This is a genomic window from Pseudomonas sp. TE6283, from assembly GCF_054060555.1.
In genome coordinates, this window is record NZ_JBSSDH010000006.1 from 173,015 (window position 1) to 229,325 (window position 56,311).

Consider the following 56,311-nt stretch of genomic DNA (forward strand, 5'->3'; position numbering starts at 1 on the left):
TGGTGGGCACGTACAGCGAGTGCACGTACTCGCCGAACTTCATCACCTGCACGCCGCCCACTGCCACGTCGGCGGAGCGACGCAGCAGGTTGAACATGCTGATGCGGGTATAACGGGCGAAACGCTCGTTGATCATTTCCAGGGTCGGCATGCGACCCCGCACGATTCGGTCCTGACTGGTCAGGTCGTAGCTCTTGATGCTGCCGGGCTCGCCAGCGCTCTCGGTTTGTACCAGCCCATCGTCCACCCCATGCAACAGGGCGTCGATCTCATCCTGGGACAGCAGGTCCTGCACGGCCATCTATGTGCTCCTACTGCAATACGAAATTGGTGAACAGCAGCTGGTCGACGACCGGCCTGCCGACTTCCTTCTGCGCCACTTCCTGCACTACCGCGGTGGCCTTCTGACGCAGCATCTCCTGCCCGACCGGGCTGCTGGCGAGGGTGTCGAAGCCCTGGCCGGAGAACATCATCACCAGGTTGTTGCGGATCACCGGCATGTGCACTTTCAGCGCCTCCAGGTCGGCCTGGTTGCGCCCCTGCATGGTGATGCTCACCTGCATGTAGCGCTGGCGGCCGTTCTGGTTGAAGTTGACCACGAAGGCCGGCGCCAGGGGTTCGTAGATCGCCGCCGGCTTGACGTTGCTCTGCGCAGCGTCAGGCGCTGGCGCCGACGCGCTCTTGTGCATGAAGAACCAAGTGGCGCCCACCGACAGGCCGACCGCCAGGAGCAGGGCCAGTACCAGCAGCAGGATCAACTTGAGTTTGCCTTTAGTGGCGGGGTCTTTCACTGCGTCACTCTTCGCCATGCCAATAATCCGTCGTCCATCGGGGTTTCAAAGAAGGATGACGTGGCTTGAGCAAGTGTTATGCCAGATTTGACCGAGAAGGAAGGTACCGGCCCTGTCGCCAGACAAGCGCCACCCGAAGGTGGCCGCGCAGGGCCGGCGAAGATCAGGCGTAATAGTCGACCATGCTGTCGCCGACCACCACCTGATGCTCGGCGGGACGCGCGCCCTCGACAGGATCGACGCCCTCCCCAACCGCCTCGGCGCGGCGCGCCGCCACGCCGGACAGGCTCGAGCCGCCCTGCTGCGCCTGCTGCTGTTGCTGGCCGCGGGACTGGTCGGCCACGCTGACGTCCGGCTGCGCCAGCCCCTGCTGGGCGAACAGCTCGCGCAGCCGGTAGACCTGGCTGTCCAGCGCATCGCGCACGCCGGCATGCCCACTGACGAAGTGAATCTGGGTGGGCTGGTCCGCCGCGACATTGACGCGGATGTCCAGGCGCCCCAATTCAGCGGGTTCAAGCTGGATGTCCGCCGACTTGAGGTTCTGGCTCGACAGGTACATGACCCGGTTCACCAGGCCTTCGGCCCAGGCGCCCTGGTTCATCGCCAGCGGCTGCTGCAGCGGGTTCGGCGTCACCGGTACGGCGTTGGCGGTCTTGGGCGTCGCCGCCTGCGTCAGGCTGGCCAGGCGGTCGGCGAAGTCATCGACCCGCGTGTCGCTGCTGGCGCCCTTGATATCCTTGAGGCCATCGTCGATCAGCCCGGCGAATGCCTTGTCGCCATGCTCGGCGTTCCCCGCTTCCTGCTCGGCCTTGCCAACCACGTTCGCCAAGGTATTGACGGCTGTGGCGGCGGGATCGGCAGGCGCCTGGCTGCTGTCGGAGCGGCTACTGGCCGCATGGGCCGATGTGGTTCCCTTGGCCTGGGCGTCCTGCTCCAGCGCCAGGCGCAAGGTCGGCATGTTGGCCAGAGGGTCCGCCTCCGGATCGAACGCGGCATCCTTGGGCGCTTCCTCGACGACCGCCGCCGCCGACACAGGCTGTGGCGCCTGCGCCGCCGCCTGCAGCACCGGGGCGACCGCTTCGGCCTGGGCCTGGATCAACTGCGCGCCCGGCTGGGCGTCGGTCACCTGGCCAGCCACCAGGCTGGCATCAAGGGACGAGGTAGTGTCGCCTTCGGTGGTTTCATCCGCCTCGGCAACAGGCTTGCTGCCCGGGATGACTGGCAAGTTATTGCCGTCATCGGCAACCGCCGGCTTGCTGGCGTCGTCCGGCTTGCCGCCTGCGGCAGGTGCGGCCTGCTCCTTGGATTTGGCCGGGTCGGCCCCCTTGGCGACCTTGTCGTCACGCGCTGGAACGCTGTCGCGCCCCTGCCGGGCCATGACCTGGTCGAAGCCATCGCCTTGGCTGGCCGGGGCTTGCAGCGGCTTGTCCGCCACACTGGCAGCCGGGCGCGACGTCTTGTTGACGAGGCCGGCTTGCAACAATGGATTGGATGCGACAGGCATTGAGAGGTCTCCGCTGCAGAACTGGTAAAATGCGTCTGTGCGAAGAAAAGCAAAACTCGCGCCAGTTTTTTACTCGGCGGCGATCCGCTGCCGCTCGGCACGGTAGAAACGCTGGACCTCCACGTACTCCTGGTCGATGCGGTTGATCAGGTCTTCAATACCGTACAAAGGTTGCTGGCGGACCCGCTCCTCCAGTTCCCGGCACAGCTCGGCCAGTCCAACGGCCCCCATGTTGCTGCTGCTGCCCTTGAAGCTGTGCGCGGCCAGGCCCAGTTCGTCGGCGTCCTTGGCCTCGTGCAGCTGGCACAGGCGTCGCTCGGAGTCTTCGAGGAAGGTTTCCAGCAACTGCAGGTAGCCATCTTCCATGACCTCCCGCAAATCACTCAGCACCCTCTGATCGATATGCATGTCCACCACTTGTTCACTCCCTGATCAAGCCGCGCAAACCGGCTCACCATTGAAACTCCACGCGCGCCAGACGGCCACCTTCCAGCCACTGGGCATTTTCCGCCAGCCGCCGCACCAGGCTCACTCCGCGCCCACTGAACCCGTGCCAACACGGCCTGTCGAGCGACAAGCGCGCCACATCGAAGCCCGCGCCGCTGTCGCGAACCTCGATGGTCAGACGCCCGCCCGCACCTTGAGGTTCCACCCGCAAGGCAATGCCGACGCTGCCATGCACCTCGCGTCCCAGGCGCTCGGCGCGCTGGCGATAGTACTCGGCGAAGCCGTCGGCGTCGCACTTGAGCGCCGAGTCCAACCCCAGCACGCCATGCTCCAGCGCATTGGCATACAGCTCGCTCAACACACTGTGCAACTTGCCGCTGCTAGGCCTGAGCCCATGAATCTCCTGCAACAGCTGTACCAGATACGGCACCGGGTTGAAGCGCCCCAGGCTCTCGCCCCGCAACTCGAACTGCATCGACCAGTCCAGTGGGCTGGAACGACCACTGTCGGAGTACACCACCACCTGCGGCGCGACAGGCTCGGGGCCCAGCATGCGGATATCGCACAGGCTGATATCGTCACGAGACCGACCACCGAATCCCGCCAGCGCCTGCATGAGCTCGTCGAACAACACCGCCGGATCGCGGTTGGCCGCCAGCACCTCGCGCAGGCGCTCCACGCCAAACAGGCAGTCCTGCGCATCAGCCGTATCAACGACGCCGTCGGACAGCAGGAACAACCGCTCTCCCACCGCAAGCGGCATCACCTCGGTAGCATCGTCGAACTGTTCGGGCGACAGGATTCCCAGCGGCAAGTGGCGCGAAGGCAGCACATCCAGCACCTCGCCTTGCGACGACAACCGATAGCCATCCGGCATGCCACCGTTCCAGAGCTCCACCGTCCCTCGCTGGTAACTCAGGTTGAGTAACAGCGCGCAACAGAACATGTCCACGGGCAGGATGCGCTTGAGCTTGGCGTTCATCTCCCGCAGGGTTTCGACCAGGCCATAGCCCTTGGCAGTCATGCCATAGAACACTTCCGCCAATGGCATGGCGCCGACCGCGGCCGGCAAGCCATGACCGGTGAAATCGCCCAGTAGCACATGCATGTCGCCCGAAGGCGTAAACGCCGCCAGCAACAGGTCGCCGTTGAACAACGCATAGGGCGACTGCAGGTAACGGATATTCGCAGCACTCAGACAGCCGGAGTGGGCGACCTTGTCGAACACCGCCTTGGCCACCCGCTGTTCATTGAGCAGGTGATGGTGATGGCGGGCGATCTGGTCGCGCTGCTCCAGCACCGTTGCCTGCAGGCGACGCAAACGGTCCATGGCGCGGATCTTCGCCGCCAGGATGACGGCACTGTAGGGCTTGGCCATGAAGTCGTCGCCACCGGCCTCAAGGCAACGCACCAGCCCCTCCTCTTCATTGAGCGAAGTCAGGAAGATGATCGGCACCAACGACTCGCCCGCCAGCGCCTTGATCCGCCGTGCCGCCTCGAAACCATCCATCACCGGCATCAGCGCATCGAGCAGCACCAGCTGCGGTCGTCGCTCGGCGAACAACGCCACCGCCTGCTCTCCATTCTCGGCGGTGACCACCACATGCCCCTGGCGGCGGACGATTTGCGCCAGCAACAACCTGTCCGCGGCACCGTCCTCGGCTACCAGCACGGTCAACGGCTGATCGGCGGACATGGCAAGGCTCAACTGATGTCGAACAGCTTTTCGAAGTTGGAGATCGCCAGGATCTTGCGCACATCAGGGCTGGCATGGACCACACGGATATCCGAGTCCTCGCCGCCGACATGGTCGCGCAGCAACAGCAACATGCCCAGCGCCGAGCTGTCAAGATACGTGGCCTCCTTCAGATCGACCACCACGGAATCCGGGCGCGGACGCTGATGCTCGTAGGCATTCCTGAATTCCTGATGCTTGCCGAAATCAAAACGACCCTTGACCTTGATCGTCAGCTTTTTCCCGTCCTGTGAAAAATCAGTTTCGACTGCCATGCGAGCGATTCCTTCGATGATGGCGAATGCGGCTTCTGAAGGTTTAGCAGGCGCTGGCGACGGGCGCCAGTCAGGTCGATCAGGGGTGCCCCTGGCGTGGCAGGCGCTGGGACAGCTCGTCGAGCAGCTTCTGCTCGCGCTTGTCCTCGGCACGGCGCGCTTCGTCCAGATAGCGCTGGACCAGCTTGCGCAGCCCTTCGACCCGGGCATAAGCCTGCTGCCAGGTGTTACGGGCATTGTTCAGGTTGTTCTGGTGCCAGGCCATGCTCTGGCGCTGCTGGGTCATTGCCGTTTCCAGCTGCCCGAGGAAACGCTGGTAGTTGACCAGCCAGTTGCCGTCGACACCCTGGCTGCCGCGATTGATCCACTGCTGCTGATAGGCCTCGCGAAAACTCTCGAGCTCGGCCTGTTTGGCCTGGGCATCGCTGAGCAGCTTCTGGAAATGCCCCAGGCGCTGGGCGGCCTTGCGCTCGGCCTCTTCGGCCATTTCCACCACCGGCACCAGGCGTGCCGCTCGGCTGGGCTGGGCCATGATCTATCAGCCCGCTGGCGGCGCGAACACCGCGGCCAGTTCTTCACGGCTCTGCGCCATGCCGACATTCTCATCCAGACGTTGGCGCAGGAAATCCACCAGTTTGGGTTGCAGGGCGATGGCCAGGTCGGTTTCCGGATCACCACCGGCCACATAGGCGCCGACACTGATCAGGTCGCGGCTCTGCGACAGGCGCGACCACAGCTGCTTGAATTTCTGCGCCTGACGCAGGTGATCGGGATCGACCACCTGGGGCATGACCCGGCTGATCGAGGCCTCGATGTCGATGGCCGGGTAGTGCCCTTCCTCGGCCAAGCGCCGGGACAGCACGAAGTGACCGTCTAGCACGCCCCGCGCCGAGTCGGCGATCGGGTCCTGCTGGTCATCACCCTCGGACAGTACGGTGTAGAACGCGGTGATCGAGCCACCGCCCGGCTCGCCATTACCGGCCCGCTCCACCAGCTTGGGCAGCTTGGCGAACACCGAAGGCGGATAACCCCGGGTGGCGGGCGGCTCGCCGATGGCCAGGGCGATTTCACGCTGGGCCTGGGCGAAACGGGTCAGCGAATCCATCAGCAGCAGGACATTCTTACCCTTGTCGCGGAAATACTCGGCAATGCGCGTGCAGTACATCGCCGCACGCAGACGCATCAACGGCGCGTCGTCCGCTGGCGAGGCCACCACCACCGAGCGCTTGAGCCCTTCCTCGCCGAGGATGTGCTCGATGAACTCCTTCACTTCGCGGCCCCGCTCACCGATCAGGCCGACCACGATGATTTCGGCCTCGGTGAAGCGGGTCATCATGCCCAGCAACACCGATTTACCGACGCCGGTACCGGCGAACAGGCCCAGGCGCTGGCCGCGGCCGACCGTGAGCAAGCCGTTGATGCTGCGGATACCGACATCCAACGGCTGGCTGATCGGATCACGGTTGAGCGGGTTGATGATCGGGCCATCCATCGGCACCCAGTCCTCGGCCTTCATCCCGCCCTTGCCGTCCAGCGCGCGACCGGCGCCGTCGAGCACCCGGCCGAGCATGCTCATGCCCATCGGCAGGCGACCACTGTCGTCCAGCGGCACCACGCGGGCCCCCGGGGCCAGGCCAACGATGCTGCCGACCGGCATGAGGAACACCTTGCTGCCGGCAAAGCCCATGACTTCGGCCTCGACCTGCACCGGGTGGTAGCTGTCGTCATTGATCACCAGGCAACGGCTGCCCACCGCCGCGCGCAGGCCCTCGGCCTCGAGGGTGAGGCCGACCATGCGCAGCAGGCGCCCTTCGACGATCGGCTGGTCGGGCAGCTTCACCGCATCGGCGTAGCCCTCCAGGCGCTTGCCGAAGCTGGTACGGTCAAGGCGCATCGGTTTCACCCGCCGGCACGTCCAGTTCGACGGAAATATCCGGCGAAGCAGGATGCAGGGACTGGTCGTGGGACTGGTCGAACAGTTGCGCCACAGCCTTCTCGATACGGGTTTCCATGGTCGCGTCGATCCGGCTGTGAGCGGTCTCGATCCGACAGCCACCCGGCAACAGCGACTCGTCCTCGAGCAGCTTCCAGCTCTCCTCGTGACGCTCGCGCAAGGCCTTTGCCAGCTCGAAGTCCTGCGGGTTGAGGTGGATACGGATGTTGTCGGCGCCCATCGGCAGCAGCTTCAACGCCTCACGAAGCACGTGGGTGATCTGGCTCGAGTCGCTGCGCAGCTCACGACCAATGACCTGGCGGGTCATGCCGGCGACCAGCTGCACCAGGGCTTTCTCGATCTGCGTATCCTGCTCGGCAATGGGCTCGAGCAGGTGGCTCATGATTTGCTCCAGGCTGGCCAGCTTGGCCGCCAGGGCCACTTCGGCTTCCTGTCGAACCTTCAGTTGAGTGCTGTGGAAGCCTTCGCGCTCGCCGGTGGCGAAGCCTTCGTTGTAGGCCTCCTGACGGATGGCCTCGAGTTCCTCGAGGGTCAGTGGCTGGACTTCCTCCAGCGGCACTTCTTCGACTTCTTCCTCGATGACTTCCGGCTCAGGCTCGGGTTCCGGCTCAGGCTCGGGATCGAAGCTGGGCAGCGCCCACACGTCCACACCCTCGAGGTCGCGGGCACGGATCAGGTCGCTGGGGTGTTCGGTGGTGGACATGTTTTCAGGTACTCAAAAGCCATCTGCAACCAATGCGCCCCTGTAGGAGCGGCCTTGTGTCGCGAAAGGGCTGCAAAGCAGCCCCACGATCTCGATGTCACCGCAAGCTGTCGGGGCAGCCTTGCTGCCCTTTCGCGACACAAGGTCGATCCTACAGTAGAACGCGCGCGCCCCACCGATCAGATCATTTCCTCGGCGCCCTTGCCGCCCAGCACGATCTCGCCGGCTTCGGCCATACGGCGGGCGATGGTGAGGATTTCCTTCTGCGCCGTCTCCACGTCGCTGACCCGCACCGGCCCCTTGGCCTCCAGGTCGTCGCGCAGCAGCTCCGAGGCACGCTTGGACATGTTCTTGAAGATCTTGTCCTTGACCCGCTCGTCGGCACCCTTGAGCGACACCACCAGCACATCGGAGGACACCTCGCGCAGCAGCGCCTGGATGCCACGGTCGTCGACGTCGGCCAAGTTGTTGAAGACGAACATCAGGTCTTCGATCTGCTCCGACAGGTCGCTGTCGATCTCGCGGATCGCGTCCATGAGCGCGCCTTCCACGGAGCTGTCGAGGAAGTTCATAATGTCGGCGGCGCGCTTGATGCCGCCCAGTGTGGTGCGCGCGGCATTGGAGTTGCCGGAGAACTGCTTCTCGAGGATCTGGTTGAGTTCCTTGAGCGCCGCTGGCTGCACGGTGTTGAGCGACGATACGCGCAGGACGATGTCCAGGCGCACCTTGTGGTCGAAGTTGCTCAGCACTTCACCGGCCTGGTCGGGGTCGAGGTAAGCGACCACGATGGCCTGGATCTGCGGGTGCTCGTAGCGGATGACGTCGGCCACGGCGCGCGGCTCCATCCACTTGAGGCTGTCCAGGCCGCTGGTGTTGCCACCAAGCAGGATACGGTCGATCAGGCCGTTGGCCTTGTCCTCGCCGAGGGCCTGGTTGAGCATCTTGCGGATGTAGCCGTCGGAACCGACGCCCAGGCTGGTCTGGTCGCCGACGATCTCGACGAACTCGCTCATCACCTGCTCGACCTGCTCGCGATGGACGTTGCCCATCTGCGCCATGGCCACACCGACCCGCTGCACTTCCTTGGGGCCCATGTGGCGCAGGACCTGCGCGGCATCGGTCTCGCCGAGCGAGAGCAGGAGGATGGCCGCCTTGTCGACGCGGCTCAGCTTGGCGGTAATGGCTCGATTGTCACTCATCGGCGTTGATCCACTCTTTCACGACCTGGGCCACGCGGCCCGGGTCTTCGGCCACCAGGCCCTTGATTGCGTTGAGCTGTGCCTCGTAACCCTCGCTCGGGCTCGGCAACAGAATACTTGTCGGGCCACCCAGGCTGACGCGGTCGTTGGCCAGTTCGCCATCCAGACCGATCATGCCGCCCAGCTCCATGTCGCTGTCCGTGGCAGCCTGCTTGCCGCCACCTGTGATGTTGTTGAGCACCGGACGCAGCACGCCGAACACCAGCACCAGGATGAACAGCACGCCCAGCACCTGCTTGACGATGTCCCAGAACCACGGCTGCGAGTAGAACGGAATGTCGACCAGTTCGTCGCCACGGTCGGCGGCGAACGGCACGTTGATCACGGTGACGCTGTCGCCACGGCTGGCATCGAAGCCCACCGCGTCCTGCACCAGGCGGGTGAAGCGCGCCAGGTCCTCGGCGCCCCACGGGGTGCGGGTGGCTTCGCCAGTGGCGGCGTCGAGCTTGACCTGGTCATCCACCACCACGGCCACCGACAGACGGGTCAGGCGACCTTGCTGCTGACGGGTGTGGCTGATGGAGCGGTCGAGCTCGAAGTTCTTGGTACTCTGCTGACGCTTGTCGCTCGGGTACGGCGCGAGCATCGGCTGGCCGGTGGCCGGGTCCATGATCTGCTGGCCGTTGGCGTCCACCAGCGGCTGGCCGGGCTGGATGGCACCGGCCGGCGTGGCGGCGGCCTTGGCGTTTTCGGGCGCGGAGGCGCCGGCCGGCGGCTGGTTGCTCAGGGCCCCCGGCACACCTTGCGGCCCCTGGCTGCTGGCACGCTGTTCGTTGACCGACTGCTCGCTGCGCAGCGCAGGCTGGTCAGGGTTGAACTGCTCGGAGGTGGACTCGACGGCGCTGAAGTCGACGTCGGTCGACACTTCGGCCTTGTAGCGGTCGTTGCCCAGCACCGGCTGCAGGATATTGTGCACGCGCTGGGTGAGCATGCCTTCCATGCGGCGGCTGTAGTCGAACTGCTTGCCCGCCATGGTCAGGGCGGTGTCCTGCAACTGATCGGAAAGCAGATTGCCCTTCTGGTCGACCACGGTCACCTGGGACTTGTCCAGCTCCGGAACGCTGGTGGCCACGAGGTTGACGATGGCCATGACCTGGCCGGCTTCCAGGCTGCGGCCCGGGTACAGCTCGACCAGCACCGAGGCGCTGGGCTTGCGCTCGTCACGCACGAACACCGAGCTCTTCGGAATCGCCAGGTGCACGCGGGCGGCCTTGACGTTGTTCAGGCTCGACACGGTGCGCGCCAGCTCACCTTCCAGGCCGCGGCGGTAGCGGGTGGCTTCCATGAACTGGCTGGTGCCCAGGCCCTGCTCCTTGTCGAGCAGCTCGAAACCGACATTACCGTCGCTTGGCGCCACACCGGCGGCGGCCAGTTTCAGGCGCGCACGGGAGAGGTCGTCGGCCTTGACCAGCAGGGCGCCGGAGTTCGGCTCAACCTTGTAGGGAATATCGGCTGAGGCCAGCGCGTCCACCACCTGCTTGGTGTCCATGCCCGCCAAGCTGCCGTACAGCGGCCGGTAGTCCGGCTGCTGCGACCAGAGCACCACGGCGAAGCCGATGGCCACGCTGGCGGCCAGCCCGACCAGCAGGCCGACCTGACGCAGCATGGGCATCTGCGAGATGTTTTCCAGAAATGCCATGCCGAACAGCGGCGGCTTGGCTGCTGGCGGGCCACTCTTGGCGGGGGCGTTATCGACGACTGCTTCGGCCATGACTCACTCTCGCCCTTATACCGGCATCTGCATGATGTCCTGGTACGCCTGTACCAGTTTATTGCGTACCTGGGTCAGGGCCTGGAACGACACCGAAGCCTTCTGCGAGGCGATCATCACATCGGTCAGGTCGACACCGCTCTTGCCGATCTCGAAGGCGTTGGCCAGCTGGGAGGAAGCCTGTTGCGTTTCATGCACCTTGCCAATGGCCTGGCCGAGCATGTCGGCGAAGCTGCTCTGGCCGGGCGCCAGCTCAGGCGCGGCGGCAACCTTGGGCTGGGACATGGCTTCGGCCTGCATGGCGCGCATGTCCAACATCAGACGATTGAATTCAACACCTTGGGTCATGGACTTCTCTCTCCGGCTGCCGCACTTTTTTTGACACTCATGCAGCGAATGGGTTGGTGCTAGCAAGAGGAGTGCCAGCCAACCCGAAAAACACTCAAAACGACGTATCAACCAAACAGGCTGGCCTCGACATCCAGACCAGCGTCACGCATCTGCGCCAGCTTGTAGCGCAACGTGCGTGGACTGATCCCGAGACGCTCGGCAGCCTCCTTGCGACGCCCGCGCTCGGCGCGCAGGGTGTCGATGATCATCTGGAACTCGTGACGACGCATGTCGTCGCCCAGCCCCCCGACCTCGGCAGCCGGCTCGACAGATAATGGCTCAATAGTAGCCATTTTCGGCACCGACAATGGAATGGCGCCAGCCAGACAGAAATCCGCCGCCTCGATGACGCCCCCCTGCTGGAGGATCAGCGCCCGCTGTATGGCGTTATCCAGTTCACGCACATTGCCCGGCCAGGCGTAGGCTTGCAGGCACGCCCGCGCTTCGGCGGACAAGCGCACCTGGGCATGGCGCATTTTCTGCGCGTGGCGCGCCAGCAGGCGCTCGGCCAACGGCACGATATCGGCTGGACGCTCCCGCAGCGCCCGCCAGGCCATGGGGAAAACCGAAAGACGGTAGTACAGGTCTTCTCGGAAGCGCCCGGCCGCCACCTCCCCCGCCAGGTCGCGGTTGGTCGTGGCGAGAATGCGGATATCCAGGGCGATGGGCTTGCGCCCCCCGACGCGCTCGACCTCACGCTCCTGCAGCACGCGCAGCAGCTTGGCCTGCAGGCCCAGCGGCATCTCGGAAATCTCGTCGAGCAGCAGGGTGCCGCCGTCGGCCTGCTCGAACTTGCCGGCCTGGGCGGCGATGGCGCCGGTGAACGCCCCCTTCTCGTGACCGAACAGGGTCGCCTCAAGCATGTTGTCCGGGATCGCCGCGCAGTTGATCGCCACGAACGGCTGGTCCACGCGCCGCGACTGCTGATGGATATAGCGCGCCAGCACCTCCTTGCCAGTCCCCGACTCACCGGAAATCAACACCGTCGAATCGCTTTGCGCGACCCTGGCTGCCAATTCCAGCAATTGCCGACTTGCAGGCTCGCAAGCCACCGGCCCCTCCTCGCCCGCTGACGCACCGGCACCGACGGCATGCCGCGCCACCAGGCTGATCAACGCCTTGGGCTCGAAGGGCTTGACCAGATAGTCGACAGCCCCTTGGCGCATGGCCTCAACGGCCCGCTCAACCGCCGCATGGGCGGTCATCAGCAACACCGGGAGTTGCGGGTGGTTGCGGCGCAGCTGCGCCAACAGCTGGTGACCATCCATGCCCGGCATGTTCACGTCGCTGACCACCAGACTGAACGACTCCTCGGTCACCGCCAGCAAGGCTTCTTCGGCGCTGCCGACGGCGCGCAGGCAGAAGCCGCCGATTTCCAAGGTATCGGCCAGCGCCTGGCGCAGGACCCTATCGTCCTCCACCAGCAGAACCTTGACGCTCATTGACCTGCCTCCAGCCGGCTGTCGATCAGCGGCAACACCACGGTGACACAGGTGCCACGCCCAGGCTTGGAGCGCAGGCCAAGCGTGCCACGGTGCGCCCGCACCACGGCCTGAACCACTGCCAGTCCCAGGCCGGTGCCGGTAGCCTTGGTGGTCAGGAACGGTTCGCCAAGACGCGTCAGCAGTTGCGCGTCGATGCCGCTGCCGGCATCACTCACGCAGATGCGCAGGCTGTCGTCGCGACGGGACAGATGGACCTTGATTCGCGCCGGCTCATGACTGGCCTGCAGGGCGTTCTCGATCAGGTTGAGCAGCGCGCCAACCAGGGTGTCGCGGTTGCACAGCAAGTCGCCAAGATGGCTGTCGCACTGCCAGCGCACGGCATGCCCCTGAACATGGGCATGGGCCGCCTGCTGCAACGCCTGGAACAGCGCTTTCGGGCTGATGCGGTCGCTCAGGGGCAGCTCGCCGCGGGCGAACACCAGCATGTCGCGCACCTGATGCTCCAGCTCGTGCAGGCGCTCCTTGAGGTTGCCGGCGAAACGCTGACGGGTCTCCTCCGTCAGCGCCTGCTGCGGGTCGGCCAGGTGACCGGCATACAGCATCGCCGCCGAGAGTGGCGTACGGATCTGGTGAGCCAGGGACGCGACCATGCGCCCCAGTGACGACAGGCGCTCGTGGCGCGCCAACTGGTCCTGCAGGCGCCGGGTTTCGGTCAGGTCATTGAGCAGCACCAACTGGCCGGGCTCGGCATCGAGGGAACGCGTGGCAATGGACAGACGGCGTCCGTCACGCAGCGAGACCTCGTGGCCGTCATCCTCACGCGGCGCGAAACTGCGGGCGATCACATGCCGCCAGAGCACACCGACCAGCGGCTCGCCCAGCAACTCGCAAGCCGCCGGATTGGCCTCGCGCACATAGCCCTCGCCATCGATCACGATCACCCCGCCCGGCAGCAGGTCCAGCAGGTTCTGCAGGCGGTTGGCCAGGCGCTCCTTTTCATCCAGTTCAGCCATGCGCTGGGCGCTGACCACTGCCAGTTCGCCCTTGAGCTCGCTGACGCGCGTCTCAAGCATGTTGTATGACTGGCTGAGCTGGCTGGAAACCTGATCGAACAGGGCGAACGCCTGCTCGAGACCCTGCCGGCTTTCCTGCTCGAGCGGGGTGTGTCCTCGCGGATCGGAGGAATGGGAACGGTGGGCGGCCTGGGGCATCGTGCTCTCTCGCATGGCTGACCGTCATAAAAACGGTATGTTGCCAGCGGTGTAGCAATAGCCGTGCCGGAGATGGGGGCAATCAGCCGTGGGCTTGTTGACCGAGCGCAATGACCGGGGCTGTCAAGCACCCGGCCATTGCGCCAAAACCCGGCGGGATCAGTCGTCCGCCTGCTCCTCGCCACCCTGGCGGCTCATGCCGTACTTGCGCATCTTCTCCACCAGCGTGGTGCGGCGGATGCGCAGGCGCTCGGCGGCCCGGGCGACGATGCCATTGGCATCGTCCAGCGCCTGCTGGATCAGCCCCTGCTCCAGGCTGCCAAGATAGTCCTTCAAATCCAACCCTTCGGGCGGCAGCATGGCATGGCTGGCGAAGTTCGGCGCATGCCCGTTGATCGCCACGCGCTCCTCGAGATCGGAACGCAGGCTGTCGACCAGCTGCTCGTCTTCGTCATCCACGTAGCGGAACTTCTTCGGCAGTTCCGCCACGCCGATCACCCCGTACGGATGCATGATCGCCATGCGCTCCACCAGGTTGGCCAGCTCACGGACGTTGCCCGGCCAGCCGTGACGGCACAGCGACATGATCGACGCGGAGTTGAAGCGGATCGAGCCGCGCTTCTCGTGCTCCATGCGCGAGATCAGCTCGTTCATCAGCAGCGGAATGTCTTCCACCCGCTCACGCAATGGCGCCATCTCGATAGGGAACACGTTCAGCCGGTAATACAGGTCTTCGCGGAAGGTCCCGTCCTCGATCATGGTCTCGAGGTTCTTGTGCGTCGCGGCGATGATGCGCACGTCGATGCTCTGGGTCTTGTTGCTGCCGACTCGCTCGAAGGTGCGCTCCTGCAGCACCCGCAGCAGCTTGACCTGCATCGGCAGCGGCATGTCGCCGATCTCGTCGAGGAACAGCGTGCCGCCGTTGGCCAGCTCGAAACGCCCGGCACGGCTGGTGATCGCCCCGGTGAAGGCGCCCTTCTCGTGGCCGAACAGTTCGCTCTCGAGCAATTCCGCCGGAATCGCCCCGCAGTTGACCGGCACGAACGGCGCCTCGCGGCGCTTGGAGTGGTAGTGCAGGTTGCGCGCCACCACCTCCTTGCCGGTGCCGGACTCGCCGAGGATCAGCACGCTGGCGTCGGTGTCGGCGACCTGCTGCATCATCTGCCGCACATGCTGGATGGCACGGCTGGTGCCCACCAGGCTACGGAACAGGTTGGGCTCGCGCTGACGACCACGCTCACGGGCCTGGTCATACATCTCGCGGTAGACTTGGGCACGGTGCAGGGAATCGAGCAACTGGCTGTAGCTCGGCGGCATCTCGAGATTGGAGAGCACGCGCCGACGCAGGTCCTCGGGGAACTCCGCGGAAGAAATTTCACCCAAAAGCAGAACCGGAAGGAACTCATCCCACCCGACCACTGTCTTAAGGAGCCCCAGCACACTGGCCGGAGCATTCACGGTCCCGATCAGGACGCACAGGACTTCGCGACTGGAAGACAAACCCTCGACCACCTGCTGCCAGTCGCCGCTGGAACAGGAGAGGTTATCTTCGCCGAGAAAATTCAGGACCACCGCCAGATCGCGGCGGCGTTCGCTGTCGTCATCGATCAGGAGAATCTTGGTTTCACGCCACATGCAATAGCAACTTCCCTAGTCATATCGGCGCCCGGAGGGCGTGCACGACATCATTCCGACTGAATGGTCAGTGTTCGGACGTCTGAATTTCGAAAACAGCCACTAGTAAAGTCAAAAAGGCCTGCACAGTCAAATTTATGGCGCCTTTTGCTCAGTCCGGTGCATATTAACTGAACAAATGGTAAACCTTCGACGCATTCTTTGCTTGATTGATCTGGGTCATTTCATCGGCGATGGCTTGGCGCTCGCCGATGGTCGCGTCGAGCAGTTCGCGATAGACCTGCAACAACCCTTCCAGGCGCTCCTTGACCACCTCTTCATCCAGCGCCGGCGCGCCAAGCATGTCGTCGATGCAGGTGCGGCAGTTCTCGTCGAGCCTGCCGATGGCATCCCAGTCCTTGGCACTCAGGGCGTTCAGCAGTGCGTCGCGGGTCTCGTCGAATCGTTGCAGTTCGCTGCTCACCTTGCTCTCCCTGTCCGGCTCAGCCGGCTTGTTGCGCTTCGGCGATCGCGTCCCAGCCGCTCTTGACGGTGATCAGCAATTGCGCGACCTCGTCGATGATCGCCGGGTCGTTGTCGATATTGGCCTGCATCAGGCGATTGGTCATGTAGGCGTAGAGGCTCGACAGCTGCTCGATGTAGGCAGGGTCCGCGCTCTTCTGCGCATCCAGGCCGTCGTTCAGGCCGATGATGATGTCGATGGCCTTGCCCAGCATCAGGCCTTTTTCGGCGATGTCGCCGCGGGCCAGCGCACCTTTGGCCTGGGCCATGCGATCGAGCCCACCCTCCATCAGCATCTGCACCAGGCGATGGGGCGTTGCTTCGGAAATCTGGGCATGGGAATTGACCTTCTGGTACTGCCGAAGGGCTCTCATGGGATTCATCTTGCGACCTCGTAGCGGGCAAAAACGACTGGTTTCATAGTCCTTGTATCGGGCCGGCGGCGGAAAACTTTACCTGCCGCCGAGGTGAAGCCGGACATCATGCCCGGACTTCACGGGACCTTCACGGATTATTTGTCGTTCTTGGCGTTGTTCAGTGCGTTGAGCGTGCCCAGCACGTTACTCTGCTGCTGACGCAGTTGAGCGACCAGAGTATCCATGTTGTTGTACTTGTCCTGCAGGCTGACGCGCAGGGCTTCCATACGCGTATCCAGGGTATCCTGCTCGGTCTTGAGCTTGGTCAGGCTCTCGCTCAGCGCCTTGGAGCGCTCTGCCAGGGTGCCGGTGGATGCCTTGGCATACGGTTCGGTCGCGGTCTGCAGGCGCGCCAGCAGGCCATCCTTGCCGTTGAAGATGCTGGTCAGGTCGGCGGCGTTGGTGGCCGCGGCCTTGTCCCACTTCTTGTCGTCCAGGCTGAGCGTGCCGCCATCCTGGGATGAGGTGACGCCAAAGGCGGCGAGCGACTTCATCGTGCCGTTGCCGGAAAGCGTGTTCATTTCTTCGCGGATCGATGACATCAGCGCGCGCATGGATGCGTCGCCGGTGAGCGCGGCGGGAGTCACGGTGCCGTCGGCGTTCTTGGTTACCTTGGTCTCGGCGTTAACAGCCTTGATCAGCGCGTTATAGGTATCGATGAAACCTTTCAGGCCCGACTTCAGCGCGGTGGTGCTCGTACTCAGCGAAAGGGTCGTCACCGTAGGTTCGGACGCCCCTGTCGCCGTTGGCGAAAGCCCGACCAGCTTGATGTTCAAACCGCTTACCGCGTCGCTGATGTCGTTACTCTTTGACTCCATGGAAATGCCATCGAGTTTGTATTGGGCATTCTTTGGCGGATCTACAACGGTGTAGCCAGTGTCGAGACCCGAGTTACCCGACAGCGTAATATCGGAACCTACCCCCATCTTGCTGGAGGTAACGACGAGACGCGAACCCGACGCGTCGGTCAGAATGTTGGCACTCAGACCTGCGGTACCGAACTGACTGTTGATCGTCTCGCGCACCTGCTGCAGCGTGGCGCCCGGCGGGATGCTGACGTCGTGGTCCTTGCCATTCTGGGTAATGGTCAGCTTGGTCGCAGTGGTGCCAGGGTTGACCACGGTGCCCGCGCCGCCGGCATAAACCTTGGTGGACACCTTGGAAGCCGATGCCAGCTGGGTCACAACCAGGTTGAACGAACCAGTGGCCGCGCCTGCGCCCGCCGTGATGGTCGCAACCTTCTCATCCGACGACTTCAACGCCAGACCACCGAAGCTGTTGTCGTTGGTCATGCTGGTCAACGCACCACGGAAGGCATCCAGGGCCGCCTGGATCTTGCCGATAGAGGACAACGTGGTGGTTGCCTTCAGTGTCTGGGTGTTGATCTGTGCCTGTTTCGGCGCCTTCTGCGCGTCCACCAGGGACTTCACAATCGCCTGGGTATCGATGCCCGAACCGATACCGCTGACTGTTGAACCTGCCATCATTGCTCTCCTTGTTCGGTAGCTGCCGGGTCCTTGACGACTACACGCCGCAAATGACCGACAGCAACAAAAATCATGCCAGCTTACGCCTTGCCATCAAACAGCAGGCTGCCAGCTTCGCTGAGGCTTTGTGCCAGCTTCAGCGCCGTTTCCGACGGGAGTTGGCGGATCACATCACCGGATTCGGTGGCGATCACCTTGACCACGACCCGGCCGGTGGAATCATCGATTGAAAAATCCAGCTTGCGCTGGCTCGACTGGACGAAATCGCGGATCTCGCCAACCGCCTTCTCCAGGTCCTCGCGGGTGTGCGGCTTGTCATCGACGGCCGCGGCTTCCGGCACCTTGGCAGGCACCAGTGGGTCCTTGGCAGTCGTCACTGCCTGAGGCAGCACCGGAGGATACACCTGGTTCAGCTTGACACTCATGTCCATGCTTCGAACTCCTCATGTCAAAAAAGCGAAAGGGCACGTAAACGCGCCCTTCCACCTCTTACTCAGGCGCCTGAATTACTGGAGCAGTTTCAGGACCGAGGATGGCAGCTGGTTGGCCTGCGACAGGATCGCGGTGGAAGCCTGCTGCAGGGTCTGCTGCTTGGTCAGCTCTGCAGTTTCCGAAGCGAAGTCCACGTCCTGCACGGTGGAGCGGGCAGCGGTGGAGTTCTTCTGGATGTTCTGCAGGTTGTCGACGGTGGTGGTCAGACGGTTCTGGGTAGCACCCAGGCCCGAACGGACGCTGTCGATCGAACCAATGGCCTTGTCGATGACGGCCAGGGCGTTCTGAGCCTTGGTGGCGTCGGTGACGTCGGTGTTGGCGATGGTGGTCTTGACCGACGAAGCGTCGGTACCGGCGTTGAACAGGCCGGTAACACCAGCGCCGCTCAGAGCGTAGCCCTTGGCCGAGTCCAGGTTCACAGCGCCAGTGGCGATCAGGCCGTCAGCCAGAGCGACGCCAGCACCGTAGGTGCCCGAGCCGTCCTTGGTTGCAACAGTGATGGTACCGGCAGCGGTGGAGTTGGCGAACGAGATGTTCTCACCGGTGTCGGACTTGACCGACAGGGTGCCTTTGGCTTCGTCGTAGTTGACGCTGATGCCCAGTTTGGCAGCGTTCGACTTCAGCTGGTCAGCCAGGTTGGCGGTGTCTTTGACGCCGACGAACTTGGTGGTCTGGCCGCCAACGGTCATGTCGAAGGTAGCAGGAGCGGTAGCAGCACCGGCGCCGACAACGAACTGAGCTTCGGTGCTGGCGGTAGCGCTCAGGCCACCAATGGCACCGTTCAGCTGGCTGGCGATGGTCTTGGCGGAAGCGCCAGCAGCGATGGTGACCGCAGCGGTCTGGCCGTTACCGGTTACGTTGATCAGGCCACCGGCAACACCGGTGTTGCTTGGAGCAACGCCCAGGCTCTTGACCTGCTGGGAACCGATGTTGCTGGCAGCAACGTTTTCCAGGGTCAGGTTGATGGTTTCGTTGGCGTTGGCGCCGACCTGGATGGCCTTGGTGCCGTAGGAACCGTCCAGCAGCTTCTGGCCACCAAAGGTGGTGGTGGTGGAGATACGGTTCAGTTCGGCAGTCAGAGCTTGGTATTCGTCGTTGTTCGACTTACGGTCGTCGGCGCTCAGGGAGCCAGTGGCCGAGGACAGTGCCAGGGTACGCATTTTCTGCAGGATGTCGGTCGAAGCCTGCATTGCGCCTTCGGCGGTCTGGGCGATCGAGATACCGTCGTTGGCGTTCTTGACTGCCTGGCCCAGGCCGTTGATCTGGCTGGTCAGACGGTTGGCGATCTGCAGGCCGGCAGCGTCGTCTTTGGCGCTGTTGATGCGCAGGCCGGAAGACAGGCGCTGCATCGAAGTGGTCTGGGCGGTGCTGGCCTTGTTCAGGTTAACCTGAGTAGTAACCGAAGCAATGTTGGTGTTTACAGTTAAAGCCATGACGAAATCCTCGTTGGATGGGTACTGCGGCTTCCGGCCCTGGCATCCGCCGGGTATGGCCTAGAGAACCTTCGTAATGGTTATCGTCGTCTGCGTGGGTTGCTTGAGGGCATTTTCGAAAAAAAAATGCCATCACCCCGCCACCCCCATGAAATCAGGGGGTTATTGATTTGGCAGTTGCCGATCAGGGGCTGCTTTGCAGCCCATCGCGGGGCAAGCACGCTCCTACAGGGACCCTGTGGAACCCATTTCCCAGGCATAAAAAACGCCTGGCGGGACACGCCAGGCGTTTTTCTCTGAGATCGTCGAGACTCAGGCGCGATAGAGAATCGCCGAGCCCCACGACAGGCCCACGCCAAAGCCGCTGATGGCCACGCGCTTCCAGCTGCTGTCGAACATGTGTTTCTGCAGCAGCAGCGGCACGCTGGAGGACACGGTATTGCCGGTCTCGAGCATGTCCTTGACGAACTTCTCCGGATGCTGCTCTTCGAAGCGTCGTGCCACGGCATCAACGATCGCCGCGCTGCCCTGGTGGATGCAGAACGCATCGATGTCCGAAGACTGCAAACCGCTGGCCGCCAGCAGCTCATGCAGGTGCGCCGGCACCTTGACCAGGGCGAAGTTGAACACCTGGCGACCGTTCATGAAGAAGGTGCCATCGCTGACTTTGAGGTGCTCGGCACCCGAGCCATCGGTGCCGAAACGCGCCTCGCCCAGCTGCCAGACAGCGTTCTCGCCCATCCAGGTGGCCGTGGCGGCGTCACCGAACAGCATGGTGGTGTTGCGGTCTTCCGGATCGACGATCTTCGAATACGGGTCGGCAGTGATCAGCAGGCCGTTTTTCAACCCCGCCGCCTGCATGAAGCCCTTGATGGCGTACAGGCCATAGACATAACCCGAGCAGCCCAGCGACACGTCGAAGGCCGCCACGCGGGTCGACAGGCCCAGCTTGTTCTGGACGATCGCCGCGGTGTGCGGCAGGCCTTCTTCGTCACCGTTCTGGGTGACCACGATCAGTACATCGATCGACTGCGGATCGAGCTCGGGGTTGTTGGCGAACAGCGCCCGGGCAGCCTCCACGCACAGGTCGGACGTTTCCTGCTCCTCGGCCTTGCGCGGCAGGAAGGAGGCGCCGATCTTGCCGAACATGAACTCTTCGTCCTTGCCGAACTTCGCACCCTGGACGTAGTTGTCCAGGCCAGCGGTGGGCACGTAACTCGCGATGCTTTTGATGCCAATCATTCTGGCTTCCCAATGAAAACAGCCAAAGACCGCCACTCGATGAATTGAGGGCGCCGACTACCGGGTCGAGGGCAATGCGCCCCGGACAGGCCGACACCAGGCTTGCCCTTTGCGCACCGGTAACAAAATGCTGCAGCAACTGCCGCATAGAATACAGGGAAGATGCACGATTTGACTCATTAGTCACAGTCAATTATCGCCAAACCCCTGCCGCCACCGCGCGCCAGACACGAAAAAGCCCCGGCAGCATGGCGCTGGCCGGGGCTTTCCCGAGGCGGATCGCGATCAGAGCTTGTTGAACAGGCTCAGTTGCGAAATACGCGAGAAGGCCAGTTGCGAAGCTTCGAGCATGGCCTGCTGCAGGGTCAGCATGATCGAGGCGTCGGCCATGTCGGTGTTGCCGATGGCATCCTGGGTGACCTTGTTGGCCGTGCTCAGGCTGGTGTTTTCCTGGCGCTGGATATCGAGCGAGTTGCCACGGGCACCGATCGAACCACGGGTGATATCCACCTGCTCGCGGGCACTGGCCAGGTTGGCCACAGCCGAGGCTACGGCGTTCTTGATGGCGGTATTGTCGCCCGAGGTGCCTGGCGGCGCATCCAACGCCGCACGCAGCTGGCTGATGGTCTCCAGCACGCTCTGGTTCTGGTGGTTGTTGGCATTGACCGCGAACTGGTCACCCGTCTGCGGCGTACCGGATACCTGGTAGGTCACCCCCGCCACCGTCAGCGACGGCGCGGTGAAGGTACCGCTGGCAACGGGTTTGCTGTCCGCAGTCAAAGGCTGGGCATAGAACTCGTAGGTGTTGGCACCGGTGAACTTGATCACCGCCCCATCGCTCGGGAAGGTACTGCTGTAGGCGGCCGGGTCGGTCACGGCGCCGCTGGTGACCTGCGCACTGGACGGGTTGCCGGCACCACGCACGGTCGTGAGCGTATCGGGGCGGGCCTGCACGCTGAACTCGCGGCCAGCGAAGACGGCATTGGCATCATCGCCTTCTTTCAGCGAGGCGGTGATCTCGAACTCGACGCCGCGCAGCGCGATACGATTGCCACCCTCGGCCTTACTGTCGAAGGTGCCATTGGTGGGCGTCTCGGCAGTGATGTCGTTACCCAGAGCATCGGTCACCGTGTACTGGGTGGCGCTGGTGAAGGTGATCTTGTACGGCTGGCCGGCGGTGAAGCTGCTGTTGTAGGTGTTGTTCGAGGTCAGCAGGCCCGGCGAGAGCGCGACCTTGCCGTCATCGACCGGCGGCGTCACCAGGGTGGACTGGGTACGGCTCTTGTTCTTGGCCGAATCGAAGATGCTGAAGCCGGTGTCGTTGGTCGCCAGGCTCAGGGTGTCGGACACCTGCAGGCTCAGCTGGGTCTGGTCGCCCTGGTAGCTGTAGGTACCATCGGCATTGCGCACATAGGGTGGCGACGAGGTCTTGGTGCCACCGAACATGTAGTCGCCGTTGGCATCGCGCGAATTGAGCAGGCCGAAGATGTTGGCTTCGATCTCCTTGAGCTCGCTGCTGATGGAGAGGCGATCAGCATCGGTCACGCCAGCGCCACCGGCACGCAGGGCCAGCTCGCTGGCGCGCTGCATGGCATCGTTGATGGTGCTCAGCACGCTCTCTTCCTGCAGCAGCGAGTTGTTCACCGTGGTCATGTTGCCGTCGTATTGCTTGAGCAGCGCTTGCTGCTGTTGCAGCAGGAGCAGGCGCGCGGCGCCGACCGGATCGTCGGCAGCGGTCTGGATGCGCACGCCGCTGTCGATCTGCGTCTTGCTCTTCATCAGGTCAGCGAAGTTCTTGGTGTAGCTACTGGCGCTCGACTCATAGAACTGAGCGGTGGAAATACGCACGATGGCTACTCCTTACAATGCGTTGATCAGGATGCTGAAGGTTTCCTGCGCCGCCTTGATGATCTGCGACGACGCGGTGTAGTAGTGCTGGAACTTGATCAGGTTGGCCGCCTCATCGTCCAGGTTGACACCGGAAACCCCGTTGCGGCTTTCCTTGGCCGCATCGAGCACGGCCTTGGTCGCAACGGTATCGATTTTGGCCTGGTTGGCCTTGGCCCCGACCCGCTCGACCAGCGAGGCATAGGCCGAGGTGAAGCTGGAGCCGCCGCCGGAGTTCACACCGACGGTGGATTTGGTTTGCAACCCCAGCAGCGCCTGGGCGTTGCGGTTGTCGGACTTGCCGTCGGCATTGAAGCCAAAGGTAAAGCTGTCGTTGGTCGCCGGGCTGCCGCCGACGGTGGTCTCGACGCTGAAGGTCCGCGGGTTGCCGCTACCATCGAGGATCGGCGCACCGCTGGCATCGCGCATCGGCACATTGATGGTCAGCTTGTTGTCCTGACCGGGCACGATGGTGCCTGTGCCGATGGAGTTACCCTTGGAGTCATACAGGGTGTAGCCCTGCGTACCCCCGCTGGCGGCCTGGAACACCATGCGTACCGGCATGGAATGCTTGATCGAATCCTGGATCAGCGCAGTGTCGGCGCCACCATAGATATCCAGCTTGGCTCCCAGGTTTGGCTGGGTGATGGTGCCGGAGCCGGTATTGCCACTACCCACAACGCCATTGATCGGCCCGGCGAAGGCGAGCTTGTTGGCATCGGTAAGAACGGTGTTGATGGACCCTGCCGCAGAGCGCGTCGGGCTCACCTTGAAGCTGTCCCCGGCAGCCAGGCCGCCACCATTCAGTTTCAGGGTGAAGCCGTCGATCACCGGCGGCGGCGTGGTGGTCAGGTCGAAGTTGCCCATGTCGGTGCCGTCGGAACGGCGCACGCTGTACTGGTTGGGGCCGGTGAACTTGACTTCGTAGTCGTAGGTGGTGAGCGCGCCGCTGTTGGCGATGGTGACATCCAGGTTGCCGGAGCCTGCGCTGTTGTTCGCGGAGGCCAGGCTGCGCTGGCTGATCGCCAGGGCGCTGTTGATGCTGGAGAACAGCGCGCTGCCGAACTGCGCGTTGGCATCCAGGCCCTGCCCCAGCTGGCTGTTGATGCTGTCGGCCACCACCAGGGCGACACGTCCCAGCTCGTTCATCGACGGGGTGAGCACGTCGTTGCGGTAGCGCAGCAAGCCACCGATCTGCCCGCCGGTGACCACCGAGGTGACATCCGAGGAGAAGGTCGGGTAGTTGATCTGCAGGCTGTACTGGCTCTGGTCCGCGGCGCTCGGCACGGCGCTCAGGGTATTGGCGCGGTTGCCGGTGACCAGCGACTGGCCGTTGCCCAGATACACGTCGTAGTTGCCGTCACGCTCCTGCACGGTGACGCCGACCAGCTCGTTGAGCTGGCGTACCGCTTCGCTGCGGGCGTCGAGCAGGTTGTTCGGCGAGGCGCCGGAGGCCGACAGCTGGGTGATCTGCTTGTTGAGATCAGCGATGCTCGAGGTCAGCTTGTTGACCTGGCCCGACAGGGTGTCCAGCTGGCTGTTGATGCTGTCGTTCTGCTTGCTCATCTGGCTGGAGATGGCATTGAAACGGTTGCTCAGGGTCTGCGCCTGGGTCAGCAGCAACTGGCGCGAGGCGACGTCGCTGGGTTTGGCCGAAGCGGTCTGCAGGGCCGAGAAGAACGCGGTCAGCACCGAGCTGATACCGGTGTCGCTTTCGGCCAACAGCTTGTCGATGCCGGTGATCTGATCCTGGAACGCCGCCGCATCGGTATTCAACGAGGTGGAGGTCTGCAGTTGATTGTCCAGGTAGGCGTTGTAGATACGACGCACATCCGACAACGTGGTACCAGTGCCGACGAAGCCCGTGCCGATATTGTGCGACGGCCCCGTGGTCTGGATGGTCTGCTGACGCGAGTAACCCGAGACGGCCGCGTTGGCGATGTTGTTACCGGTGATGGACAGCGCGGTCTGGCTGGCATTCAGGCCGGAAAGCCCGATCGAGATCAGAGACATGCTTCAATCCTTATAGATTCGTGTTAGTGCCGGCCATGGCGTATTCCTGGGTTGGCCGCAGCTGCCGGGCAATGCTGATGATCTTGCGGGCGTAGTCCGGATCGGTAGCGTAGCCAGCCTTCTGCAGCTCTCTTGCAAACTGTTCCGGGTTATCGGCGGCGCCGACGGCATCTTTATAGCGGTTGTTGTTCTGCAACAGGCTGACCAGATCGTGGAAGCTGTCCTGGTAGGAGTCGTAGGAACGGAACGCCGCCGTCTCCTTGACGAACTGCCCACCACGGAACTCGCTGGTGATCGCCCGTGCCTCGCCACCCTGCCAGTTACCGGTGGCCTTGATGCCGAACAGGTTGTGGCTGCTACTGCCGTCGGGATTGCGCATGACCGACTTGCCCCAACCAGTTTCCAGAGCAGCCTGGGCCACCAGGTAGCGCGGGTCGATACCGATGCGCTTGGCCGCCTGCTCGGCCATCGGCAGCATGGTGGCGACGAAAGCATCGCTGTCGCTGAACGCCTTGCTCGGCGCCAGCGGCGGCTGGGCCACGGCCCGGCCGAGAATGCGCACACCCTCGCGCGGCGCGGCGAACGTCTGCGCCGGCTGCCAGTCGCCCCGGGCGACGCCGGCGAGCGTGGGGCCACTGCGACCGGGCAGGGCCGTGTCGTTGCCCGCGGCGCCGACACCGGCGGCGGACGGCACGATCCCAGCCAGCAATCGGTCGGTCAGCTTGCCCGGCAAGGCCAGGCGCCGAGAATTGAGGGCAGCGACGTCGTTGCGCCCGGCAGCGGGCTGCTCGCCGTGCACCGGCGCGGCCACGCGACTGCCCCAGAGCACCGGGGCGGCACCGTCGATGCGCGGGAACGGGCTGGAGTTCACGCTGTGCTTCTGCTTGCTGAGCTGACGCACCAGCACATCCTGCAGGCCGATGCCGCCACCCTGACGGGACATGCTCACCGCCAACTGCTGGTCGTACATGTCACGGTACTGCTTGACCGTGTCGCTGTTCATCGGGCTGTCTTCGTCGGCCATCACATCGGTGGCCTTGCGCGACGCCTTGAGCATCTCGCTGACGAACAGCGACTCGAATTCCTGGGCCACCTTGCGGATGTTGCCCTCGCTGTCGCGATCGCCAGCTTTGAGCGAACTCAACCGATTGAGGTCGGTGAAGGCGCCGCTGTCGGACGCGCCGGAGATCAGGCTTTTCGGATTCATCCCAGGCGTCCTCAGATCACGATCAGGTCGGCTTGCAACGCACCGGCCTGTTTCAGGGCTTCGAGGATCGCCATCAGGTCGCTCGGCGCCGCGCCGACCTGGTTCACCGCGCGGACGATCTCATCCAGCGTGGTGCCCGGGCCGAACTTGAACATCGGCTTGGCTTCCTGCTCGGCATTGACCCGCGAGCGTGGCACCACGGCGGTCTGGCCGTTGGAGAACGGCCCCGGCTGGCTGACGATCGGGTCTTCGGTGATGGTCACGGTCAGGCTGCCGTGGGTCACCGCCGCCGGCGAGACCTTGACGTTCTGGCCGATGACGATGGTGCCGGTGCGCGAGTTGATGATGACCTTGGCCACAGCCTGCCCCGGATCGATCTCCAGGTTCTCGAGAATGGACAGGTAGTCCACTCGCTGGCTCGGGTCCATCGGCGCGGTGACCCGCACCGAACCACCATCGACGGCCTGGGCCACGCCCGGGCCAAGCAGCTCGTTGACCTTGTCGACGATGCGCTTGGCGGTGGTGAAGTCCGGGCGATTGAGGTTCAGGGTGAGACTGTTGCCCTGGTTGAAGCCACTTGGCACCGCGCGCTCGACCGACGCGCCACCGGGAATACGACCGGCCGACGGGACGTTGACGGTGATCTTCGAGCCATCACGGCCTTCGGCGTCGAATCCACCGACCACCAGGTTGCCCTGGGCGATGGCGTAGACGTTGCCGTCGATACCCTTGAGCGGCGTCATCAACAGGCTGCCGCCGCGCAGGCTCTTGGAGTTGCCGATCGATGACACCGTGATGTCGATCACCTGGCCCGGCTTGGCGAAGGCCGGCAGGTCGGCATGCACCGACACCGCGGCAACGTTTTTCAACTGCACGTTGCCCGATCCTGGCGGCACCTTGATGCCGAACTGCGACAGCATGTTGTTGAAGGTCTGCAGGGTGAACGGGGTCTGGGTGGTCTGGTCACCGGTACCGTTCAGGCCCACCACCAGGCCGTAGCCGATCAGCTGGTTGGCCCGCACGCCGGAAATGCTGGCGATATCCTTCAAGCGCTCGGCGTGGGCGCCGAAGGCACAGGACAGAAGTAGTGTCGCGGCAATCAACCGCCTAGCGTTGAACATGGTCATCCGTACTCAGAAAGGCCAGAGCGGGCTGATGAAGAAGCGGTCCAGCCAACCGGGCTGGCTGGCATCGGCAAACGAGCCGGTGCCCGAATAGGTGATGCGCGCGTCGGCCACGCGGGTGGACGGCACGGTGTTGTCGGTGGCGATGTCGTCGGCACGCACCAGGCCAGCAATGCGCACCAGCTCTTCGCCGGTGTTCAGCGTCATCCACTTCTCGCCACGCACGGCGATAATGCCGTTGGGCAGCACCTCGGCCACGGTAACGGTGATCGAGCCGGTCAGGGTGTTGCCCTGGGTGGCCTTGCTGTCACCTTTGGTGGAGCGGTCACCGCTGTAGCCGGCCTCCAGGGTGAGGTCGCCACTGCCCAACGGGTTGTTGGTGTTCGGCACGGTACCGAACAGTGAGGTCAGACCGAGGTTGGCCTTGCTGTTCTTCTGGATCTGGGAACCTGCGTTCTTGCTCGCCGAGGTGCGCTCGTTGAGGGTGATGGTGATGATGTCACCGACCCGAAACGCCTTGCGATCGGTATACAGGCCCTGCTCGAAACCGGCCTGGTAGATCGAGCCGTTGTTGGCCGCTGCCGGCAACGGGGTGCGCGGCAGGACCGGCGCGTAGTACGGATCGTTGGGCTTGGGCGTCGGTGCGACGCAACCGGCCAACGATACCGCCCCCCCCAGGGCGAAAACGGACAACAGACGTTTCATGACGCTTACCTCTAAGCAAAACAGGCGCTGCAACAGCGAGCGAATGGTCAGCGGCCCGCACCCGGCGGGCCGCCAGGGGTTACAGCTGCTGGGTGACGAACGACAGCATCTTGTCGGCGGCGGAGATGACCTTGGAGTTCATCTCGTAGGCGCGCTGGGTGGTGATCATGTTCACCAGCTCTTCGACGGTGCTGACGTTGGACGCTTCCAGGGTCTGCTGCTCGGTGGTGCCGAAGCCGTTCAGGCCCGGGGTGCCGACCTGCGGCGCGCCGCTGGCGGCGGTCTCCAGGAACAGGTTGCCACCGATCGCCTGCAGACCGGCCGGATTGATGAAGTCGGCGGTCTGGATGTTGCCGATGACCTGCGCGGCCGGGTTGCCGACGGTGGTGATCGACACGGTGCCGTCCTTGCCGACGGTGAACGTCTGCGCGTCTGGCGGCACGACGATGGCCGGCTCCAGGGCAAAGCCGTTGGCGGTGACGATCTGGCCGTCGGAGTTCAGGTGGAAGGTACCATCGCGAGTGTACGACACGGTGCCGTCGGGCTGCAGGATCTGGAAGAAACCGCGACCGTTGACCGCCATGTCCAGCGGGTTTTCAGTGGTCTGCAGGCTGCCGGCATTGAAGCTCTTCTGGGTGCCGACGATGCGCACACCGGTACCGACCTGCAGGCCCGAAGGCAGCTCGCTGTCCTGGGTGGACTGCGCGCCAGGCTGGCGCTTGATCTGGTAGAGCAGGTCCTGGAACTCGGCACGATCACGCTTGAAGCCGGTGGTCGAGACGTTGGCCAGGTTGTTGGAGATGACCGCGAGGTTGGTGTCCTGGGCGGACAGGCCGGTTTTAGCGACCCAAAGAGCCGGAAGCATTTAATGTTCTCCTCGTGCGCCTGTTTTACGGCACCCGTTCAAATGTAATTAGCCGATTTGCAAAACCCGAGCCATGGCTTCATCGCCTTCCTTGGCCGCGTTCATCATCTTGACGTGCAGTTCGAACTGACGGGACAGCGCCAGCACCGAGGTCATTTCCTCGACGGCGTTGACGTTGCTCGACTCCAGGAAACCCGAGACCACCCGCACGTTGACATCGGCGTCGGCAGGCTGGCCACTGGTGGTGTGGATCATGCCGTCCAGGCCCTTGGTAAGCCCCTTGATATCCGGATTGACCAGCTTGATCCGGTCGACCTCGGCCATCACCCGCGGATCCTCGCCCATGGCGCGGATGCTGATGGTGCCGTCGTCGCCGACCTCGACCTTCTGCTCCGGCGGAATGGCGATGGGACCGCCATTGCCGATCACCGGCATGCCGTTGCCGGCACGCAGCACGCCCAGGGCGTCGATGTTCAGGCTGCCAGTACGCACGTAGGCTTCGCTGCCGTCCGGCGCCTGCACGGCGATGAAGCCCTTGCCGGCAACCGCCACATCCAGCTCGCGACCGGTCTCGACCAGCGCGCCTTCGCTGAAATCGGTGGCCGGGCGCTCGGTCATGGCGAAGGCGCGTGCCGGAAAGCTGTCGCCGAACACCGGCATCGAACGCGCCTGCTCCAGGTCACGCTGGAAGCCGTTGGTGGAAACGTTCGCCAGGTTGTTGGCATGGGCCTTCTGCGCCAGCGCGTTCTGGCTGGCGCCGGTCATGGCCACGTAAAGCATCTTGTCCACAGCATCTCCTCTACGCGAACCTTGCCGCGCTATCGTTGGCAAGGGTAAAGCAAATATCGAACCAAGCTTACGCAACCCTTTTAGTACGGGGTATTCAGGGCCACGCCAAGGCAAAAAGCGTCAGTTTGTCGGCGAATGTTTGCCGCAGGCGGCAACCCCCCGTCAGTTGTTCCGACACGCGCCATTGTTGTAAGGCCCGGAATGACGCTTCCAGCCCTCGCCCGGATCGGTGGCCGAGCACATGTAGCGCCCGGTCGCCAGGCTTTGCCACTGATACCAGGGCGCCGGCGCGGCGCGCAGCGAGAGCGCGATCAGCAGTGCGCCCGCCACCGCCACGAGCATCGACAGTTTCTTCATGGCTTTGCCCTCCGCTGTGCCAGACGTGAAAAAGCCCCCGCAAGCAGGGGCTTTTTCACGCCACGATCATCAGGTCATCTGGATGATGGTCTGCATGATGGTGCTTTCGGTGGAAATGGTCTTGGCGTTGGCCTGGTAGTTGCTCTGCGCCTTGATCAGGTTGACCAACTCGCCGGTCAGGTCGACGTTGGAGTCTTCCAGGGAACTGCCCGCGATACGACCCAGGGTACCGGTGTCCGGCTCGCCGATGATCGGCACGCCCGAAGCGTAGGACTCTTTCCAGGCGGTGGCGCCGACCGGGGTCAGCCCCTGCAGGTTGGCGAAGTTGGCGATCACCACCTGACCGATGACCTTGTTCTGGCCATTGGTGAAGTTGGCGAACATGTTGCCGCTCTGATCCACGGTCAGGCCGGCGAGCTCACCGGTGGCATAGCCATCCTGGTCCTTGGCCGTGGTGGCCGAGGCCGCGTTGTACTGAGTGGTGGCCAGCATGTCCAGGGTGACGCCGCCAGTGCGCGCGGTGGCACCGTTGCCTACCCAGGTACCCGCGGCATTCTTCTCGGCCGGCACCCAGTTGGTCAGCTGGAAGGTCTTGTCGGCAGCGACGGTCAAGCCGTCTGCGACCGGCCCGGCAGCCATTGCGGCGGTATCCAGCTTGCCTGCCGAGGTGAACGGCAGCTTGTTCTCCAGCGGATCTGTCAAGGTGGGGTCGGCTGGATTGCGACCATCGATGGTGGTGTACATGGTCCAGGAGTTGGTACCGGCATCCTTGACGAAGTACTGGTTCATCTGGTGTTCGTTGCCCTGGCTGTCGTAGACCGGGGTATTGAAGGTGTAGTTGTAGCTTTTGACATTGGTCGGATCGAACGGCGCAACCGTCGGCGCTGCGTCGCTGGAGTTCAGGTTGACCGTTTCGGAAATGCGACCCGTCGGCTTCGGCGACAGGTTCGAGGTATCGATCTTCAGGTTGGTCAGCGACCCCTGGATGACCTTGCCGTTTTCATCCACCGGATAACCCTGCAGGTTGGCGCCGTTGGCGTTGACCACGTAGCCTTCCTTGTCGCTGTAGAAGGCGCCGGAGCGGGTATAGATACGCGAGCCGTTGTCATTCAGGGCAAAGAAACCGTTGCCGTCGATGGCCATGTCCAGCGCCTGGCCGGTGCCATTGATGTTGCCCGGGTTGAACATCTGCGAGACCGCCATGGTCTTCACGCCGCTGCCCACCTGGGTCTTGCCGCCGGCGGTGCCACGGATGGACTGCGAATACTGGTCGCCGAACTCGGCGCGCGACGATTTGAAACCGGTGGTGGCGACGTTGGCAATGTTGTTGCCGGTAACGTTCAGAGCCTTGTTCGCCGCGTAGAGACCGCTAAGGCCGATATTGAAAGACATTTACTCGCTCCTTGTGCCGATGCTGCGGCGTTAGATTCCGATGGTGGTTACTTTGGAGATGCCGACTTTGCCGATACCGGCCAGGTCGAGCATCATCTCGCTGCCGTTCTGGAAGCTGACACTGTTGACCTTGGCCGGCAGCAGCGTGGCCAGCGTCTTGGCCTTGCCGTCGACCTTGGTCTCGGCACTGAAGGTATAGGTGCCCGGCTCGACCGCCTCGCCCTTCTCGTTCTTGCCGTCCCAGATGAAGTCGGCGGTACCGGCCTTGCGCGCCCCCAGGTCGATGGTCTTGACCACGTTGCCATCCTTGTCCTTGATGGTTACCTTGCCCTCGGTGATGTTCGACGGCACCACGACCTGGCCATTGAAGCTCTTGGTGGTGTCGACCACCGCCTTGTCGCTCGCCACGATCACCGAGCGGCCGACCAGCGAGGTGGCCTGCAGCGCCTGGGACGAACCGATGCCGGTGAGGATGCCGTCGACCGACTCCTTCAGCGACTGGATGCCCTCGAGGCTGCTGAACTGGGCCAGCTGCGCGACGAACTCGCCGTTGTCCTGGGGATCCAGCGGGTTCTGGTTCTTCATCTGCGTCACCAGCAACTGCAGGAACGCATCCTTGCCCAGCGCGCTGCCGGCCTGGCCGGTGCTGGCGTTGTTCTTGTTGGCAGGCTTCTGCAGCGAATCCAGATAGCCGCTGCCGACCTTGGTATCGGTATTGGTGGTAGTCATTACGGCTCCCTGCTTACTGACCCAGGGTCAGCACTTTCTGCATCATGTTCTTGGCGGTGTTCATCAGCTCGGCGTTGGTCTGGAACGCGCGACTGGCGGAGATCATGTCGGCCATCTCCTCGACCACGTTGACGTTCGGGTAGTAGACGTAGCCGTCCTTGTTCGCCGCCGGGTGGTTCGGCTCGTAGCGGGCCTCGAGGTTGCTCTGGTCCTCGATGATGCCCTTGACCTGGACGCCCTGCCCCGCCTCGCCCTGATCCTCGAACAGCGACTGGCCCGCGCCGCCCTGGGCCTGCTGGAAGGTGGTGGCGAACACCGGATGACGAGCGCGGTAGGTCTGGTCGATGCTCGAGGACACCGTCTCGGCGTTGGCGATGTTCGAAGCGACGGTGTTAAGGCGCGTATTCTGCGCGCTCATGCCGCTACCGGCGATATTGAAGACACTGGCAAGGGACATGGTCACTCTCCACGCAGGGCCGATACCAGCCCTTTGAATTTACTGTTGAGCAGGGTGAAGCTGGCCTGGAAGCCAACGGCGTTTTCGGTGTAGTTCGATTGCTCGATCTGCGCGTCCACGGTGTTCTGGTCGATCGACGGCTGCATCGGGGTGCGGTACTGCAACGTGTCGTCCATCATCGCCAGGCCTTCGGCCTCGATGTGACGGCTGTTGGTGCGGTCCAGGGCGATGCGTCCGTTCTGCTGCTTGTCGGCCTCGGCGGCGAGCACCGACGAGAAGTCCATGTCGCGCGCCTTGTAGTTCGGCGTGTCGGCGTTGGCGATGTTGTTGGCCAGCACCTCGGCACGCTGGGCGCGAAAGCCCAGCGCCTTTTCGTGGATGCCGAGCGCTTTGTCGAAGCTGATGCTCATATCGGGGAAACCTTCGGAGGTTGACCAGAGTTTCGTTGGCTTAGGCTTTAGCAAGGGCTGTGCCAACCACCACAACCCCGATAAACAGGGGCCCAACGGGCTCAGCACAGGATGGGCATGCCAGAAAAGCGGCAAAGTGCTTCCGCTTCGAACGCAACAAGCGGCAATTGCCAGGCGGCAAAAGCGGCAAAACAAAAAATTGACGTCAAACAATAATGACCATTAGCCATTATTCGCGGTAGGATTCGCGTCCTGCGCAGCGCTGTGGCACGAAGCCACCCTTCTCGAAAGCCAATGGTTTCTACCCACGCATGGATGCGCGACGACTTTTTACTGTTTTCCAAGGATAGAAGCCGTGGCTTTGCCAACCTTCCGCAAGACCCTCCTTACACTGGCCATCAGCGCTGCGCCCCTGCCCTCCCTGGCTCAGACCGTCACCCTGAACGACAGTGGATTTCGCAGCGAACACCAGGTCATCAACGACGACCTGGCGTTTGCCGGCAGCTTCACCGGCCAGGACAAGAGCGCCATCCACCTGTTCGACACCCGGGTCATGGGTGACCTCACTTTCAACAGCACCGTCAACGACAACGACCAGACGGTCATCGCCACGACACATGACAGTGATGGTATCCACCTCGCCAGCAGCAACCTGAGCGGGGAACTGCTCCAACTCGGCAACGTCAAGACCAGCAGCAGTGGTGGTGCGGCCCTGCGTCTGCGGGCCAGCATCCTGGACGGCGACCTGCGTAACCTGGGCCAGCTCAAGTCCACCGCTGGCGCCTTCGCAGTCAGCGGCGTGCAGAACCACGGTATTGACCTGGCCTCCCCCAACACCGGCACCACGCTGATCAGGGGCGACGTGATCAATGCCGAGGGGGCGCTCATCGAGGCTTCCTCGCCTGTAGCGCGCGCCATCAACGTGGCCGGCGCCAACCTGGAGGGCAAGGTCATCAACCGCGGCACCATCCGTGCGAGCGGCAGCAACGCCATCGGCATCCTGGCCAGCTCCAGCCCCGACAGTCGCGGGATCAGTGCCGTGCTTGCCGGCGTCCAGAACCACGGCGAGCTCTTTGCCAGCAGCGAGGGCATCTTGCTCGATGGCGCGACCCTGACCGACACGTTCGGGCAGCATGTCGTCAACACCGGCCGGGTCACAACCAGCGGCACCGCTATCAGGATCGGCAATGTCGCCCTCGATGGTCCTGGCATGCAGCCCTGGCAGAAGGCCAATGGCGACCTCAACATCTACAACAGCGGCGGTATTTGGGCCGACGTCGCCATCGACGCCAGCGCGAGCAACCATCCGGTCGAACTGATCCTGCGCGAAGGCAGCGAGACCTATGGCACCCTGAGCGGAATAGCCAACATCGAAGTCGAGGGCGACAGCACCTACGGCACCACCGTCATCAACCGCGGGAGTGCCGACATCCGCCTGGTGAACGATGGCTGGATCGATGTCGGCAGCGCCGGCGATCCTGCCGTCACGCTCCACTTCGACTCCGACCACACCCGCATCGACGGCAACCTGCGCGTGGCCGACAACTCGGCGATGGGCCTGCTGCTCTCCGAGATGACCATCCCCAACGAGGCGATCGTCAGGGTCAGCGGCACCACGGAATTCGGCCAGAACACCAGGATCGCCCTGACCCCCGAAGGCGATGATTTCCAGGCCGGCGGCACGCGCTACCTGCTGCTCGAGGCCGGCCAGGTGAAGGTGCTCGACGCCAGCGGCACCCCCAAGGTCGTCAGCACCTCGGTGATGCTCAACGTCACGAGCAGCACCCTCGAGGACAACAAGGTCTATGCCGTCGTCAGCACCCAGCCCACCGAGCGCCTCGAACAGATCGTGGCCGGGCAAGGGGGCGACAGCAACGCGCGTCAAGCCCTGGGCAACCTGGCCGAGTCCGGCCTGCTGGCACGCCTGGGCAAGCAGGATCCGCTGTTCCTCGCTGCCGCCGGCGCCGACGAGGCTCGACTGGCCAGGCTCGCCGAGCAACTGGCACCGGACGTCAGCGACGGCGCCCGCCAGGCCGCCATGGCCAGCCAGCGACTGATCGGCAACGCCATCGCCAGCCGCTCCAGCAGCCTGCGCGCCCCTCACGCCAGCGAAGCACGCCGCGCCTCCGGCGTGTGGATGCAGTCGCTGTACAGCGACGCCAGCCAGCAACAGCGCGATGACATTGCCGGCTACAACGCCTACAGCCGCGGCATGGCGGTCGGCGCCGATGCCCAGCTTGACGACCAGTTCACGCTCGGCGCGACCTACAGCCTCATCGACAGCGACATCAACAGCCAACGCGGCAACAAGACCCAGGTACAGAGCCATGCCTTCTCGCTGTATGGCATCTACACCCTGGACAACTACTTCGTCGACGCCAGCTTGACCTACGGCATCAACGACAACGAAGGCAAGCGCGAGATCGCCGGCACCCGGGCCAAGTCGGACTATGACAGCAACCTACTGGGCCTGAACCTGGTGGGCGGCTACAGCTGGCAGCTGAATCCGCGACTGCTGGTCGAACCACGCCTGGCGGCGCGCTACACCCGCGTCGACATCGACAGCTTCAACGAGAAAGGCTCGTCGGCCGCGCTCAAGGTCGAGGCACAACGCTACGAGGCCATCGAACTGGGCGTCGGCGTGCTCGTGGCCAGCCAACTGCCGCTCGGCGCCGGCACCCTGGAGCCGCAACTGAAGATGATGGCGTATCACGACTTTGCCGCCGACCCTGTGCAGAACACCGCGACCTTCGTGCTTGGCAGCACACCCTTCGTAAGCCACGGCGCCAGCGTGGCGCGCAACAGCTACGAGGCCGGGCTGGGTGCGGACTACAAGCTGGGTGCGGTGAGCGTCGGCGTCAGCTATGACTACGTGGGCAAGTCGGGCTTCGATGCCGACGTGTTCTCGGCCAGGCTGCGCTACGCGTTCTGACACGCCATCACAGGCAAGCCCGCAGCGAAAACAAAAAGGCCGGTATCGCAGGATACCGGCCTTTTTTCGCCCAGCCTTACTTGGCCTGGTAGATGATCCCCGGGCTGCACTGGACCATCTGGTAGTGGTCCGGCAGGCCGTTGAGCGCCTCGGACGCGCCAAGGAACAGGTAGCCACCAGGCTTGAGGGTGCCGTGAATGCGCATAAGGATGTCCTTCTTGACCTGGGCCGAGAAGTAGATCAGCACGTTGCGGCAGAACACGATGTCGAATTTGCCCAGCGGCGCATAGCTGTCGAGCAAGTTGTACGAACGGAACTCGACGCGACTGCGGATCGGCGGCTTGACCGCCCAGCGCCCCGGCCCCTTGGGGTCGAAGTAGCGCTGCAGGCGCTCCTGTGACAGGCCACGGGCAATGGCCAGGCTGTCGTACTCGCCAGTCTTGCAGTTGTTGAGCATGGCGCCGGACAGGTCGGTGGCGACAATCTGCGCGCCCATCTTCAACTGGCCGAGGTTGGTGCGCTCGAACTCGTCGATCGACATCGAGATCGAATACGGCTCCTGCCCCGACGAACAGGCCGCCGACCAGATGCGCAGGCGCTGGCCCGGATTGTTCTTGATGAACTCCGGGATCACCTTGCTCTTGAGCACTTCGAACGGGTAGGTGTCGCGAAACCACAGCGTCTCGTTGGTGGTCATGGCATCGACCACCTGCTCGCGCAAACCACTGCGTGGCTGGGTCTGGATGCGCTGCACCAATTCGCCCAGCGACTTGATGCCCTGTTGCTCCATCAGCTTGTTGAGACGGCTGGAGACCAGGTACTGCTTATTCTCGCCCAGCAGGATGCCACAGGCTTTCTCCAGGAAGACCCGGAACTGTTCGAAATCCAAATTACCCGTAGACAATGCTGCCGCCTCTTCTTAAATCGCTAGCGCCGGGGACGGGCCCCGGCCGTTTCAATGACTCGCCTTGATCCGATCGACCACGCGCTGGGCAAGGTCGTCCGGCCTGAACTTGGCCAGGAAGTCATCAGCACCGACCTTCTTGACCATCGCCTGGTTGAATACCCCGGACAGCGAAGTATGCAGGCAGATGTGCAGCTTTTGCATACGCGGATCGCTGCGGATCTCCGCCGTGAGGGTATAGCCGTCCATTTCCGGCATTTCAATATCCGAGATCATCATGAGGAACTCTTCCTCCGGACGCTTGCCCTCGTCCACCAGCTTGCGCAGGTAGTCCAGGGCCTGGCGACCGTCGTTGAGCGCCACCACCTCGACCCCCACGGTCTGCAGGCAACGGCTCACCTGCTTGCGCGCCACCGACGAGTCATCGACCGTCAGCACCCGCAACATCACCGCCTTGTCCTGCACCTCGGCATCGATCACCCCCTCGGACACCGACTCGGACGACGGCGCCACTTCGGCCAGCACCTTCTCGACATCGATGATCTCGACCATGCGATTGTCGACCCGGGTCACGGCGGTCAGGTAGTGATCGCGCCCGGTGCCCTTGGGTGGCGGATGGATCTCTTCCCAGTTCATGTTGACGATGCGCTCGACCGAGTGCACCAGGAAGCCCTGGGTCTTGGTGTTGTACTCGGTGATGATCACGAAACTGTTGCGCGTTTCTTCCTTCAACTGCGGAAGGCCAGTGGCCATCGACAGGTCAAGGATCGGGATGGTCGCCCCCCGAATGTTGGCCACACCGCGCACCACCGGATGGGATCTGGGCAGCAGCGTCAGGTCCGGGCACTGCAGCACCTCCCGCACCTTGAACACATTGATGCCGTAGAGCTGATCGCCATTGAGGCGAAACAACAACAGCTCCAGGCGGTTCTGCCCCACCAGTTGCGTGCGCTGGTTGACCGAATCCATCACTCCAGCCATGCCAGACTCCTTCAACGATTGCCTAAGTACCGAATCGGCACGGGCTTTGCTTTTTTGAACGCCATGTACACGAAAACGACAAATTTCCGACGACTGACGCGCCTGCTGACCGGCTCACTGGCCGCCCTGTGCCTGCTGGCACCCGGCATTCGTACGCTGGCGGACTCTTTTACCTTGCCTGAACAGCTTATCGGTGTCACTCAGGGGTTTCTTGAGTTCACCGTAGAGGATTATCTGGCGACGACTCAAACCCCGGGCCGCTACGAAATCCAGGTCAATACCCTGGACCCGCGCCTGCGCATGCCCCAGTGCAGCCAGCAACTGGATGCCTCGCTGGAGAGTTCGACGCCGCTCGGGCGGGTCACGGTACGGGTACGCTGCGACAGTGCCGCGCCCTGGACGGTGTTCGTCCCGGCACAGGTCCGCCTGCTGCGCGATGTGGTGGTCATGACGCGCCCCCTGAAGCGCGAAAGCGTGGTGGCCGAAGGCGATGTGGCCATGCGCGAGCGCGATGTCGGCAGCCTCGGTCCAGGCTACCTGACCCAGCTCGACCAGGCCGTGGGCATGAAGCTGCTGCGCCCCACTGTGCTCGACCAGGTACTGACGCAACAGCACCTGGAACAGGCCGAGGTGGTACGCAAGGGCGACCATGTGGTGATCATCGCCCGCAGCGGCAGCCTGAGCGTGCGCATGCCGGGCGAGGCACTGGACAAGGGCGGCCTGCAGACGCAGATCCGCGTGCGCAACCTGAATTCCAGGCGCGTGGTCAAGGCGCGGGTCACAGGCCCCGGCCAGGTCGAGGTGGCCATGTAACACACCGTGTCGGGATAATGACAGAACGCTGGCGATGTGGAACCGCGCGCCCTAAACTGTGTCACAAATCGGGTTGCGCACCTGTACCTGGAGGCCCTGATGCATTCACACCTAAAGTTTTGCTCAGGCTGGCCGAAAACCAGGCATGCGTCCTAATTCCCAGGGGTTCTGAACATGGTCATCGACTTCAGTCGTCTCAACAACTCTCCGTCCGTCACGGGCGGCGTTCGCGGCAATGCCGCGCCAGGCAACGCCGAAAAAGCCGGCGAAGCCAGTGAAGCGCCAAAGCGCGCCAATGCCAGCGGAGAAGCGGTACACCTGAGCCCAGAGGCCCAGCAATTGCAGAAGATCAGCGACAAGCTGCGCGATCAGCCGACCGTCAACAGTGCCCGCGTGGCCGAGTTGAAGCAGGCCATCGCAGACGGCAGCTACAAGGTCGATGCCGACCGGGTCGCCAGCAAACTGCTTGATTTCGAAGCCCAGCGCTGACCTTCAGGCGCGCTGACTTCAAGGACGCAATACGCCAAGAGTTAGCCATGCACGACACTACCCTGCTGCAACTGATTGAAAACGACATCGCGCCGACGCAGGAACTGCTCGAGCTTCTGCAGAACGAAGCGATAGCCTTGCACGGTCGGGACATGATGGCCCTGGAGCAAATCCTGGCCCGCAAGCAGTCGTTGATCATCTTGCTCGAGCAGCAGGGCAAGCGACGCAGCCAGCTGCTCCTCGAGCTCGGCCTGAGCGCCGACCGCGAAGGTGCCCAGGCGCTGGCCGCACAGTCGAGCAATGGCGAGGCCATCATGAGCCGGCTCGATGCACTGGGCGAGCTGATGGATGCCTGTCGGCAGGTCAACGAGACCAATGGCCGGATCATCCAGGTGCAACAACAGACCACGGCGAACCAGATCAGAATCCTTCAGGGTGGCGATTCTCCGTCGCTCTACGACAGCCGTGGCGGCACCTCGCCAATGGCCAAGCCCCGCGCACTCAGCCAAGTGTGATTAGTTCTATCTTATTTGTATCAAGACACGGAGCATACTGGCAAAATGCCGTAACTTGCGTGTGCCGTTTTGCCTGGAGATTGATAACCCGTGTTCAATGAATCCGATGCGCCCCAGCCACCAAAGGTGCTGACCACCCCTTTGGAGATCACGGCCAACTTGCGCCAGTTGCTGGATAGCCACGACCCGCTGATCATCAGCTTCCACGAGCGCAGCCAGCGGTTCCAGAGCTATGTGGTGCACGTCGACCGGGACAACGGCGTCCTGGCACTGGATGAAATGATCCCCCGCGATGGCGAAAAGTACATCGAGAACGGCGAGTCGTTCCGCGTCGAAGGCTTCCATGACGGCGTGCGCATCGCCTGGGAGTCCAGCACACCACTGACCATCACCGAGATCGACGGCCATCGCTGCTACCGCGGCCCACTGCCCGAGGAAGTGACCTATCACCAGCGTCGCAACGCCTTCCGCGCCGCGCTGAAGCTATCGCAACTGGTCGACATCATCCTCGACGGCGCCCACCTCAAGGGCAATGGCGCCCTGCGCGGCAAACTGCTGGACATCTCCGCCACCGGCTGCAAGCTGCGCTTCGACGGCAATGTCGAGGACCGCCTGCAACTGGGCCAGGTCTACGAGCGCTTCAAGGCCGGCAACCCGCTGGGCCTGACCGACACCCTGGTAGAACTGCGTCACCTGCACTTCGAGGAACGCATCAACACCACCTTCGCCGGGGTGCGCTTCCATAACCTCAACGGTCAGGCTCAGCGCAAGATCGAGAGTTTCGTCTATCAACTGCAACGCGAGGCACGGCGGTTCGACAAAGACGACTATTGAGCGTTGCCAGGACATGACAAACGCCACCCCATGGGTGGCGTTTTGCATTCAGCGAGTAGCTGACTTACTCGTCTCGCTTTCCCGCTCCATGCCGGTCTCCTCTTCGGTATCTTCCGCCGCCACCGGCGCCTGCATCACCTCCTGCACGGTCTGCTCATCGACACGAGGGTCAAGGGCCGCCGACAAGGGCGAGCCCGCCGCCGGCATGGCCACGTGCCCAAGCGGCGCATCCTGGACCTGGTGCAGCCCGGTGACTGCCTTGGGCCGGATACGCCAGACCAGCACCAGGGCGAAGAATACGAAGAAGGCATACAGCATCTGCGCGCCCAGCAGCTTCATCAGCACCCCGGCCGCCAGCGGCCCGATGCAGGCGCCCACGCCATAAGTGACCAGCAGCATGGCGGTCAACGAGACCCGCCGCTCGCTCTCCACATGGTCGTTGGAGAACGCCACTGCCAGGGGATACAGACAGAACTGCAGCAGCGAAATGACGAAACCGACGCCGAACAACAGCGCCAACGGCACACCCGGCAGGATCGCCAGCGGCGCCGAGGCCAGGGCCAGGCCGATCGCCACGCCACGTATCAGCACGGCGCGATCATAGCGGTCGGACAACCAGCCCAATGGCCACTGCACGAGCAGGCCGGCGAAAATGCAACTGCCCATGAACAGGCCGATCTGCTCGGTGGAAAGCCCCTGGCTGGACGCATACAGGGGCGCCAAGCCATAGAACGAACCGACGATCAGACCCGAGCCAAGTACCGTGGACAGCGACTGCGGCACACGCTTGATGAAAAACTTCGGTTCCATCGGCGCCGGCCGCAACGGCGCGGGGTGGATGCGCCTGGTCATGGCCACGGGCACCAGGCACAGGGCAAAGCACATCGCCACCAGCATCAGCAACTCAGGCCCAAGCTGCGGATGCACCACCAGGATCAACTGGCCAAGCACCAGCCCCAGATAGGAAGCGATCATGTAGCCGCTGAACACCGCGCCGCGATGCTTGGCATCGGCCTGCTCGTTGAGCCAGCTCTCGATGACCATGTACTGGCACATCATCCCCAGGCCGACGATCATGCGCAGCCCGACCCAGGCCGGCAGCCAGCTGGTCAGCCCGTGCCCGAGCACCGCCGCGCCGACGATGCCGGCACAGGTGGCATAGGCGCGGATATGCCCGACCCGGCCAATCAGCCGGTGCCCGACCTTGCCGCCTACCGCCAGGCCGAAGTAGTTGGCCGCCATCAGCGCACCGATCCACAGGCTGTCGACATGGTCGGCGGCCAGCCGCAGGGCCAGGTAGGTACTGAGCAGACCCGAACCGATCAGCATCATCAGGGCGGCGAAGTACAACGACTGAAACGGCTTCCAGATATTTCGCATACGTCCCGTCAAGCTCCTTGATCTGGTGGCGCGAGGATGCTGCCAAGCATAAAAGCAAATCCACCACGGCGCAGGCCCCCGGCGGCGAAATCGGCCGCCGGGGGCGCATCCAGTAGCGGTCGTGTCGCGCTCAGGCTTGCGCGGCCAGCACGCGGCGCTCCCAGGGCGTGATCTCATCGAAGAAATCGCTCAGCTCCAGGGTCTTGGTGGCGATGTAGCCTTCGATGAACTCCCTGCCGAACAGTTCCCGCGCCAGGTTGCTGCGCTTGAGACGCTCCAGCGCGGCGTGCAGCGTACAGGGCAGGCTCAGGTGCTCGGGCACCTCGAACTCGCCCTGGATCGCCGGCGTTGGCGCGATCTGCCGCTCGATGCCATGCAGGCCGGCGGCAAGGCTCGCGGCGAGTGCCAGGTAGGGGTTGGCGTCGGCACCCGGCAGGCGGTTCTCCACCCGCCGGGCCGCAGGTGAGCTGGCCGGGATGCGCAGGCCCGCGGCGCGATTGTCCTCGGACCAGCAGGCGTTGTTCGGCGACGCATAGGGGTGGCACAGACGCTGGTAGGAATTGACGTTCGGCGCGAACAGCACGGTGAAGTCGGCCAGGCAGGCCTGCAGGCCACCGATGAAATGGTGGAAGGTGTCGGTCGCCCTGCCCTGCTCGTCGCTGAATACATTGCGCCCGCTGGCGCTGTCGACCAGGCTCTGGTGGATATGCATCGAGCTGCCGGGCGTGTGCGCCAGCGGCTTGGCCATGCACACCACGGTCAGGCCATGCTTGAGCGCGACCTCCTTGAGCAGGTGCTTGAACAGGAAGGTCTGGTCGGCCAGCAGCAACGGGTCACCGTGCAGCAGGTTGATCTCGAACTGGCTTACGCCCATCTCGTGCATGAAGGTGTCACGCGGCAGCCCCAACGCCGCCATGCAGCGGTACACCTCGTTGAAGAACGGACGCAGACCGTTGTTGGAGCTGACGCTGAAGGCCGAGTGACCCAATTCCCGACGCCCGTCCTTGCCCAGCGGCGGCTGGAATGGCTGGGTCGGGTCGCTGTTGGCGGCAAACACGAAAAACTCAAGCTCTGTCGCCACCACCGGCGCCAGCCCGCGCTCGGCATAGCGGGCGATTACCGCCTTGAGCTGGCCACGACTGGACAGCCCCGAGGGCGTGCCATCGAGTTCCACCGCGTCGCAGATTGCCAGGGCCCGAGGCTCGTCGCTCCAGGGCAGGCGGTGGATCTGTGAAGGCGCCGCCACCAGCGCCAGATCGCCGTCGTCGCTGCCATAGAATTTGGCCGCCGGGTAACCGCCCATGATGCACTGCAGCAGGACCCCACGGGCCATCTGCAGGCGGCGGCCCTCGAGGAAACCCTCTGCGGTCATCACCTTGCCGCGAGGCACGCCGTTAAGGTCGGGGGTGACGCATTCGATTTCATCGATGCCCTTGAGGAGCGCTGCCTGGGTGCGCGGGCCTTCGGTCGTCATGACGCTGTCCTTCTTGTTGTGTTCGCATGCCGGGAATGGCGACGCACACAACATAGGCCGGGGGTGTTTAAAATATCAAGCACCCCAGGCACCTTGCCCGGATCATTGCTCGCGCAGGGTCATGCCATTGGCCGGCAACGGCAGCGCGGTCTTGTAGCGCACCTGCTTCAGCGCAAAGCTGGAGCGAATGTTCGCCACCCCGGGCAAGCGCGTGAGGTAATCGAGGAAGCGCTCCAGCGCCTGGATGCTCGGCAGCAGCACCCGCAGCAGGTAATCCGGATCCCCGGTCATCAAGTAGCACTCCATGACCTCCGGCCGTTCGGCAATCTCCTCCTCGAAACGGTGCAGCGACTGCTCCACCTGCTTCTCCAGGCTGACGTGGATGAACACATTCACATCCAGCCCCAGCGCCTCGGGCGATAGCAACGTGACCTGCTGGCGGATCACCCCCAGCTCCTCCATGGCCTTGACCCGGTTGAAGCACGGCGTGGGCGACAGGTTGACCGAGCGCGCAAGCTCGGCGTTCGTGATGCGGGCATTTTCCTGCAGGCTGTTGAGGATGCCGATATCCGTTCGATCCAGTTTACGCATGAGAGAAATTGACCTGGTTTTTGTGTTTGTACGGAATGTTTATCTGCGCCGCCGGGCAAAGGCAATGAACTTGAGAGAAAAATTCTTTTGCCGTCCCCCTATGATGTAAAAAGACGCTGACCTGCCAGTCACAAGCAGGCAGTCAGCAGCGGCCGCTTCAAAGCTCACAAAAACAACATTCGAGCGAGCGTAAAAAGCATGAACGAGTACGCCCCCCTGCGTCTGCATGTGCCCGAGCCTACAGGCCGGCCAGGCTGCCAGACCGATTTCTCCTACCTGCGCCTGAACGACGCCGGTCAAGTCCGTAAACCCCCTATCGATGTGGAGCCTGCCGACACGGCAGACCTCTCCTACAGCCTCGTGCGCGTGCTCAACGAGCATGGCGACGCCGTCGGCCCCTGGGCCGAGGGCATCGACCCGCAGGTGCTGCGCCAGGGCATGCGCGCCATGCTCAAGACGCGCATCTTCGACAGCCGCATGGTGGTCGCCCAGCGCCAGAAGAAGATGTCCTTCTACATGCAGAGCCTGGGCGAGGAAGCCATCGGCAGCGGCCAGGCCCTGGCCCTGAACCGCACCGACATGTGCTTCCCCACCTACCGCCAGCAGAGCATCCTGATGGCCCGCGAGGTGTCGCTGGTGGACATGATCTGCCAGCTGCTGTCCAACACCCGTGATCCGCTCAAGGGCCGCCAGCTGCCGATCATGTACTCGGTGCGCGAAGCCGGCTTCTTCACCATCAGCGGCAACCTGGCCACCCAGTTCGTCCAGGCAGTCGGCTGGGCCATGGCCTCGGCGATCAAGGGCGATACCAAGATCGCCTCGGCATGGATCGGCGACGGCGCCACCGCCGAGTCGGACTTCCACACCGCCCTGACCTTCGCCCACGTCTACCGCGCCCCGGTGATCCTCAACGTGGTCAACAACCAATGGGCGATCTCGACCTTCCAGGCCATCGCCGGTGGCGAGTCGACCACCTTCGCCGGTCGTGGCGTGGGTTGCGGCATCGCCTCGTTGCGGGTCGACGGCAACGACTTCATCGCCGTCTACGCCGCCTCGCGCTGGGCCGCCGAACGCGCCCGCCGCGGCATGGGCCCAACGCTGATCGAGTGGGTTACCTACCGTGCCGGCCCGCACTCGACCTCGGACGACCCGTCCAAGTACCGCCCGGCCGACGACTGGAGCCACTTCCCGCTGGGCGATCCGATCGCCCGCCTGAAGCAACACCTGATCAAGCTCGGCCACTGGTCCGAGGAAGAGCACCAGGCGGTCACCGCGGAGCTTGAGGCCGAGGTGATCAAGGCGCAGAAGGACGCCGAGCAGTTCGGCACCCTGAGCAATGGCCATATCCCCAGCGCCGCCTCGATGTTCGAGGACGTGTACAAGGAAATGCCCGACCACCTGCGCCGTCAGCGCCAGGAACTGGGGGTCTGAGATGAACGATCACAACAACAGCATCCATCTGGAAAACGCCATGTCCACCACCACGATGACCATGATCCAGGCCCTGCGCTCGGCCATGGATGTCATGCTCGAGCGCGATGACAACGTGGTGGTCTACGGCCAGGACGTTGGCTACTTCGGCGGCGTGTTCCGCTGCACCGAAGGTCTGCAGACCAAGTACGGCAAGTCCCGCGTGTTCGACGCGCCGATCTCCGAGAGCGGCATCGTCGGCACCGCCGTGGGCATGGGCGCCTATGGCCTGCGTCCGGTGGTCGAAATCCAGTTCGCCGACTACTTCTACCCCGCCTCCGACCAGATCGTCTCGGAGATGGCCCGCCTGCGCTATCGCTCGGCCGGCGAGTTCATCTCGCCGCTGACCCTGCGCATGCCCTGCGGTGGCGGCATCTACGGCGGCCAGACCCACAGTCAAAGCCCCGAGGCGATGTTCACCCAGGTCTGCGGCCTGCGCACCGTCATGCCGTCGAACCCGTACGATGCCAAGGGCCTGTTGATCGCCTCGATCGAATGCGACGACCCGGTGATCTTCCTCGAGCCCAAGCGCCTGTACAACGGCCCGTTCGACGGCCACCACGACCGCCCGGTAACCCCGTGGTCCAAGCACCCGCACAGCGCGGTGCCGGATGGCTACTACACGGTGCCGTTGGACAAGGCGGCGATCACCCGCCCGGGCAACGACGTCACCGTGCTGACCTACGGCACCACCGTGTATGTCTCGCAGGTGGCCGCCGAGGAGAGCGGCGTCGACGCTGAGGTCATCGACCTGCGCAGCCTGTGGCCGCTGGACCTGGAAACCATCGTCGCGTCGGTGAAGAAGACCGGTCGCTGCGTGGTCGTGCACGAGGCCACCCGTACCTGCGGTTTCGGCGCCGAACTGGTGTCGCTGGTCCAGGAGCATTGCTTCCATCACCTCGAGGCGCCGATCGAGCGCGTCACCGGCTGGGACACCCCCTACCCCCACGCACAGGAATGGGCCTACTTCCCCGGCCCTTCGCGGGTAGGCGCGGCACTGAAACGGGTCATGGAGGTCTGAATGGGCACGCACGTCATCAAGATGCCGGACATTGGCGAAGGCATCGCGCAGGTCGAGTTGGTGGAATGGTTCGTCAAGGTCGGCGACATGATCGCCGAGGACCAGGTGGTGGCCGATGTCATGACCGACAAGGCCACCGTGGAAATCCCCTCGCCGGTGAGCGGCAAGGTATTGGCCCTGGGTGGCCAGCCGGGTGAAGTGATGGCGGTCGGCAGCGAGCTGATCCGCATCGAGGTCGAAGGCAGCGGCAACCATGTCGACGCGCCACAGGCCAAGCCGGCGGAACCGGAACCGGCGCAGGTCAAGGCCGTGGCCCAACCCGAGCCACGCATCGAAGCACAACCCCAGGTTGCCGCGACCCACGCCGCCGCGCCTATCGTGCCGCGCGAGGCCCACGACAAGCCACTGGCGTCACCGGCCGTGCGCAAGCGCGCCCTGGACGCCGGGATCGAGCTGCGCTACGTGCATGGTAGCGGCCCGGCCGGGCGCATCCTGCATGAAGACCTCGACGCCTTCATCAGCAAGCCGCAAAGCAGCGCCGGCCAGGCGCCGGGCGGCTACGGCAAGCGCACCGACAGCGAGCAGGTACCGGTGATCGGCCTGCGCCGCAAGATCGCCCAGCGCATGCAGGACGCCAAGCGTCGCGTCGCCCACTTCAGCTATGTCGAAGAGGTCGACGTCACTGCCCTCGAGGCCCTGCGCCAGCAGCTCAACGCCAAGCATGGCGACAGCCGCGGCAAGCTGACCCTGCTGCCGTTCCTGGTGCGCGCCATGGTCGTCGCCCTGCGCGACTTCCCGCAGATCAATGCCACCTACGACGACGAGGCCCAGGTCATCACCCGCCACGGCGCGGTGCATGTCGGCATCGCCACCCAGGGCGACAACGGCCTGATGGTGCCGGTACTGCGCCACGCCGAGGCCGGCAACCTGTGGAGCAACGCCAGCGAGATTGCCCGTGTCGCCCACGCCGCGCGCAACAACAAGGCCAGCCGCGAGGAGCTGTCCGGCTCGACCATCACCCTGACCAGCCTCGGCGCCCTGGGCGGCATCGTCAGCACCCCGGTGGTCAACACCCCGGAAGTGGCGATCGTCGGCGTCAACCGCATGGTTGAACGGCCGGTGGTGATCGATGGCCAGATCGTTGTGCGCAAGATGATGAACCTGTCCAGCTCGTTCGACCACCGCGTGGTCGACGGCATGGATGCCGCCCTGTTCATCCAGGCCGTGCGCGGCCTGCTGGAACAGCCCGCCTGCCTGTTTGTGGAGTGATCATGCAAGCGCTAATCAACACCACCCTGCTGATCATCGGCGGCGGCCCCGGCGGCTATGTGGCCGCCATCCGCGCCGGGCAACTGGGCATCCCCACCGTGCTGGTCGAAGGCCAGGCCCTGGGCGGTACCTGCCTGAACATCGGCTGCATTCCCTCGAAGGCGCTGATTCACGTGGCCGAGCAGTTCCACCAGGCCAGCCGTTACACCGAGCCTTCGCCGTTGGGCATCAGCGTGGCCTCGCCGCGGCTGGACATCACGCGCAGCGTCGAGTGGAAGGACGGCATCGTTGATCGCCTCACCAGCGGCGTCGCCGCCCTGCTGAAAAAGCACGGCGTGAAGGTGATCCATGGCTGGGCGAAGATCCTCGACGGCAAGAATGTCGAGGTCGATGGCCAGCGCATCCAGTGCGAGCACCTGCTGCTGGCCACCGGCTCGAACAGCGTCGAACTGCCGATGCTGCCGGTCGGCGGGCCGATCATCTCGTCCACCGAGGCCCTGGCGCCCAAGGCGCTGCCCCAGCACCTGGTGGTGGTCGGCGGCGGCTACATTGGCCTGGAACTGGGCATCGCCTACCGCAAGCTTGGCGCCAAGGTCAGCGTGGTGGAGGCCCGCGAACGCATCCTGCCGACCTACGACGCCGAACTCACCGCGCCGGTGGCCGACTCGATCAGGAAACTCGGCATCGCCCTGTACCTGGGCCACAGCGTCGAAGGCTATGCCGACGGCTGCCTGCTGGCCAGCGACGGCCAGGGTGGCCAGCTGCGCCTTGAGGCTGACCAGGTGCTGGTGGCCGTGGGCCGTCGCCCTCGTACCAAGGGCTTCGGCCTGGAAAGCCTGGACCTGAAGATGAACGGCGCGGCCATCGCCATCGACGAGCGCTGCCAGACCAGCATGCGCAACGTCTGGGCCATCGGCGACGTGGCCGGCGAGCCGATGCTGGCGCACCGGGCCATGGCCCAGGGCGAGATGGTCGCCGAGATCATCGCCGGCAAGAGCCGACGCTTCGAACCGAGCGCGATCGCCGCGGTGTGCTTCACCGATCCGGAAGTGGTGGTGGTCGGCCAGACCCCGGAACACGCCAGCCAGCAGGGCGTGGATTGCATCGTCGCGCAGTTCCCCTTCGCCGCCAACGGCCGGGCCATGAGCCTGGAATCGAAGACCGGCTTCGTGCGCGTGGTGGCCCGTCGCGACAACCACCTGATCCTCGGCTGGCAGGCCGTGGGCGCGGCGGTGTCGGAACTGTCGACCGCCTTCGCCCAGTCGCTGGAGATGGGCGCTCGCCTGGAAGACATCGCCGGCACCATCCACGCCCACCCGACCCTGGGCGAGGCGGTGCAGGAAGCGGCGCTGCGCGCCCTGGGGCACGCCCTGCACATCTGACCTGACACTGAAGCGGCAATCGCCGATTTGGCCCGCCGCGCCCCTGGCGCCGCGGGTCTTTTTTCATTCGGCGACAACGTTCTTGCCGGCCGCCTTGGCCCGGTACAGTGCGTTGTCGGCACGGGCCAGCAGATCGTGCCGATCCTCCCCTTCCCGCCACTGCACCACGCCATAGCTCATGGTCAGCTGGCACTGGCCAATCGGCGGCACCTCGGCCAGCACCTCTCGGATTCGCTGGGCCGCTTCGCGCGCCTGCGCCAGTGAAGTCCGCGGCAAGACCACCACGAACTCATCGCCGCCCCAGCGCGCCAGCAGGTCCTGCTCTCCCAGGCACTGGCGGATCCGCTCGGTGACCTCGACCAGCGCCGCATCGCCACGGGCATGGCCGTGCAGATCGTTGATCGGCTTGAAGTCGTCCAGATCCATGGCGATCAACGCCAGCGGTTCGCGAAAGCGCCGGGCACGCTCGCACGCCTGCTCCAAGGTCTTTTCCAGGCGATAGCGATTGGCGGTGCGGGTCAGGGCGTCACGCTCGGCCAACTCACGATTTTCGTCGAGCTGGCGCTGCAACTGCTGGTTGACCCAGGACAGTTCGCGGGTGCGCTCGGCCACCTGGCTTTCCAGGGACAGGTTACGCTGCTCAAGTTCCGCCACCAGCCGCTTGCCCGGGTCGATATTGCGGTGAGCACCCAGCATGCGCGCCACCGAGCCATCGGCGTTGCGGGCGATGATATGGCCACTGTCTTCGATCCACAGGTAGCTGCCGTCCTGGCAACGGCAACGGTACTCGATGCGATAGCGCTCATTGCGCTGGTTGATATATGCCTCGAAATGCGCCATCACCCGCGGGTAGTCCTCGGGGTGGATCACGCTTTCCCAGGTCAACACGGAATTGTCCAGCGAATGGCTGGCGTAGCCGAGCATCGCGTACCAGCCAGGATTGCGGTAGACGTAGCCGTTGTTGGCATCCCAATCCCAGATGCCGTCGCTGATCAAATCGAACAAGGTGTGCAATTGCTGCTCGGTGAAGCCAGCCGGTAGTGGCTTTGCTGCCTGAATCATGGACCCGCTCCCTGTTGTCCAGCAACTGCGCCCCGTGACCGGTGCTGCCGACACATGCTTGTGTTTGCCGCAAGCGGCAATCCTGTTCCTCTGCACGGCAAGCATATTCCGAGGAACTGGCTGTCGGAATAGTCCTGACGGCCTATTTCGCCCCTGCTCCCTGCTGGCACAGCTTTTGCCCCTTTCGTCGCGTTTTCAGGATTCATCCATGGAGGAAGCATGCTTATCACAGCGAACGGCCTGGGGTGGCAGTCCGTGCAACAACAGCAGCGCAGCGGTAACGAACAGCCCACGGCGCAGCCATTCCCGTTCCAGCTGGTGTCGGCCAGCGGCAAAGCTTCGGCGCAGCAGAACAGTCAAGGCGGCACCTCGCAACAGCACGCCGAGGACAACCGCAAGGAAGCCTTTTCCAAGCTCATGGTCATGTTGCAGAACCCCGTCGCGGCGAAACAGGAGCAGGCCAGCGTGGGCAAACAGGAAGCATCCGGCGCCCTGCAGGAGTTTCGCGTCTACATGAGCAAGTCACCGGCGCAGAAGATTCAGGAAAAGCTGCTCGCGGAGCTTGGCCTGACCAAGGAAGAATATGACGCGCTACCGCCGGAAAAGAAAATGATGATCGACCAGCAAATCGCCCAACGCCTTCAGGAAGAGGCCGAGATGAAAGTCCAGGCCAAGCTTGAGCAGCAGGCACAGCGGGCGCAGGACGCCAGCCAGTCGCATGGCAGCCTCAGTTCGGCGGATGCCCGCGACATCGAAAAACGCTACAGCGCCCAGCTCTGACTCAGTAGAAGCGCTTCGGATCCCCCGACTCGAGCAGGCTGGCCAGCTGGGTCAGGGCGAAGCGCAGCTCCTCCCGGCTGGTCGGCGACATCAGCACCACCCGCACGCCACGTGGGTCGCCCGTACGCTCCACCTGGAACTGACTGGCACTCATTACCACTACGCCATTGGCCCGCGCGAGCAGGGCGAACTCGTCGCTGCGCCATGGATCGGGCAGGTTCAGCCAGAGGTGATAGCTGTGCGGCTGGCTTTGCAGCGATGCACTGCTGAAGACTTCACGGGCGATGGCCTGGCGCGCCGCCGCTTCGGCGCGGTGCATGCGGATCAACTGGCTGTCCAACCCTTCACCGATTACATGACTGGCCAGTTGCGCGGTCAACGGCGAAGGCATCCACACCGTGCTGCGCACCATGGCGGTCAGGCGCGACAGCAGCTTCGGCGGACTGTACAGGTAGCCGATGCGCAGCGCCGGCATGACCGACTTGGACAGGCTGGTGAGGTAGATCGATCGCTGCGGGGCAAAAGTCGCCAGCGGCCGGGTCTGTGGGTCGCTGGCGAGGAAGCCGTAGATGTCATCGTCCAGCAGCAGGAAGTCGAACTCCTCCGCCAGCGACGCGATCTGGGCACGGCGCTCGTTGGACATGATCGCCGTGGTCGGGTTCTGGCAGGTCGCCACGCACACCAGCATCGCGGGCCGCTCTCGCTGGCAGATCTCGCGCAAGGCCTCGGGAATGATGCCCTGCTCGTCCATCGGCACGCCACGCAGACGGCGGCCCAGGCCGTGGGCCACGGAAATGATGCCCGGATAGCACAGCGACTCGCACAGCACCAGGTCATCCGCCCCGGTCAGGGCGCTGATCGCCACCATCAGCCCGTGCTGGGCGCCGCTGGTGATGACCACCTGCTGCCACTGCGCGCCCGGCAGCCACTGGCGCAACCATTGCGCGCCCGCCTCGCGGTGCGCCGGATGGCCACCGTCGGGGGCGTAGTCCAGCACCTGCTCCAACCGTGAGGTATTGGCCAGCTCGGTCAACGCGTTGCGCAACCAGTACTGCAGGGTTTCGCCGTAGGGTTTGATGATCGACAGGTCAAGCGCTTCGCCGCGGGCAGCGGGCGCCACGCGGGTAGCGACAGGGGCCTCGCCGGTGTCGGCGATCCGGTCGAGGACGTAGGTACCACGCCCCACCTCGCCCTGGGTCAGACCGCGTCGCGACGCTTCGGTGTAGGCGCGGCTGATGGTGCCTGGCGTGACATCCAGCGCCTGCGCCAGTTCGCGCAGCGTCGGCAAGCGCTCGCCACGCCGCAACGCGCCACTGGCGATGTCATGTGCCAGCGCATCGGCGATGGACAGGTAGACAGGCTGATTGCTTTCGCTGATCCGTGGGACCCACATGAGACGGCTACCGGGCTGGAAATGTTTGAAATTTGAACACACAGGCTGACTTGAGTCGATCTTTCGAGCGATTCAAGTTGTAAGCGGCACCCGCGTGAGAACGGCCCCACTTGAATTCAGGCATTGTTACCGTATAGATTCAATTTGAATCGACTCAATCGAATCAATAAACTCACCTGGACTCGCCATGGACAACCTCAGAAAGGATTTTTCCCTCTCCGCCCTGGTCGCCGGCCTGATAGCCGTGATCATCTCCTACGCAGGCCCCTTGATCATCGTGTTCCAGGCTGCCGATCAGGCAGGCCTGGACAACACAGCGACCGCCTCTTGGATCTGGGCCATCTCCATCGGCAGTGGCCTGACCGGCCTGCTGCTGAGCTGGAAACTGCGGGTGCCGGTGATCACCGCCTGGTCCACGCCCGGCGCGGCACTGCTGGTTTCGATGCTGCCGAGCGTGTCACTGGCCCAGGCGGTGGGCGCCTACCTAGTCGCCTCCTTGCTGATCGCCCTGATCGCCCTGAGCGGCGCCTTCGACAAGCTGATGAATCGCTTGCCCAAGGCCATTGCAGCGGCGATGCTGGCCGGCATCCTGTTCCGCTTCGGCGCCGAGCTGTTCAGCTCGATCCGCCTGCAGCCCGTGCTGGTACTGTCGATGCTGGCGAGCTACCTGCTGTTCAAGCGCCTGTCGCCGCGCTATGCGATTCTTTCGGTGCTGATCGTCGGTTGCAGCCTCGCCGCCGGCCTGGGCCAATTGGACACCCAGGCCCTGGTGCTGGAAATGACCATGCCGACCTGGACCAGCCCACAGTGGAGCTGGCAGGCCATCGTCAATATCGGCCTGCCTCTGGCCCTGGTGTCGCTCACCGGTCAGTCGGTGCCCGGCATCGCCGTGCTGCGCACCTCCGGCTACCAGGTGCCGGCACGGCCAATCGTTTCGGTCACTGCCCTGGGTTCACTGCTGCTGGCGCCATTCGGCTGCCACGGCGTCAACCTGGCGGCGATCACCGCTGCCATCTGCACTGGCCGCGAAGCCCACGAGAACCCGGAAAAGCGCTATATCGCCGGCATGGCCTGCGGCGCCTTCTACCTGCTGATGGGCAGCTTCGGCGCGACCTTGGCCTCGGTGTTTGCCGCCCTGCCGAGGGAACTGATCGCCGCCCTCGCCGGCCTCGCGCTGTTCGGCGCCATCGCCAACGGCCTGGCCGGCGCCATGAGTGACGAGAAACAGCGGGAGCCGGCGCTGATCACCTTCCTGGTCACCGCATCGGGCATGAGCCTGCTCGGTCTTGGCGCCGCATTCTGGGGTCTGATCTTCGGGCTGGCGGCACACTTCGCCCTGAGCTACAGCCGTTCGACGCGACAGCCGCAGGCAAGCGTTCAGGTTCGTTGAACGAAGACAAGGGGAATGGGGGAGAAATGGCGTCCCAGGGCAGGTTCGAACTGCCAACCTTCCCCTTAGGAGGGGGATGCTCTATCCAATTGAGCTACTGAGACACTGGAGCCGACAACAGACGCTGTGCGGCGGGGACGGCGAGCATGTTAACCAGCGTGTGGGCATTTGTCATGTATCAATCGGGCATTTTGCACGTCGGCTTTTTCCCCGCCGCGTCGGCGATCACGCCTTCGCTGCGCAACAGCGCAAGCAGCGCCTCGACCGCGCTGACCAGAGAAGCAGAGTTGTCCACGACATGCACGCTGGGATCATAGGCCTGCAACCTGAAGTTGCGGGCCAGGCGCTGCTCGATCTCTTCGTTGCTCTCCCGCCCCCTGGCCAGCAATCGCTGCCGTAGCGCCTGCTGGGAAACCGTCAGCCCCACGGCCACCAGGTCGGGATAACGCTGCCGGGCGTTGGCCAGGTAGGCACGAGAGCCATTGACCAGCACCGACCGCCCTGCGGCGAGCCACGCGTCCAGGTGTGCGGGAATGCCATAGCTCAGGCCGTTCGCCTGCCAATCCAGGGCAAACGCCCCCGCCTCGCGCATCGCCTCGAAGCGCTCGACACTCACCCCCAGCGCGTCTTCACCCTTGGCCTCGGCCGAGCGCGTGATGACCCGTCGCGCGATTTCGATGCCGTGGGCAATCAATCGCTCACGCGCCGCTTCGATCAGGGAATCTTTTCCCGAACCCGACGGTCCCATGAGGAATATCAGGCGCCCTCTCGAGGCCGCCCCTCCGCTTGCGTCATATTGCATAGCCACTATGCTCAATGTGAGGGAAACCAGCGAATTCAAGGATTTTCCCTAGGCTTTTGCTGTCTTTTACCAGATTTTGACGGCATTTGTCTGACGCCAGTGCAATTCGATGAATGTAAAACTTTTCAAACCAGTGCTCATTTCTGATAATTGGTACTGGCAAAAAGCCTTTATCGAGATCACTATTTGTCACAGAATTGACGCCAAGGAAACGGCGACCATGAGGCAAGATGAAGAACCAAAATCACATCACGGTTGAACATTTTGTCGTCGCCGCGGTCGTACTTCCACCGTGCGGCCAATTTGCGAACCGCTCCCCCTGAACCAGAACAACCGGTCAATTTATATGCGCCCAATGAAACAGGCTATCTATTCGAGCCGCACCGCCGACAAGTTTGTCGTCCGCCTGCCAGACGGGATGCGTGAGCGCATTGCCGAGGTAGCGCGCAACCATCACCGCAGCATGAACTCCGAAATCATCGCACGCCTGGAGCAGAGCCTTATCCAGGAAGGTGCCTTGGGTGACGAACTGAGCATGCGCCTGGACAGCCCAGAGCTCAGCCTCCATGAACGTGAACTGCTGCAGCGCTTCCGCCAGCTGTCCCATCGCCAGCAGAATGCGCTGGTCGCCCTCATCGCTCACGATGTGGAAATGGCCGCCGACGCGTCCTGATCCAGGCAAGCGACAACCGCACACAAAAAAGCCAGCGCAAGCTGGCTTTTTTGCATCTGATGATTGCAGAGTTGCGACGGGGTCACGCACGCTCCTACAAAGGGTTGGCATGGCCTGAGAACCACGCTTACAGCAGGAACAGCGTCGCCAGGCCGAGGAAGATAAAGAAACCGCCGCTGTCGGTGACCGCCGTGATCATCACGCTCGACCCCATCGCCGGATCACGCCCCAGGCGCGTCAACGTCATCGGGATCAGCACACCCATCAAGGCGGCCAGCAACAGGTTAAGGGTCATCGCAGCGGTCATTACCAGCCCCAGCGACCAACTGCCATAGAGCCAGAACGCCACGACACCGATCACGCCACCCCATATCAGGCCATTGAGCAGCGACACCGCCAGCTCCTTGCGCATCAAGCGACTGGTATTACCCGGCGACACCTGGTCGAGGGCCATGGCGCGCACGATCATGGTGATGGTCTGGTTACCCGAGTTGCCGCCGATACCCGCCACGATCGGCATCAGCGCCGCCAGCGCCACCAGCTTCTCGATGGAGCCTTCGAACAGGCCGATCACCCGCGAGGCGACAAATGCGGTGATCAGGTTGATGGCCAACCACGCCCAACGGTTGCGCAGCGAGCGCCAGACCGAAGCGAAGATGTCTTCTTCCTCGCGCAGACCGGCCATGTTGAGCACTTCGCTCTCGCTCTCTTCACGAATCAGGTCGACCATTTCATCGATGGTCAGACGACCAATCAGACGCTCGTTCTTGTCCACCACAGGGGCGGAAACCAAGTCGTAGCGCTCGAAGGCCAGAGCGGCGTCGTAGGCATCTTCCTCGGGATGGAAGCTCACCGGGTCATTGGCCATGACCTCCGCGACTTTCTTGTCCGGGTCGTTGACCAGCAACCGCTTGATCGGCAGCACGCCCTTGAGAATGCCATCGTAATCGACGACGAACAGCTTGTCGGTGTGCCCCGGCAGCTCTTTGAGCCGGCGCAGGTAGCGCAGTACCACTTCGAGGCTGACGTCTTCGCGGATGGTGACCATCTCGAAGTCCATCAGCGCGCCGACCTGCTCTTCGTCATAACTCAGGGCCGAGCGCACACGCTCGCGCTGCTGGGCATCAAGGCTTTCCATGAGCTCGTGAACGACGTCGCGGGGCAGCTCCGGCGCCAGGTCGGCGAGCTCGTCGGCGTCCATCTCCTTGGCGGCGGCCAGCAGCTCATGATCATCCATGTCGGCGATCAGGGTCTGGCGTACGGCGTCGGAGACTTCGAGCAGGATGTCGCCGTCGCGATCCGAGCGCACCAGCTGCCAGACCGTCAGGCGGTCGTCCAGCGGCAAGGCTTCAAGGATGTAGGCGATGTCGGCGGGATGCAGGTCGTCGAGCTTGCGCTGCAGCTCGACAAGGTTCTGGCGGTGGACGAGGTTCTCCACCAGGTCATGGTGATGACCTTCCTGACGGTGCGTCAGGTCCTCGACCACCCGCTGGCGCTGCAGCAGTTCGATCACCTGGGCCAGGCGATCCTGCAGGCTGTCTTGGGCTTTCTTTACTTCGATTTCGGTCATAGGCGAACTCCACTCCCAGC

54 protein-coding genes and 1 tRNA gene (1 of these 55 only partly in view) are annotated in these 56,311 nt (G+C 63.7%); 12 read left to right on the forward strand and 43 right to left on the reverse strand.

Annotated features, from left to right (window positions below; genetic code table 11):
• From fliM to flgB, 33 genes are all read right to left on the reverse strand, one after another.
• A protein-coding gene (gene fliM / locus ACVWZ5_RS11130; RefSeq protein WP_028692800.1) for a flagellar motor switch protein FliM crosses the window boundary here: on the reverse strand, positions 1–301 show its beginning. The gene continues 668 nt to the left of window position 1, outside the view; only the first 301 of its 969 coding nucleotides appear in the window; its start codon is at positions 299–301; its stop codon lies off the left edge, out of view.
• 10 nt (positions 302–311) lie between these two features.
• Positions 312–809 (reverse strand): flagellar basal body-associated protein FliL, encoded by a 498-nt coding sequence (gene fliL, locus ACVWZ5_RS11135; protein WP_028692799.1) that lies wholly within the window; start codon positions 807–809, stop codon positions 312–314.
• Between the two features lie 145 nt (positions 810–954).
• Positions 955–2,295: a flagellar hook-length control protein FliK gene (locus ACVWZ5_RS11140; RefSeq protein WP_062574743.1), complete on the reverse strand. Its 1,341-nt coding sequence runs from the start codon at positions 2,293–2,295 to the stop codon at positions 955–957.
• A gap of 69 nt (positions 2,296–2,364) precedes the next feature.
• On the reverse strand, positions 2,365–2,712 hold the full coding sequence (locus ACVWZ5_RS11145) for an Hpt domain-containing protein (protein WP_457340611.1): 348 nt from the start codon (positions 2,710–2,712) through the stop codon (positions 2,365–2,367).
• A gap of 34 nt (positions 2,713–2,746) precedes the next feature.
• Positions 2,747–4,438 carry an ATP-binding SpoIIE family protein phosphatase gene (locus tag ACVWZ5_RS11150; RefSeq protein ID WP_457340612.1) on the reverse strand — a complete coding sequence of 564 codons (1,692 nt, stop codon included), beginning with the start codon at positions 4,436–4,438 and terminating at the stop codon, positions 2,747–2,749.
• Positions 4,439–4,446: 8 nt separating this feature from the next.
• Positions 4,447–4,752: an STAS domain-containing protein gene (locus tag ACVWZ5_RS11155; RefSeq protein WP_028692795.1), complete on the reverse strand. Its 306-nt coding sequence runs from the start codon at positions 4,750–4,752 to the stop codon at positions 4,447–4,449.
• Positions 4,753–4,831: 79 nt separating this feature from the next.
• On the reverse strand, positions 4,832–5,284 hold the full coding sequence (gene fliJ, locus ACVWZ5_RS11160) for a flagellar export protein FliJ (protein WP_028692794.1): 453 nt from the start codon (positions 5,282–5,284) through the stop codon (positions 4,832–4,834).
• 6 nt (positions 5,285–5,290) lie between these two features.
• A complete protein-coding gene (gene fliI, locus ACVWZ5_RS11165) occupies positions 5,291–6,646 on the reverse strand; it encodes a flagellar protein export ATPase FliI (protein WP_038706560.1) in 1,356 nt (451 codons plus the stop codon).
• A complete protein-coding gene (gene fliH, locus ACVWZ5_RS11170; protein WP_028692792.1) occupies positions 6,636–7,409 on the reverse strand; it encodes a flagellar assembly protein FliH in 774 nt (257 codons plus the stop codon). The genes fliI and fliH overlap by 11 nt, the downstream gene beginning before the upstream one ends.
• A 179-nt stretch (positions 7,410–7,588) precedes the next feature.
• On the reverse strand, positions 7,589–8,608 hold the full coding sequence (gene fliG / locus ACVWZ5_RS11175; RefSeq protein ID WP_028692791.1) for a flagellar motor switch protein FliG: 1,020 nt from the start codon (positions 8,606–8,608) through the stop codon (positions 7,589–7,591).
• Positions 8,601–10,379, reverse strand: coding sequence for a flagellar basal-body MS-ring/collar protein FliF (fliF, locus tag ACVWZ5_RS11180; RefSeq protein WP_028692790.1), 1,779 nt, complete (start codon positions 10,377–10,379; stop codon positions 8,601–8,603). The genes fliG and fliF overlap by 8 nt, the downstream gene beginning before the upstream one ends.
• Positions 10,380–10,394: 15 nt before the next feature.
• Positions 10,395–10,727 (reverse strand): flagellar hook-basal body complex protein FliE, encoded by a 333-nt coding sequence (fliE, locus tag ACVWZ5_RS11185; RefSeq protein WP_028692789.1) that lies wholly within the window; start codon positions 10,725–10,727, stop codon positions 10,395–10,397.
• A gap of 107 nt (positions 10,728–10,834) precedes the next feature.
• Complete coding sequence (locus ACVWZ5_RS11190; RefSeq protein ID WP_062574747.1) at positions 10,835–12,211, reverse strand: sigma-54-dependent transcriptional regulator; 1,377 nt, start codon at positions 12,209–12,211, stop codon at positions 10,835–10,837.
• Positions 12,208–13,425: a sensor histidine kinase gene (locus ACVWZ5_RS11195; RefSeq protein ID WP_062574748.1), complete on the reverse strand. Its 1,218-nt coding sequence runs from the start codon at positions 13,423–13,425 to the stop codon at positions 12,208–12,210. The genes ACVWZ5_RS11190 and ACVWZ5_RS11195 overlap by 4 nt, the downstream gene beginning before the upstream one ends.
• A 159-nt stretch (positions 13,426–13,584) precedes the next feature.
• A complete protein-coding gene (fleQ, locus tag ACVWZ5_RS11200) occupies positions 13,585–15,060 on the reverse strand; it encodes a transcriptional regulator FleQ (RefSeq protein ID WP_028692786.1) in 1,476 nt (491 codons plus the stop codon).
• Positions 15,061–15,226: 166 nt separating this feature from the next.
• Positions 15,227–15,523: a flagellar protein FliT gene (locus tag ACVWZ5_RS11205; RefSeq protein ID WP_062574749.1), complete on the reverse strand. Its 297-nt coding sequence runs from the start codon at positions 15,521–15,523 to the stop codon at positions 15,227–15,229.
• A 19-nt stretch (positions 15,524–15,542) separates the two neighbouring features.
• Positions 15,543–15,944, reverse strand: a complete 402-nt coding sequence (gene fliS, locus ACVWZ5_RS11210) for a flagellar export chaperone FliS (protein ID WP_028692784.1) — start codon at positions 15,942–15,944, stop codon at positions 15,543–15,545.
• A gap of 128 nt (positions 15,945–16,072) precedes the next feature.
• The gene (gene fliD, locus ACVWZ5_RS11215; RefSeq protein WP_213883129.1) at positions 16,073–17,461 is read right to left on the reverse strand and encodes a flagellar filament capping protein FliD; all 1,389 of its coding nucleotides are present in this window, start codon (positions 17,459–17,461) and stop codon (positions 16,073–16,075) included.
• A gap of 83 nt (positions 17,462–17,544) precedes the next feature.
• Positions 17,545–17,895 (reverse strand): flagellar protein FlaG, encoded by a 351-nt coding sequence (locus tag ACVWZ5_RS11220; RefSeq protein ID WP_062360692.1) that lies wholly within the window; start codon positions 17,893–17,895, stop codon positions 17,545–17,547.
• Between the two features lie 75 nt (positions 17,896–17,970).
• Entirely contained in the window at positions 17,971–19,389 is a 1,419-nt protein-coding gene (locus ACVWZ5_RS11225) for a flagellin N-terminal helical domain-containing protein (RefSeq protein WP_213883115.1), read from the reverse strand.
• Positions 19,390–19,701: 312 nt separating this feature from the next.
• On the reverse strand, positions 19,702–20,631 hold the full coding sequence (locus ACVWZ5_RS11230) for a ketoacyl-ACP synthase III (RefSeq protein WP_213883116.1): 930 nt from the start codon (positions 20,629–20,631) through the stop codon (positions 19,702–19,704).
• A 285-nt stretch (positions 20,632–20,916) separates the two neighbouring features.
• Positions 20,917–22,479, reverse strand: coding sequence for a flagellar hook-associated protein 3 (locus ACVWZ5_RS11235; protein ID WP_062574751.1), 1,563 nt, complete (start codon positions 22,477–22,479; stop codon positions 20,917–20,919).
• A 12-nt stretch (positions 22,480–22,491) separates the two neighbouring features.
• Positions 22,492–24,531 carry a flagellar hook-associated protein FlgK gene (flgK, locus tag ACVWZ5_RS11240; RefSeq protein ID WP_062574752.1) on the reverse strand — a complete coding sequence of 680 codons (2,040 nt, stop codon included), beginning with the start codon at positions 24,529–24,531 and terminating at the stop codon, positions 22,492–22,494.
• A 10-nt stretch (positions 24,532–24,541) separates the two neighbouring features.
• Positions 24,542–25,738, reverse strand: a complete 1,197-nt coding sequence (flgJ, locus tag ACVWZ5_RS11245; protein ID WP_457340613.1) for a flagellar assembly peptidoglycan hydrolase FlgJ — start codon at positions 25,736–25,738, stop codon at positions 24,542–24,544.
• Between the two features lie 11 nt (positions 25,739–25,749).
• Positions 25,750–26,859 (reverse strand): flagellar basal body P-ring protein FlgI, encoded by a 1,110-nt coding sequence (locus ACVWZ5_RS11250; protein WP_028691033.1) that lies wholly within the window; start codon positions 26,857–26,859, stop codon positions 25,750–25,752.
• A 12-nt stretch (positions 26,860–26,871) separates the two neighbouring features.
• Complete coding sequence (gene flgH / locus ACVWZ5_RS11255) at positions 26,872–27,567, reverse strand: flagellar basal body L-ring protein FlgH (RefSeq protein ID WP_028691034.1); 696 nt, start codon at positions 27,565–27,567, stop codon at positions 26,872–26,874.
• 79 nt (positions 27,568–27,646) lie between these two features.
• On the reverse strand, positions 27,647–28,432 hold the full coding sequence (gene flgG / locus ACVWZ5_RS11260; protein WP_028691035.1) for a flagellar basal-body rod protein FlgG: 786 nt from the start codon (positions 28,430–28,432) through the stop codon (positions 27,647–27,649).
• 48 nt (positions 28,433–28,480) lie between these two features.
• Positions 28,481–29,221, reverse strand: a complete 741-nt coding sequence (locus ACVWZ5_RS11265; RefSeq protein ID WP_028691036.1) for a flagellar basal body rod protein FlgF — start codon at positions 29,219–29,221, stop codon at positions 28,481–28,483.
• Positions 29,222–29,383: 162 nt separating this feature from the next.
• A complete protein-coding gene (locus ACVWZ5_RS11270; protein WP_062360681.1) occupies positions 29,384–29,578 on the reverse strand; it encodes a hypothetical protein in 195 nt (64 codons plus the stop codon).
• 69 nt (positions 29,579–29,647) lie between these two features.
• Positions 29,648–30,970 carry a flagellar hook protein FlgE gene (gene flgE, locus ACVWZ5_RS11275; protein WP_062574754.1) on the reverse strand — a complete coding sequence of 441 codons (1,323 nt, stop codon included), beginning with the start codon at positions 30,968–30,970 and terminating at the stop codon, positions 29,648–29,650.
• A gap of 30 nt (positions 30,971–31,000) precedes the next feature.
• Positions 31,001–31,699 carry a flagellar hook assembly protein FlgD gene (flgD, locus tag ACVWZ5_RS11280; protein ID WP_084943246.1) on the reverse strand — a complete coding sequence of 233 codons (699 nt, stop codon included), beginning with the start codon at positions 31,697–31,699 and terminating at the stop codon, positions 31,001–31,003.
• 13 nt (positions 31,700–31,712) lie between these two features.
• Positions 31,713–32,156 carry a flagellar basal body rod protein FlgC gene (flgC, locus tag ACVWZ5_RS11285; protein ID WP_023629792.1) on the reverse strand — a complete coding sequence of 148 codons (444 nt, stop codon included), beginning with the start codon at positions 32,154–32,156 and terminating at the stop codon, positions 31,713–31,715.
• Positions 32,157–32,158: 2 nt separating this feature from the next.
• On the reverse strand, positions 32,159–32,566 hold the full coding sequence (flgB, locus tag ACVWZ5_RS11290; protein ID WP_028691041.1) for a flagellar basal body rod protein FlgB: 408 nt from the start codon (positions 32,564–32,566) through the stop codon (positions 32,159–32,161).
• 355 nt (positions 32,567–32,921) lie between these two features.
• On the opposite strand from flgB, the gene ACVWZ5_RS11295 reads away from it, so the two are divergent.
• On the forward strand, positions 32,922–35,498 hold the full coding sequence (locus tag ACVWZ5_RS11295; RefSeq protein ID WP_230962606.1) for an autotransporter family protein: 2,577 nt from the start codon (positions 32,922–32,924) through the stop codon (positions 35,496–35,498).
• A 76-nt stretch (positions 35,499–35,574) separates the two neighbouring features.
• Here ACVWZ5_RS11295 and cheR read toward each other — a convergent pair whose 3' ends face one another.
• Together cheR and ACVWZ5_RS11305 are read right to left on the reverse strand one after the other, a co-directional pair.
• Positions 35,575–36,402, reverse strand: coding sequence for a protein-glutamate O-methyltransferase CheR (gene cheR / locus ACVWZ5_RS11300; protein WP_062574756.1), 828 nt, complete (start codon positions 36,400–36,402; stop codon positions 35,575–35,577).
• Positions 36,403–36,453: 51 nt separating this feature from the next.
• A complete protein-coding gene (locus ACVWZ5_RS11305; RefSeq protein ID WP_028691043.1) occupies positions 36,454–37,383 on the reverse strand; it encodes a chemotaxis protein CheV in 930 nt (309 codons plus the stop codon).
• 63 nt (positions 37,384–37,446) lie between these two features.
• Between ACVWZ5_RS11305 and flgA the strand changes: the two genes are divergently transcribed.
• The 4 genes from flgA (at position 37,447) to ACVWZ5_RS11325 (ending at position 40,034) form a co-directional block, all read left to right on the forward strand.
• Positions 37,447–38,196, forward strand: coding sequence for a flagellar basal body P-ring formation chaperone FlgA (gene flgA, locus ACVWZ5_RS11310; RefSeq protein WP_062360676.1), 750 nt, complete (start codon positions 37,447–37,449; stop codon positions 38,194–38,196).
• A gap of 174 nt (positions 38,197–38,370) precedes the next feature.
• Entirely contained in the window at positions 38,371–38,685 is a 315-nt protein-coding gene (gene flgM, locus ACVWZ5_RS11315) for a flagellar biosynthesis anti-sigma factor FlgM (protein WP_028691045.1), read from the forward strand.
• A gap of 47 nt (positions 38,686–38,732) precedes the next feature.
• Positions 38,733–39,200: a flagella synthesis protein FlgN gene (locus ACVWZ5_RS11320; RefSeq protein WP_028691046.1), complete on the forward strand. Its 468-nt coding sequence runs from the start codon at positions 38,733–38,735 to the stop codon at positions 39,198–39,200.
• Between the two features lie 90 nt (positions 39,201–39,290).
• Positions 39,291–40,034: a flagellar brake protein gene (locus ACVWZ5_RS11325; RefSeq protein ID WP_062574757.1), complete on the forward strand. Its 744-nt coding sequence runs from the start codon at positions 39,291–39,293 to the stop codon at positions 40,032–40,034.
• A gap of 48 nt (positions 40,035–40,082) precedes the next feature.
• Here the strand turns inward: ACVWZ5_RS11325 and ACVWZ5_RS11330 are convergent, their stop codons facing one another.
• From ACVWZ5_RS11330 to bkdR, 3 genes are all read right to left on the reverse strand, one after another.
• A complete protein-coding gene (locus ACVWZ5_RS11330; protein ID WP_062574758.1) occupies positions 40,083–41,414 on the reverse strand; it encodes an MFS transporter in 1,332 nt (443 codons plus the stop codon).
• A 130-nt stretch (positions 41,415–41,544) separates the two neighbouring features.
• On the reverse strand, positions 41,545–42,786 hold the full coding sequence (locus ACVWZ5_RS11335; RefSeq protein ID WP_172402440.1) for a glutamine synthetase family protein: 1,242 nt from the start codon (positions 42,784–42,786) through the stop codon (positions 41,545–41,547).
• A gap of 204 nt (positions 42,787–42,990) precedes the next feature.
• The gene (gene bkdR, locus ACVWZ5_RS11340) at positions 42,991–43,479 is read right to left on the reverse strand and encodes a Bkd operon transcriptional regulator BkdR (RefSeq protein ID WP_028691050.1); all 489 of its coding nucleotides are present in this window, start codon (positions 43,477–43,479) and stop codon (positions 42,991–42,993) included.
• A 198-nt stretch (positions 43,480–43,677) separates the two neighbouring features.
• Between bkdR and ACVWZ5_RS11345 the strand changes: the two genes are divergently transcribed.
• From ACVWZ5_RS11345 to lpdA, 4 genes are read left to right on the forward strand one after another with little or no spacing between them, the layout of a single operon-like run.
• Positions 43,678–44,910 (forward strand): 3-methyl-2-oxobutanoate dehydrogenase (2-methylpropanoyl-transferring) subunit alpha, encoded by a 1,233-nt coding sequence (locus ACVWZ5_RS11345; RefSeq protein WP_084943244.1) that lies wholly within the window; start codon positions 43,678–43,680, stop codon positions 44,908–44,910.
• Between the two features lies 1 nt (position 44,911).
• Positions 44,912–45,970, forward strand: coding sequence for an alpha-ketoacid dehydrogenase subunit beta (locus tag ACVWZ5_RS11350; protein WP_062574761.1), 1,059 nt, complete (start codon positions 44,912–44,914; stop codon positions 45,968–45,970).
• Entirely contained in the window at positions 45,971–47,239 is a 1,269-nt protein-coding gene (locus ACVWZ5_RS11355) for a dihydrolipoamide acetyltransferase family protein (RefSeq protein ID WP_062574762.1), read from the forward strand.
• A 2-nt stretch (positions 47,240–47,241) separates the two neighbouring features.
• Complete coding sequence (gene lpdA, locus ACVWZ5_RS11360) at positions 47,242–48,621, forward strand: dihydrolipoyl dehydrogenase (protein ID WP_062574763.1); 1,380 nt, start codon at positions 47,242–47,244, stop codon at positions 48,619–48,621.
• A 63-nt stretch (positions 48,622–48,684) separates the two neighbouring features.
• Here the strand turns inward: lpdA and ACVWZ5_RS11365 are convergent, their stop codons facing one another.
• Positions 48,685–49,683, reverse strand: coding sequence for a diguanylate cyclase domain-containing protein (locus ACVWZ5_RS11365; RefSeq protein WP_084943241.1), 999 nt, complete (start codon positions 49,681–49,683; stop codon positions 48,685–48,687).
• 219 nt (positions 49,684–49,902) lie between these two features.
• Between ACVWZ5_RS11365 and ACVWZ5_RS11370 the strand changes: the two genes are divergently transcribed.
• Positions 49,903–50,463 (forward strand): hypothetical protein, encoded by a 561-nt coding sequence (locus tag ACVWZ5_RS11370; RefSeq protein ID WP_062574765.1) that lies wholly within the window; start codon positions 49,903–49,905, stop codon positions 50,461–50,463.
• Between the two features lies 1 nt (position 50,464).
• On the opposite strand, the gene ACVWZ5_RS11375 is transcribed toward ACVWZ5_RS11370, so the two are convergent.
• Positions 50,465–51,856, reverse strand: a complete 1,392-nt coding sequence (locus ACVWZ5_RS11375) for an aminotransferase-like domain-containing protein (protein WP_457340614.1) — start codon at positions 51,854–51,856, stop codon at positions 50,465–50,467.
• A gap of 187 nt (positions 51,857–52,043) precedes the next feature.
• Here ACVWZ5_RS11375 and ACVWZ5_RS11380 point away from each other — a divergent pair, with 187 nt between their 5' ends.
• Positions 52,044–53,246 (forward strand): benzoate/H(+) symporter BenE family transporter, encoded by a 1,203-nt coding sequence (locus ACVWZ5_RS11380; RefSeq protein WP_062574767.1) that lies wholly within the window; start codon positions 52,044–52,046, stop codon positions 53,244–53,246.
• 27 nt (positions 53,247–53,273) lie between these two features.
• Here the strand turns inward: ACVWZ5_RS11380 and ACVWZ5_RS11385 are convergent.
• Positions 53,274–53,350 (reverse strand) — tRNA-Arg (locus ACVWZ5_RS11385).
• A gap of 74 nt (positions 53,351–53,424) precedes the next feature.
• Positions 53,425–54,048, reverse strand: a complete 624-nt coding sequence (phnN, locus tag ACVWZ5_RS11390) for a phosphonate metabolism protein/1,5-bisphosphokinase (PRPP-forming) PhnN (RefSeq protein WP_096049597.1) — start codon at positions 54,046–54,048, stop codon at positions 53,425–53,427.
• Positions 54,049–54,394: 346 nt separating this feature from the next.
• Between phnN and ACVWZ5_RS11395 the strand changes: the two genes are divergently transcribed.
• Positions 54,395–54,721 carry an Arc family DNA-binding protein gene (locus ACVWZ5_RS11395; RefSeq protein ID WP_003254499.1) on the forward strand — a complete coding sequence of 109 codons (327 nt, stop codon included), beginning with the start codon at positions 54,395–54,397 and terminating at the stop codon, positions 54,719–54,721.
• A 127-nt stretch (positions 54,722–54,848) separates the two neighbouring features.
• Here ACVWZ5_RS11395 and mgtE read toward each other — a convergent pair whose 3' ends face one another.
• Positions 54,849–56,291, reverse strand: coding sequence for a magnesium transporter (gene mgtE, locus ACVWZ5_RS11400; RefSeq protein WP_062574769.1), 1,443 nt, complete (start codon positions 56,289–56,291; stop codon positions 54,849–54,851).
• Positions 56,292–56,311: the final 20 nt, after the last annotated feature.

Bases quoted from the DNA above. Each gene is read 5' to 3' on its own strand.
- fliL (WP_028692799.1), bottom strand. From the start codon at position 809: ATGGCGAAGAGTGACGCAGTGAAAGACCCCGCCACTAAAGGCAAACTC.
- ACVWZ5_RS11140 (WP_062574743.1), bottom strand. From the start codon at position 2,295: ATGCCTGTCGCATCCAATCCATTGTTGCAAGCCGGCCTCGTCAACAAG.
- ACVWZ5_RS11150 (WP_457340612.1), bottom strand. From the start codon at position 4,438: ATGTCCGCCGATCAGCCGTTGACCGTGCTGGTAGCCGAGGACGGTGCC.
- ACVWZ5_RS11155 (WP_028692795.1), bottom strand. From the start codon at position 4,752: ATGGCAGTCGAAACTGATTTTTCACAGGACGGGAAAAAGCTGACGATC.
- fliJ (WP_028692794.1), bottom strand. From the start codon at position 5,284: ATGGCCCAGCCCAGCCGAGCGGCACGCCTGGTGCCGGTGGTGGAAATG.
- fliI (WP_038706560.1), bottom strand. From the start codon at position 6,646: ATGCGCCTTGACCGTACCAGCTTCGGCAAGCGCCTGGAGGGCTACGCC.
- fliH (WP_028692792.1), bottom strand. From the start codon at position 7,409: ATGTCCACCACCGAACACCCCAGCGACCTGATCCGTGCCCGCGACCTC.
- fliG (WP_028692791.1), bottom strand. From the start codon at position 8,608: ATGAGTGACAATCGAGCCATTACCGCCAAGCTGAGCCGCGTCGACAAG.
- fliF (WP_028692790.1), bottom strand. From the start codon at position 10,379: ATGGCCGAAGCAGTCGTCGATAACGCCCCCGCCAAGAGTGGCCCGCCA.
- fliE (WP_028692789.1), bottom strand. From the start codon at position 10,727: ATGACCCAAGGTGTTGAATTCAATCGTCTGATGTTGGACATGCGCGCC.
- ACVWZ5_RS11190 (WP_062574747.1), bottom strand. From the start codon at position 12,211: ATGAGCGTCAAGGTTCTGCTGGTGGAGGACGATAGGGTCCTGCGCCAG.
- ACVWZ5_RS11195 (WP_062574748.1), bottom strand. From the start codon at position 13,425: ATGCCCCAGGCCGCCCACCGTTCCCATTCCTCCGATCCGCGAGGACAC.
- fleQ (WP_028692786.1), bottom strand. From the start codon at position 15,060: ATGTGGCGTGAAACCAAGATTCTCCTGATCGATGACGACAGCGAACGC.
- fliS (WP_028692784.1), bottom strand. From the start codon at position 15,944: ATGAATCCCATGAGAGCCCTTCGGCAGTACCAGAAGGTCAATTCCCAT.
- fliD (WP_213883129.1), bottom strand. From the start codon at position 17,461: ATGGCAGGTTCAACAGTCAGCGGTATCGGTTCGGGCATCGATACCCAG.
- ACVWZ5_RS11220 (WP_062360692.1), bottom strand. From the start codon at position 17,895: ATGGACATGAGTGTCAAGCTGAACCAGGTGTATCCTCCGGTGCTGCCT.
- ACVWZ5_RS11225 (WP_213883115.1), bottom strand. From the start codon at position 19,389: ATGGCTTTAACTGTAAACACCAACATTGCTTCGGTTACTACTCAGGTT.
- ACVWZ5_RS11230 (WP_213883116.1), bottom strand. From the start codon at position 20,631: ATGATTGGCATCAAAAGCATCGCGAGTTACGTGCCCACCGCTGGCCTG.
- flgK (WP_062574752.1), bottom strand. From the start codon at position 24,531: ATGTCTCTGATCTCGATCGGGCTTTCCGGCCTGAATGCCAGCCAGACC.
- flgJ (WP_457340613.1), bottom strand. From the start codon at position 25,738: ATGAATCCGAAAAGCCTGATCTCCGGCGCGTCCGACAGCGGCGCCTTC.
- ACVWZ5_RS11250 (WP_028691033.1), bottom strand. From the start codon at position 26,859: ATGTTCAACGCTAGGCGGTTGATTGCCGCGACACTACTTCTGTCCTGT.
- flgH (WP_028691034.1), bottom strand. From the start codon at position 27,567: ATGAAACGTCTGTTGTCCGTTTTCGCCCTGGGGGGGGCGGTATCGTTG.
- flgG (WP_028691035.1), bottom strand. From the start codon at position 28,432: ATGCTTCCGGCTCTTTGGGTCGCTAAAACCGGCCTGTCCGCCCAGGAC.
- ACVWZ5_RS11270 (WP_062360681.1), bottom strand. From the start codon at position 29,578: ATGAAGAAACTGTCGATGCTCGTGGCGGTGGCGGGCGCACTGCTGATC.
- flgE (WP_062574754.1), bottom strand. From the start codon at position 30,970: ATGTCTTTCAATATCGGCCTTAGCGGTCTCTACGCGGCGAACAAGGCT.
- flgD (WP_084943246.1), bottom strand. From the start codon at position 31,699: ATGACTACCACCAATACCGATACCAAGGTCGGCAGCGGCTATCTGGAT.
- flgC (WP_023629792.1), bottom strand. From the start codon at position 32,156: ATGTCCCTTGCCAGTGTCTTCAATATCGCCGGTAGCGGCATGAGCGCG.
- flgB (WP_028691041.1), bottom strand. From the start codon at position 32,566: ATGAGCATCAGCTTCGACAAAGCGCTCGGCATCCACGAAAAGGCGCTG.
- ACVWZ5_RS11305 (WP_028691043.1), bottom strand. From the start codon at position 37,383: ATGGCTGGAGTGATGGATTCGGTCAACCAGCGCACGCAACTGGTGGGG.
- flgA (WP_062360676.1), top strand. From the start codon at position 37,447: ATGTACACGAAAACGACAAATTTCCGACGACTGACGCGCCTGCTGACC.
- flgM (WP_028691045.1), top strand. From the start codon at position 38,371: ATGGTCATCGACTTCAGTCGTCTCAACAACTCTCCGTCCGTCACGGGC.
- ACVWZ5_RS11320 (WP_028691046.1), top strand. From the start codon at position 38,733: ATGCACGACACTACCCTGCTGCAACTGATTGAAAACGACATCGCGCCG.
- ACVWZ5_RS11330 (WP_062574758.1), bottom strand. From the start codon at position 41,414: ATGCGAAATATCTGGAAGCCGTTTCAGTCGTTGTACTTCGCCGCCCTG.
- ACVWZ5_RS11335 (WP_172402440.1), bottom strand. From the start codon at position 42,786: ATGACCGCAGAGGGTTTCCTCGAGGGCCGCCGCCTGCAGATGGCCCGT.
- bkdR (WP_028691050.1), bottom strand. From the start codon at position 43,479: ATGCGTAAACTGGATCGAACGGATATCGGCATCCTCAACAGCCTGCAG.
- ACVWZ5_RS11345 (WP_084943244.1), top strand. From the start codon at position 43,678: ATGAACGAGTACGCCCCCCTGCGTCTGCATGTGCCCGAGCCTACAGGC.
- ACVWZ5_RS11350 (WP_062574761.1), top strand. From the start codon at position 44,912: ATGAACGATCACAACAACAGCATCCATCTGGAAAACGCCATGTCCACC.
- ACVWZ5_RS11355 (WP_062574762.1), top strand. From the start codon at position 45,971: ATGGGCACGCACGTCATCAAGATGCCGGACATTGGCGAAGGCATCGCG.
- lpdA (WP_062574763.1), top strand. From the start codon at position 47,242: ATGCAAGCGCTAATCAACACCACCCTGCTGATCATCGGCGGCGGCCCC.
- ACVWZ5_RS11365 (WP_084943241.1), bottom strand. From the start codon at position 49,683: ATGATTCAGGCAGCAAAGCCACTACCGGCTGGCTTCACCGAGCAGCAA.
- ACVWZ5_RS11370 (WP_062574765.1), top strand. From the start codon at position 49,903: ATGCTTATCACAGCGAACGGCCTGGGGTGGCAGTCCGTGCAACAACAG.
- ACVWZ5_RS11375 (WP_457340614.1), bottom strand. From the start codon at position 51,856: ATGTGGGTCCCACGGATCAGCGAAAGCAATCAGCCTGTCTACCTGTCC.
- ACVWZ5_RS11380 (WP_062574767.1), top strand. From the start codon at position 52,044: ATGGACAACCTCAGAAAGGATTTTTCCCTCTCCGCCCTGGTCGCCGGC.
- phnN (WP_096049597.1), bottom strand. From the start codon at position 54,048: ATGCAATATGACGCAAGCGGAGGGGCGGCCTCGAGAGGGCGCCTGATA.
- ACVWZ5_RS11395 (WP_003254499.1), top strand. From the start codon at position 54,395: ATGCGCCCAATGAAACAGGCTATCTATTCGAGCCGCACCGCCGACAAG.
- mgtE (WP_062574769.1), bottom strand. From the start codon at position 56,291: ATGACCGAAATCGAAGTAAAGAAAGCCCAAGACAGCCTGCAGGATCGC.